Genomic DNA, 57,330 nt, shown 5'->3' on the forward strand with positions numbered 1-57,330 from the left:
AATATCTACAAAGAGCTGGCTACCGATATTCCCGGCTTCCAACGCCCCAATCATGGTTTCTTACAAAGCTGGGCCGAGCAAGGTGTATTGCTACTCAATACCGTACTGACTGTCGAAGCAGGTAACGCGCACTCACATGCCAACCTTGGCTGGGAAACCTTTACCGATAAAGTCATTGCAGCACTGAATGAACATCGTGATGGTGTGATTTTTATGTTGTGGGGAGCACATGCTCAGAAAAAGGGACGTATCATTGATACCCAGCGCCACTTTATTTTAAAAGCCCCACATCCATCACCGCTCTCCGCACATCGCGGTTTTCTTGGCTGTAAGCACTTTTCGCAAGCAAACCAGCTCTTGCAGCAGCATGGTCAGCAACCGATTGACTGGCAACCTAAATTGCCAACAGCTGAATAAAACGTCATTTACTGCAGAAAACAAATAAATATCCTCCGGCATAGCCGGAGGTTTTTCATATGCGCCTGTAAGGCTTTGTTACCAGCCGCGCCCTAACAGGCGCACAGCAATCTGACATTTGCATCCAAATTCGTTACTTACTGCCCGTAAACGGGCTACCGGGGTACGGAATTGATAGTTATTCCCCCAGTTTATCCTGCTCCAGTTGGTGCTTTATGTAGTCCCGGATCTTCGAGGTATTTTTACCCACCGTATCCACATAATACCCTCTGCACCAAAACTCTCTGTTCCTGTATTTGAATTTCAAATCTCCAAATTGCTCATACAACATCAGGCTACTTTTGCCCTTCAGATACCCCATGAAGCTTGATACGCTCATCTTCGGCGGGATTTCCACAAGCATATGGATGTGATCTGCACAGCACTCCGCTTCCAGAATGTGCACATTTTTCCATTCACACAGCTTTCTTAGGATACTCCCCACTGCCCGGCGTTTCTCGCCGTAGAAAACCTGTCTTCGGTATTTAGGCGCGAAAACTATGTGATATTTACAGTTCCATCGGGTGTGCGCTAAGCTCTTTTCGTCCCCCATTGGGACCCCCTTTTGATTTCTTGTTTGACCATTGCAGTTGCCAGACCGCAAGGTGTTTTAACAAATCAAAAGGGGTTTTTATAACTGGCTCAAAGCTGAAAGCTTTACGGAACCTCCAGCCTAGCTGGAGGTTTTCTGTGCACAACAAAAAAGGCACCCGCAAAGGTGCCTTTCCACATCAGGACACCTTAAGCTTTCGCTTTAGATACCGCGACCATCGCCGGACGTAACAAACGGCCATTCAGCGTATAGCCCTTTTGCATCACCATCATGACGTGATTTGGTTCGTGATCCGCAGATTCAAGCATCGTCATCGCCTGATGAACTTCAGGGTTAAACGGCACGTTAGTTTCACTGACAACTTGGATACCGTATTTACCGACAGCATCAAGCAATGATTTTAGGGTCAGTTCGACGCCTTCTATCATTGCTGCCAATTCAGCATTGGTTTTATCGGCTGTATCCAGCGCACGCTCCAGATTGTCAATCACAGGTAATAATTCAGCTGAAAATTTTTCTAACGCAAATTTATGCGCTTTTTCAACATCCTGTTCGGTACGACGACGGATATTCTCAACTTCAGCCTTGGCGCGTAGCAAGCTTTCGCGCTCACGCTGTACAGCTGCAGCCAACTGCGCTTCAAGCTCGGCAACACGCGGATCTACACCTTCACCCGTCTCTTGTGTCGCTTCCACTTGCTGCTCTGCTGCATTTTCCATTTCTTCCGAGACTTGCTCGTTTGGTGTTTTCTGTTCTTTACTACTCATGGATATCTCCGCGTTTTAGCATTAATCTCGCTACTTGGCTTATTATGGGGATCAAAACCGGGGATTCAAGGGAACCGGTCATAATGTGGGGTAAAAGACACCCCATTGAGGAAAATCACGGCAATGAATAATAAAAGATTCAATTGTATTGGTATTGTCGGTCACCCACGGCACCCGGCCGCACTTGCCACCCATGAAATGCTCTACCATTGGTTAAACGCCAAAGGTTATGACGTTATGGTGGAACAACAGATTGCTAAGGATCTCAATTTAACCGGTGCCGTTACCGGCAGTTTGGCTGATATCGGCCAACAAGCCGATTTAGCCGTCGTGGTTGGCGGTGATGGCAATATGCTGGGCGCTGCTCGGGTATTGGCCCGCTATGATATCAAAGTGATCGGTGTCAACCGAGGCAATCTGGGCTTTTTGACCGATTTAGACCCCGATAATGCTCAACAACAGCTTTCCGATGTGCTGGAAGGCGAATATCTCAGCGAACAACGTTTCTTGCTGGAAGCGCAAGTCACACGAACAAATCAGCAAAGCCGCATCAGTACAGCAATCAATGAAGTGGTTTTGCACCCGGGTAAAGTAGCCCACATGATCGAATTCGAAGTGTATATTGATGATCGCTTCGCATTCTCCCAGCGCTCTGATGGGTTAATTATCGCCACACCTACCGGTTCCACCGCTTATTCACTCTCTGCGGGTGGCCCTATATTAACACCAACACTGGATGCCATCGTTTTGGTTCCTATGTTCCCGCACACTCTGACTGCTCGCCCGCTGGTTATTAATAGTAGCAGTACCATCCGCCTTAAGTTTTCCCAAATCACCAGTGACCTGGAAATTAGTTGTGACAGTCAGATAGCACTGCCGATTCAGGAAGGGGAAGAAGTTTTAATTCGGCGCAGTGATTTCCACCTCAATCTTATTCACCCAAAGGACTACAGCTATTTCAATACGTTAAGTACAAAGCTGGGTTGGTCAAAAAAATTATTCTAAAAAGTGCATCAGAGACTTTACTGTATATAAAACCAGTTTATACTGTATTCAAATACAGCCATGTGTTTATGTACAGGAGATTTACCATGCTGACCCAATTAACCATCAGTAACTTTGCTATTGTGCGTGAGCTAGAAATTGATTTTCAACCTGGAATGACGGCAATTACTGGTGAGACAGGGGCGGGTAAATCCATCGCCATAGATGCATTGGGGTTATGCCTTGGCAGCCGTTCAGACGGTAGTATGGTGCGTTTGGGGGCAACCCGCGCTGATATTTGTGCTCGTTTCTCATTAGCAGACACCCCATCAGCCCGACAATGGTTGGAAGACAATCATCTGGATGACAGCAACGAGTGTTTGCTGCGGCGTGCTATTGCCTCTGATGGCCGCTCAAGAGGGTTTATTAATGGGACAGCCGTGCCATTGTCCCAATTACGGGAACTGGGGCAGCATTTAATTCAAATCCACGGCCAGCATGCCCATCAACTATTGCTAAGGCCTGATCATCAAAAGCAATTGCTAGATGCTTACGCAAACCAATCTGTCCTGCTCACTGAAATGAAAGCAGCCTATCAAATCTGGCACCAAAGCTGCCGTGCACTAGCACTGCATCAGCAACAATCACTGGAGCGTAATGCTCGCCATGAGCTATTGCAATATCAGTTAAAAGAGCTGAACTCATTTGCCCCACAAGCCGGGGAATATGAACAAATTGATATCGAATATAAGCGTCTGGCAAACAGTGGTCAGTTGTTATCACTCAGCCAACAAACCCTACAGTTACTGTCTGATGATGAGCAGAATAATATTCTCAGCCAACTCTACTCAGCCAAGTACCAACTCACAGAGCTGGCAGGAATGGATGAGCAATTTAATAATTTGCTGAATATGCTGGAAGAGGCCTCGATCCAAATCAGTGAAGCCAGTGATGAATTACGTCACTATGCCGAACAATTTGATATGGATCCGAATCGTCTGTATGAACTGGAACAGCGGTTATCTCGTCAATTAAATCTGGCTCGTAAACACCATGTGACACCGGAAGAGTTACCACAATTTCATCAACAACTACTGGATGAGCAAGAACAGCTCTCACAACAAGAAAATGATCACGAGCAACTCAGCCATGCTGTAAATACTCACTATCAGCATGCATTAGCTATCGCCAAGCGGTTACATGAAGAACGCCAACATTATGCTGACGAATTGGCAGCGCTAATCACCGAAAGCATGCGCGAACTGTCCATGCCACATGGCAAATTCACTATTGAAACGCTGTTTGAACCTGAGCATCTGAGTGCTGAAGGGGCTACCCGAGTCGAATTCTGTGTTACCACAAACCCCGGCCAACCACTACAGCCGCTGGCTAAAGTTGCCTCAGGTGGTGAGCTTTCTCGCATCGCATTGGCTATTCAGGTTATTACAGCGCGTAAAATGGACACGCCTGCACTTATCTTTGATGAAGTCGATGTAGGTATCAGTGGGCCAACAGCAGCCATCGTCGGTCGCCTGTTACGCCAGTTGGGTGAGTCCACTCAAGTTATGTGTGTCACTCACCTGCCGCAAGTAGCAGGTTGTGGTCATCAACATTTCTTTGTGAGTAAACAAACTGATGGCACTGAAACTGAAACTCATATGCATCGGTTAGATAAAAAAGCCCGTTTACAAGAATTGGCGCGCCTTCTGGGCGGTAGTGAAGTGACGAAAAATACCTTGGCAAATGCAAAAGAATTGCTCGCAGCATAGAAAAGATTAACTTTTTTCCTTTCCAGAGGTCATACAGGTGCCCTGTAAAGGTTTCCAACTGCTGCAAGGTCTATTATCATCGTCATCCTACGCCCTAAAGGAATGTGATTACTATGCGCTGTAAAATGCTGACTGCCGCCGCTGTGATGCTTGCAATGCTTACTGCGGGTTGTTCAACGCTGGAGAAGGTGGTCTACCGGCCTGATATTAATCAGGGTAACTATTTATCACCTAATGACGCGTCCAAGATTCATAAGGGTATGACCCAGCAACAAGTGGCATATACCTTAGGCACCCCAATGCTACAGGATCCGTTCGGCACTAAAACCTGGTTCTACGTATTCCGCCAGCAACCTGGCCACGAGAAAGTCACACAACAAACATTAACGTTGACCTTCGATAGCAGTGGTGTACTGACTGATATCAAAAATGATCCAACGTTATCAGGAAATTAATCTAACCGAAGATTGCAGAACACATTGAGGGAGCGAATGCTGATTAGGTTTTTAGGCTCAGAGTCTATTAATGCTTATGCAGCCACATGACAGTACTCATTCTTCTTCAACGCAGTCCAGAGCTACCACAAAAATAAGGCGCAAACTGTGCCTTATTTTTTTGCTTGTTCAGCGCGCTGTCGGCGAAGTTCTTTTGGATCTGCAATTAGTGGGCGATATATCTCAACTCGATCCCCATCATTAAGCTTATCGCCAAGCTTCACCGGGCGACTATAAACCCCTACTTTATTCTTTGTGAGATCAATATCAGAGCGCAATTCAAGCAGGCCGGAGGCTTTAATTGCCTCTTCTACTGTGCTTCCAGTCTCAAGAGAAACAGTACGCAAATATTGGCGTTCAGGTAGGGCATAAACTACCTCAACGCGAATATCAGACACTGTAGACCTCTTTCGCTCGCTGGGTGAACGCTTGCACCATATTACCGGCTAATTCTTTGAATATTTTACCAAAAGCCAACTCAATCAGCTTGTTAGTAAATTCAAAATCAAGGTGCAATTCAACCTTGCAAGCATCCGCACTTAGTGGGGTAAAATGCCATCCCCCCATTAATTTACGAAACGGCCCATCAACCAGTTGCATATCAATACTCTGGTTATCAGTGAGTGTATTGCGTGTGGTAAAAGTTTTGCTTATTCCGGCCTTAGCAACATCGACGGCAGCCGTCATTTCATTTTCAGTAGCGTCAAGTACCCGACTTCCAGTACAACCCGGTAAAAACTCTGGATAAGAGCAAACATCATTAACCAGTTGATACATCTGTTCTACGCTAAATGGCACCAACGCAGAGCGGCTAATTTGTGGCATAACATTTCCTGTGAGACATAAAACGCACTGATAATACCATTTATCCACCGCCAGACAAAAAATCTGCTAGTCATTCCTCGCAACAAATGAGACAAAATGCACAGGCATCCTGCGGGAAAGGATTTCATTCGCCTCCGCATACAGTATAATGATCAATACTATGACAAAGAAAAAAGCATACAAACCCGGTTCCGCAACCATTGCGCAAAACAAACGTGCCCGTCATGAATACTTCATTGAAGAAGAGTTCGAGGCTGGCCTTTCATTGCAAGGTTGGGAAGTAAAATCTCTGCGTGCTGGCAAAGCCAACATTAGTGATAGCTACGTAACCTTTAGAAACGGTGAGGCATTCTTGTTTGGTGCCACCATTACACCGTTAAACGTGGCATCGACACATGTTGTCTGCGAGCCAATGCGTACCCGTAAACTGCTACTAAACAAACGCGAACTGGATTCGTTGATTGGTAAAGTTAATCGCGACGGATTTACTGTAGTTGCCCTTTCCGTATATTGGAAAAATGCTTGGGTTAAAGTTAAAATTGGTGTAGCTAAAGGTAAAAAAGACCACGATAAGCGCGATGACATTAAAGATCGTGAGTGGAAGTTAGACAAAGCGCGCATCATGAAGCACGCAAATCGTTAAGTGACTGGCATAGCAGGACATAGTTCTGTTATACTAGCGAAGTTCTTTGGGGCTGATTCTGGATTCGACGGGATTCGCGAAACCCAAGGTGCATGCCGAGGTGCGGAGGCCTCGTAAAAAACCGCAAAAAAAATAATTGCAAACGACTCGCAATACGAATCTGCTGCTTTAGCAGCTTAATCAGCCTAAGAAACTGAAGATTCCCTCTCTCCCTAGCCTCCGCTCTTAGGACGGGGATCAAGAGAGGTCAAACCTAAAAGAGATCGCGTGGACACCTTGCCTGGGGTGAAAGCGTTAAACCCAATCAGGATAGTTTGTTAGTGGCGTGTCCGTCCGCAGCTAACCGGCGAATGTAATGACTGGACTAAGCATGTAGTGCCGACGGCGTAGTAATTTCGGACGGGGGTTCAAATCCCCCCAGCTCCACCACATTTTGTTTTATCGAAGTATAGTAAAGTCTACTAAGCCCGCATGGAACCAGCCTTGCGGGCTTTTTTACGTCTATAGTAGTCTACTGAGAATTGCTAGAAACCACTACTTATGGCACCCTCCTTGGGACCCTACACAAAGGGTCCAAAACTTGAGGGTCCCAAAATGGCAAAACTCGCTAAAAAACTCACGGATACTGAAATCAAAAGCACTAAACCTTCAGACAAAGAAATCAACTTGTTTGACGGTGATGGCTTAATGCTAAGAATCGCCCCCCTCTCAAGGGGTGGAAAGAAAAATTGGTATTTCAGGTATGCAGTGCCAGTAACTAAAAAGCGAACAAAGATAAGCCTCGGAACCTACCCCCACCTCACGTTAGCAAGAGCAAGAGTTTTGCGGGATGAATACCTATCTTTACTTGCCAATGGCATCGATCCACAAGTCCATAACAACGATAAAGCTAATGCATTGAAGGATGCTACTGAGCACACGCTCCAAGCCGTTGCTCGAAAGTGGTTAGATGAGAAGGTAAAGACATCTGGTATATCCAAAGACCATGCAGAAGATATTTGGCGCAGTCTTGAAAGAAATATCTTCCCCGGATTAGGCAATGTCCCTATCAAAGAGATCCGGCCTAAGTTATTGAAGCAGCATCTTGACCCAATTGAACAACGCGGTGTATTGGAAACCCTGCGCCGAATCATTTCCCGCCTGAATGAAATCTTCCGCTGGGCAGCGACAGAAGAACTTATTGAGTTTAATCCTGCTGATAACCTTGGTCAGCGTTTTAGTAAACCTAAAAAGCAAAATATGCCCGCCCTTCCCCCCAGCGAACTACCAAGATTTATGGCTGCACTGGCGAATGCTTCCATACGGCTGGAAACACGTATGCTGATTGAATGGCAGTTACTTACTTGGGTTCGCCCCGGAGAGGCTGTTCGTGCGCGTTGGGTTGACATCGATACAGAAAACAAAATCTGGAACATCCTCCCTGAATTTATGAAGATGAAACGTCCTCATAAGGTGCCGCTCAGCAAAGAAGCTCTTCGTATACTAGAAAATATGCAGCCTATCAGCAGCCATCGTGAGTGGGTATTTCCCAGCATAAAAACTCCGCTGACCCATATGCATGAGCAAACAGCCAATGCTGCGTTAATCCGTATGGGTTTAGGTGGTGAATTGGTTGCCCACGGTATGCGATCTATCGCAAGGACAGCAGCAGAGGAATGCGGTAAATTCAGGACAGAAGTTCTTGAATCGGCTTTGGCTCATACTAAAAGCAGTGAGATTATAGCCGCTTACAATCGTGCAGAGTATCTCGTCGAAAGAGCAGATCTTATGCAATGGTGGGGGGATTATATTCAAGTGCAGAAACATAAGGCTATTGCTGCGTGATAGGAGATAAACCCCTACAATCTTATAGCTGAAAAAAGCGTCGGTAGGGCCGTAAAAAAAACATAAGATTAATCATGCAGTATGTCAAATCAAGCGGTTGGTCTTTAAGACATTCAAACATAGAGTTTCAATTTAGTAAAACAATGATAAAGTAAAAATAATATATGAATCTATTACACTCTAAAAGGACATTGTATGCTCTGTAGTATTTCCAAGATAAATATTCCAATCCCATATTCAAGAAAAAATGTTGATATCCAACTGGATGGAATGAGCCTAATTATTACTGGAGGTAATGGTTGTGGTAAAACAAGTTTTATAACAGCCATTTATAACCATCTAAAGAACGGAATAGATAACCCTAATAATAATAGCGAAGAGTTTTTAACACAACAAATTAGCATATATGAATCTGAACTAAATAAAATAGGCAGAGATGGTGTAAATTATAATCATTATAGTTCTGAGTTAGAAAAACATAAAACTCGACTAAAAGAAATTAATGATTTTAGTATCAAAATAAATTCTATAGAGAACAAAAATATTCGTTCTTTACTGAGATTTCACTCAGCTACACGACAATCTGCAATATCATCTCCAAATCAAGCACCCAAATACTCAGTGCTTATTGAAGAAAATAAGCACTTTGCTAATGACAAAGATGGCAGTCAATTCTTTGAAAGTTATTTGTTAAGTTTGAAAAAAAATCAAAGTTATGCAATAGCATTTGATGAGAATGAAACTGAAGCAAATCGTATTAAAGAATGGTTTGATAAAATACAAATAGACTTACAGTCATTATTCGAGGATTCAAATCTAATTTTGGAATTTGATACAAAAGATGAAAAGTTTTATCTACATCAAGATGGGAAAGATAGGTATACATTCCAAACACTTTCAGCAGGGTATTCATCAATATTGAGTATTTATACAGATTTAATTATGAGGGTTGAAATGTGGGGTGTTTCACCTGATAACATACAAGGAATAATATTCATTGATGAAATTGATGCTCATTTACATGTATCCTTACAAAAACAAATATTGAGATTTTTCATTAAATCATTTCCTAAAATTCAATTTATTGTTACTACGCATTCTCCTTTTGTTGTCACCTCAGTTTCAAGAGCTGTTATTTATGATCTTACAACCAATGAACAAATAACAGATGTATCCTCTTATTCATATGGTGTCGTTATGGAGGAAATCTTTGGTGTCATACCAGAATCACATGTCTTGACAGACAAACTTACTCATATAGAGTACCTAATAAATAATATATCGCCTGAGAATATTGATGAATTGGAGGCAATAATATCATCTTTAGCATCCGATCAAGAAAGTATGAGCAACGACACCCAAGCATTTCTTGATGCTGCGCGGTTAAAATTAATAAAAACAAAAAAAATCGATAAGTAGAGGCAGATATGTTTAATGTGATAAGGTCAATGCCAGCACCTGAATCGCTGCAGAGCAAGAAAAAATATGATAATGAAGATGTTCACTATGCACTACAAGATTGTTTTTATGAAAAATGTTATTTATGCGAAACAAAAAAACCTTTAGATATTAACATTGAGCATTTTCAACCACACAAAGGCGATGAGAATAAAAAATTCTCTTGGGAAAATTTATATCTAGCGTGCTCTCGTTGCAACAATATCAAGCTAGCAAAATATGATAACCTTCTTGATTGTTGTTCTATTAGCGTCTGGGATAAAATAAAACTAATACCCGGATTTTCACCTAAAGCAAGAAAATTCATTATTACCCCACTATCTACTGATGATAAGACGCTTGAAACGGCAAAATTACTAGATGATATCTACAATAATGATAATACTATAAATAAAAGACTTACAGCGCGGTCTCTACGATCGCAGGTAGTCCAGACCACACACAAGCTAACACAACATATGATTGAATATTATAATGAAGATTCAACAGATGAAGAAAAAAAAGTAGCCATTAGTAAAATGAAAATAATGATAAAAAAATCTTATCCTTATTCTGCATTTTGTCGTTGGATGATAAAAGATGATGAGGAATTAGATAAATTATTATCTAATCTTATGAACTAAATACTCAATAATAAATAAGCCACCTGCATAGTCGGTGGCTTTGACAAGCCCGCTAAAAAGACGCTAAAAATGCTATAACTCAGTGTCTCACGCCACTGTCCGCCAAGGAAGATAGCCTAATGCAGGCAATTTAAAAGGGCTCTTATCCTTTTAGCGTAATAAAGGCTATCTCTACTAACTACACGCCGTTGCTGACCATGATGCAGAATAAACCATATGACATTTTTCCCAGTTTACGCACGATTCGCAGGAAGGTGTCGTGACTCCAGCCCAGCCAGTTTGTAAGGTGCAATAATTACCATAGTTAGAACCTCCCGGTTGTGTCCAGTAGCGTGCTACAGGGATTTTATTAGCTGAACATACAGGATTACTCCCGTAAATAACTTCTACCTTTCCACCTGAACCCCAAACACCAGATTGACAAGACAGCATATCCCCAGCACTTGACCGTCCAATAAGTCCATTAGGTGAACAGGCTGCACCAGATACAGCAATCCCATTTATCTGCACATACTCATCTGATGTAATACGCCCTGTAGACTGAATATAACCAGAATAAACACGCTTACTGTTAATATCTGCAGTCGTATTGATATTACCGGTGGCGTTAATCACATTATTAACCTGAACAATACCGCCATAGGTTGAAGCACCACTGACCGATAAGGTAGATCTTACTTCTACAGAGCCAGTCAAAGTCGAATTCCCTATAACGGTTAAGGCATCGCCAACATTGGTTGATCCTGTCGATTTTAATATCTCAGCCATCATAGTGCCTGCAGCGGTAATATCTTTGGCGTTATTAATATTTTTGCCGCCCATATTCAGATCTCCCGTCATTGGCAATGTGCCATCACGGCGCAGATAAACCGAATACATTGATGAATCATAGCCCACACGATAGGCCAATAAACCTTCTGTAGTGATATTGCTGTAGTCAGATGCTTTTTCATTCCATTGACCACCATAACCAGAAGCTACAGTGGGTGAGCGGGTCATTCCGCTGTCTATACCTGCCGATTGCATCGCTTTACCAAGGAGGTCATAGCGAACTTTCCCTCCTTCATTCCATATTGCCGTTGTCATCACAAGGCCATTGATCACATAGTTAGGAGCTATACCTGAACGTTTCAATAAAACCTTATATGAAGATTTATTGGCATTTATCCCGGTATAACTGACAGGCAATAGTCCTTCATTAATTAATGTCTGATAAGTGATTTCACAGCCATTGGATGAACAAACTCTTGGCCCCGGATCATTGGATTGACTGGTGCTGCTTGTCAGGGTTGAAAGCTTGTCATATCGAATACTGATATAGCGATTAACCGCTTCACCAACTTGCTTTATCTGCGCTCCTACCGCATTAGCTATAGCAACTTCTTGCTCATTTTTCATACCCTGAAATTTAATAAAAGCCATTGCAGTGCCAACTCCCAAAACCAATACCAACTCTAATAAGGAAAATCCTTTTTTATATTGTTTAATCATTTTCTTGTCCTTTTTTTATCTCACGTAATCATTAATTAACAAAAATAAAAAAGTGGTCAATGCCCTGACATATAAAAATTTTACATTAGTTTTAAATAAAGTTTGAAATATTCAGCTACTGACAGTTCGTATTTACTTACTATAATTAGTTGTAGACACATCAAAAAAAATAACACAATAAAGATGTTATGAATAAAGAATCATGATATTATACATTTATTTTATTAGCAATAATGATGGGCTTTTATTTATGTTTACAAAAAGAGAAAATTTAGAAGATAAAAAATTAGATCTTGAACATTTATCAAAAAAATTTCAATATGAAATAAAGTATCTATCCCAATACCTTTCGTTCACACAAGAGTTAGCTGATAGGAAGGGAGAAGAATTAATGGAAGAGATGTACTCGGATACAGAATCAAAACCAGAGAATGAAAGTATAATCCAACAGATTTTTGAAAATGAAAGAAAATCTCTATTAAGTTATTATCACCACTCGGCTATTGTTCTTATCTACTCAGTTTTAGAGAGTATCTTGTCAGATATATGCTGTGAGGTAAAATCTATTACATTGGCAAAATTTTCCCATAATGATCTATCTAGTGGAAATTTAATAAAAAAGTCAAAAGATTATCTTGAATATACTTCAGGTTTAAATTTTTCTTTAATTGAAGGCGAGTGGGGTAAAATTGGCCAATTCCAAAAGTTAAGAAATATGATAGTACATCAAAATTCAAGTTTTACAGGAAGTGTTGACTCAATAGACAACCAAAAAAAAATCATTAAAAATAACTTTCCTAAAATAGAAATATCCCTTAACGATAAGTTTTACATTCTCAGTAATGAATTAGTAATTGAGTTTATTAATCTAATTAATGCATTTATATTGAAGATATTTTCCCATATTAAATCTATTACATATCAAACAGAAACTGACATAATAAAAACATTATCACCCACCGATGATATCCCATTCTAAAAATTCATACCACAGCATTATTCTGGGTACAGTTCACCGGCTTAAAAGCAAGTTTTAAACCGGTTCACCGTTCGGACGTGAAATAAAATGATATTAGGATTTAGATTTATTAATGATAGTATCAAGATAAATTTGACCTCGTTCACGATAGTTTTCAATGTCATTCTCATGAAGAGAGTAAATATCCAGCAGGATACCAAACACTAATTTTTTATCTACTTGACTAATATCACATCCTAAAATTTTAGCAACCTCTGCGCCTAAAATTATTTTCTGTCGTGTATTTAATTTTCTATCGTCTTTTTTCTTTTTAGATTCCAAAAAGTAAAGCCTTTCTTGTGCTGTTGCGATTTGTTGTTTAATTGTCTTTTCTGTCATAAATCCCCCTTAGTATTTATTTTTATTTCTGTAAGGGATATTCACACTTTCATGATCAGAACTCAGTTGTTTCTTTATTGATTTTATCTTCAATCGAAACTTACTTTTCTCTTTTCTCTCTTTTGCTTTTTCCCTTATATATATTATTGTTTTTTCTGCTTCTAAATAGGCTTTTTCAAAATCAGTAAAGATCCCGTCATCAAGCAGCCTTTTGGCTTCCAAATCGATAGCCTCATCGTTTTTTTTAAACATATATGCCCCTTGTATTTTACTCTTTTTTTATTCATTAGCATATTTACAATAAAAATCAATATCATGAGTGATATTTATTTCACTATCCATAAGCTCAATACTCCGATATTAATCCCCCACATTATTGCATTAACGCCAAGTAAGATTAATGCCACGTCGTCCAGTTCACCAAGTCTCATATTATTTCCTTTTTATATCTTCTCTTTATTACCTACATCATATTTATTTAAATAACAAATTATTGATAACACTAACTGCCATTAATCCGCCATAAAATGTATTTATGCAACACGATTGTAGGTAATAGTTATTTCCAAAGTATCTTACTCACCACGTTACTTAACTTGTCTCATTACTGATTTTATTTTCATAGCCTAATAGATAACTCTCCTTGTCCTTCGGACATTCACTAGAAGCCATCTAATAATATTAACGGATGACTTCTTCCTTTAATCTATATTGCGCCGCTTAATTCGGCGTTTTGTTTTCTCTTTATTTACAGTCTTTTATATTAGTTGTATTAATTAATAAGGAGAGCTTTTACATTGTTATCAAAACAATGCCCACTTATACACTGCTACGCAGCGTGTGGGTTCTACCGACGGTTGCCTGCCGCAAGCTAAAAGCAAAACCAAGTTCAACGTCAACCCCTGAGTTTTTCTTACGAAAAACTAAAACCAGCATAGTTAGCGTTGATGTTTATTTGATGGTTTTTATTATATTCAAGGTTATTTATTATATGGCAATATTTCATCTAGAGTTTAAAATTGTGAAACGCTCAGAAGGTATGTCTTCCTGTAGGAAGGCTGCTTACCATGCGCGTTGCAAGATAACAGATGATCGCACTGGTAATACATATGATTTCAGCCACCGTTCTGATTTATCCCATCATCAGATATTAGCGCCAGTTTCCGCACCGGCTCATATTATTGAAAGCTCAACAACCTTATGGAATGAAGTCGAAAGAGTTGAACGCCAGAAAGATGGTCAGACAGCCCGTTATTTTGATGTTGCTATTCCCTGTGAGCTAAACAACGAGGACAAAATAAAACTGGTGTTGGAATACTGCCAAAATAATTTTGCCGATAAGGGAATGATTGCCGATATCGCTTTCCACGATCTGGACAGTAATAATCCCCATGCACATGTGATGTTGACGTTAAAGTCAATTACGGCTGAAGGCTTTGGCAAAAAGGATAGAAGCTGGAATGAGAAGAAAAACGTAATCCTATGGCGTGAAGCGTGGTCTACCCTAACCAATGGTTATCTTGAAACCGCTGGCACTGAAGAACGTATTGATCACCGTTCTATTGATGCTCAACACAATGAAGCCTTGGAAAATGCCGCTATTACATTGAATGTTGAAGACAAGGCGTTATGGCTTGCCAAAGCAACGTTAACCAGTCGTCCCCCGATTCAGCGTATTCACCGTGCTAAGTGGAACAGCAAGAGTGTTCAGGAAAACCGTGCTGCTGAACAGGCTGTTCGTGATGAGATGAAACAGGAAGCTCAGGTTACCTACCGAACCTTTAAAGATCTGGACCAACAGATCATTGTTGACCTCAGAAGCTTCACCGTGTCCGAGTTGCCTGAGCCTGTTGAGATCGTATTGCCTGAAACGGGTTCGCAGTCATCATCAGAAGACCAACAGCCTGTTCTGGTTGCTCCCGCACCTCATACACGCACTAAATTTAAAACCCCATCTTCAGCAAAAACCAGAGCAGGTAAACGCGCTCCTGTTAAGTCTAAGAAGAAACAAGTTGAACCTCGTCAGAATGGTATCTTCAAGCTTTTCACCCTGCTGGTCGTGGATTTCTTCAAGGAGAAATTTGTCTGGGCCAAGAAGAAACCTGTTCCCCCTGACGTTGAACACGATAAGCGTATTGCTGAAAACTATGTTTTTGATGAGGTGCAGGGTATCTATGTTCCCCGTACTGAGTTTGAGAAACGAGCTAGGTTTAACAGTGATGACTATCGACCTACCAAAGAAGATATCAGACGTTTCCCCAGCAGGCCAAAACCGCCGACGCGGCATGAAAGTGATCTAGACTATGTGCCTAAGATTCCCATTGATGGAAAGCTATCAGGACCTAAGCTGAGACCACCGAGTATGAAATAATGTGCTATTGTTCACGTTTCATGTTGCCTTTTATTTAATGTCAAAATCTGTTCTAACTTACTATACGTTATGCTAATAGTGGAAGTTTTAATAAAACAAACCCAGCCAGATACAGGGGAAAGTCTATATTTAGCACTTTCATCTAGTTTATCATGACCAATAGTGTTAGATTTTAAATTATTTTCATAAGGAAATTAACTTATAATGCAAGATGACATCGATAATATATTTAGAAAAATATATCGCACATTTAAAAGAAAGAATAAGAAATGTGATGACATCGAAATACTGAATTCCATATTGAATGAACAATTTGGTATTGGTGAATTTTCTGTTCAGTCAGCAACTATTAAAAACTCTATAACTAACCTACATGGCTTCAGTGTTTGCTATAAAGAATATAAGGCATTTATCCCACAGTATGACGTGTACAGGTCAAAAAATACGCTTATAAAAGCTATGGGTGAAACATTAAATGAGGCTGAGATAATCCTTCCCAATTATGTATCATTCGGTATTATTTCACACCACTGTGCTCAAATAAATAAAGCCCCAACTCGGGAGATGAAAATACTGGCAGGTGAACGTTCTCTCACATCAATGTTCCCTCCAGAAGTGCTTTCACTCTTAGTTATAGAACACTACACAAAATTTCCCGTTCTCGAAAAATGTTTAGTACAGATAAGAGAAACAACAGAGACATATTGTCTCGGATTATATCGCTCAGCAATAACCACTCTCCTACCTTGTATTGAAAGCACTATTCGCGCGTTAGGTATTAGGCTTGGAATAGACGAACCTGAAAATGTTGGCACTCAATTTTTACTTAGTATTTATGATGCATGGCTAAAGTTCTACATTAATGATTATGTCTATCGTGATTATGACTGGAAACCTATTTATATTAGTTCAAAAGAATTTTTTTCCGAGTTTGAAGAGAGATATCAGATTGCATTAAATGGTAGAAATTATATAGAAAAACATCTTTATCAAAATACACAGAACGATACTGGGATAAGTAATTTAAACCGACACAGTATACTTCATGGTTTCATGACAGAATACTATACGAAAGGAAATTATCTTAGATTGATAAACCTCCTTAATAATCTTTGTTTTATGTTAACGATTTCAGGGGACCCTGTTTCATCGTTTCTTCCTTGCGATACTGTTCAGTCTGAAGCATTTTTACTTAACCTTGCAATATTTGAGCGCACAGGGATGAATCGTGCTATTTTCCTTGACAAAAAAAACATTGAGCGTTGATAAAAATAACTAATACTATGAGTGCAAGCATTATAATGATCTGCCCATCAAGATAGCATGTTATAAACCACATCTTTCGTAATGATGTGGTTTATGCATTTGGTGATTAATATTACATCCTTCGCCTGAACACAACATTACCCGAGAAAATAGCTTTACCAGCTAAAAAAGCCACAATAAAAATTATTGGCAGACTGATAGTAGCGCCCGCCATGCCTGTAGACATTCCGATCAGTATAGACAGGCCGAAGGACAGTAAGATAGCCACTGCAGCATACCATTGTGGAAAGGTTCCATATAATACTGACGCTTGGCATCCTGTGCAAACGTGAACACCACTCTGGCTTTCTTTGAAGCAGTATGGACATTTAATTGTATTGTTTTCCATTTGTTAACCCTTTATTAATGACTGATAGTACCGCTGCTCAATACAACCAAACGAACCGGCATATCAGCATTGTTTACCGTAGTGAAACCACGAACTTCGAAATTATTAATAGTCCCGGTAATGCTAACCTTCTGACCCTTCTTGTAAGTCAGAACAGCATCATCAAGGCCGGAGTAATAATTGATCCAGACCATACCGCCGCAGTAGTTGGTATCAGAGGTTTTAAACAGAAGGTAGTAGTTTGCATGAGCTGCTTTTTCCATACCTGTCATCATATCGCTGGCACTCCTGCCTTTAGTGACTTCAAGAATAGTGGCATTAGCAATTGAGATCCGTTTACCCGTCCAGTTCTTTTCTGCTGCCATTGCATTTTCTTCATAGTCCTTACAGACAGGACCAAGGCCAGCAACTGAGGATGCCGGGCCGGTATCTTGTTTTGCTGTGGAAAGACCTAATGCGTTATCTACTGTTCCGTTCAATGAGGATAACGAGGTATTAATCGCCCCATTGACCTTATTCACGCCTTCATTAAGTTGCTGGCACCCTGATAAAGCTATAACCGTCAGTGCCACCGATAGCGCAATGCTTTTACTCATACACACCCTCGAAAGAAGTCAGTTTGAGAGGATAAAGGCCGTTCCGGCACCAATAAGATGGCTCTATACGAGGCATCGATTGATACGAAGGAACAAACCAACTTTTTAACCAATTGATAGGATTAAATTATTTTTGTTTTTCGTCATATCGTTTGTAACGATCAAAATCAAACTTATGATAGATTTTACCTATCATAAGCGTGTTATCGATCGTCAGTATCAATTAAAAACCCGATCGATTAGAGCTTATCAATCGTTAAAAACTATCGATATTGATTTATAGATCGTTTTAATCGATCATTTTCTTGCTATATTGAGAGTGGATGAGTAGAGTGAGCTGAAACTCAGAGAGCGATTTAATGGCTATTTGAGTAAAACAGATGAAAAAGTCATCTGACAATATGTAGTTATTCATACAATATCAGGGAAAGTCTTAACAACTTAAAGATCATGATTTATATAGTGACTTAATAACAAGAAAGGCCAGCATTAGACTGGCCTTATTAAGCCAAGAGATGTTTCAATTATTTTCTCCTCAAATCTGAGTTTTATCTAAGCATTTAATATATTTCATCAAAATAAAATTTTACAAAAGCACTGCAAACCAAATGCATTGAATGATTTATATTCATTGATATTTTTATCTTTAAATTTAACACCAAGTTTTATAAAAAAACTTCCTGATATCATTGTTCTCTTCGTTTTAGTAAAAACTTATTGAGATCTTTTTTGAAAACATCTTTATCTTATGAGCTAATGCTCATGGTGCTGTCGTACTGCTACACCCCAACGATGATATAAAAATTGTTTTCTTCACTCGGTGAAGTAGTTTGCATCTATTTCAATGCTAAATATGAAGGTAAATGAAACAACAGTGAAGAAATAGTATCATTATCAATAAAAGATTACTCTTAATCCCATATATCGGAAAAATATCAATTGATAGCAGCGCTTTGTGATTGTCATTAACAATCACTCTGCTGTGAGGAGCTTGCCTCCGATAATGATGGATTTATCCATAAAAAATCGCGGCGTAGCCGCTAATGCAATAACACGGAAAAACAAATTAACAGAACGTCATTGGGTGCCATTTTATTCGGCACTCGATAAATAAAAAGAAAAGCCCGTCATCTGTTATAAAAATCTAGGGCGAACGCCAAATCCTCTTATCTCTTATATTTCTTATACTTCTTAAGGGGGAATAACTCATTTAGTAACAATAAGTTAGAAGTCTACTTTCTTCGTTATTGTAGATCTTTCTTCACGATTGTAGATTTTTCTTCGTGATTGATGGTGATTACTTCATTATTGATGGTATTTACTTCATTACTCCTATAAGAAATGAAGATAAAACTTCAAACTATATTTGACATTTCTGTTAAAAATATTATATAGATTAAAACATAATAATAAAAAGGAGTATTTATGGCTGGGAAAACATTTAACCAAAATCCATTTATTTTCGAAGATGATATTGAAATAGAAACCAGAGGCCGAAAAAGAACTGTGGCGCGTGGAGAGAAGTTTCAAACACCCGAAGGTGATAAATATGAAAAAGTCATCCACTCGATACAAGAAGTGGATAAAGCCAAGTTCGTAAAAATATTCATATCACGAGTCCGGGTGTTATTTGATCTAACCCTTACCGGCAACAAGCTTTTTTATATTTTTATGTTCGTGATGTCTGACGTCATTGGTAAGGATGAAGTCTATATGAACTTTGAAAAAGCAAAAGACATTGCAGCTCAATGTGACTTTAATTTATCTAACCCTGTTTACTATAGGGGCATCAAAGAACTTATTGATAAAAAGATCATCGCACAAAGTAAATCAAAATATATCTATTACATTAACCCTGCAGTTCTTTTTAATGGTGATAGAGCCAAGTTTATTGAAGAGATTAGAGTCAAGGAAGAAAAAAAGCTAAAGTAATGTATAATACAATACTAAGAAAAACCGCAGATTATCTATACCGGCCTCGTTAGAGGCCAGATATCAATCATAATGGTTAGACTAACCCTTCACTTATTTTTTCTTTCAGGATAACACAGAGCGTCTCTATGACTTGGTCTAAATCTACCTCATCAAGGTTTTCGTTATATCCATAGGTCTCAACCATATTTTCAAAGTTATTGAATATATACATAACGATATTGTTTATCAGAAGTTTCAATAAAACAGCGTTGTTTAATGAATCAGTTCTATTACCATTATAATAGCTGCTGATTTCATCAATACTTTCCTGACATGCTATTAAGGATGCTGCATAGAAGAAAAATGAATCTTTATTTTTAAAATCTTTGACAGTTAATCTATTTTTCATTTAACACCTCATTATATTTAGTTCAAATTGATGGCGTAGTTCTATCAACCCCTTTCGGGGCTAAATAAGCATTGCTGGTATTTTTATTAACTTACGACATGCGTTAATATATGACTAATGTTCTTATTGAAAATTAGCACTCGTTTATTTCTAATGCCTCTGTGTGAGTTTCAAACAGTGCTCTTTTCACTGCTTTGAAATCAACATCTGCTAGTTTTTCATCTGCGCCATAACGTTTGACATAGTGATTAAAGTTTTTCTCTATTAGACTTATTATTTCTGAAAAGAATGCATCCATAAATGGAATATTCATTGCTCGATCACAAAAAACACTATAACTTTCTTCTGTATCACTGACCGCCTCTACATAAATCTTCATTGATAACACATAAAAAAACTCTGTTGCTGTATTTTCAAAAGTTTTAATCTTCATATTTATCACCTTATTTTAGTTAAAAGAATTCCATACAGTTTTTATCTGTATTTTTATAACGATATTTTTATTTTACGATATTTAAATATCAGGCCGATTTATTTCGGGATAAATCAATCATCTGATCAATCCATTCATCTATTTCACTCTCGACAAATGCTATTGCACGCTCACCAAGCTTTATAGGTTCAGGGAAACGATCTTGACTAATAAGTTTATAGATCCAAGCTTTGCAAAGACCCGTTCTTTTCAATACTTCAGGTAAACGGATAAATCTTTTTCTTTCTGTCATACATTTCTCCATTGTTGTTTTGATGGAGGTAGTATCTTCAGATCGCTTATGACGATCAACTCTCAAAAAGCACGAATTGATCAAGATGTGAGGGATTTTTAGACAGATTAGAGATGGGAGTAACGAAAGCCAGTTGCCGTGGGCTTTGAAGCATTTTTGCAAAAAGTGCTATTTTTTTACTCTATTTGAAGTTATTTAATATTTTGTTATTTATCATGCAGTTAATTTCTTTGAGTTTAAATTCTGAACTCTCATCTGTTATTCATCTTGCTTCAGGCTAAAAAATGTTTGAGTAGGTGTAAGATTTACCACTGAGCGTTAAACATGCTATCTCTGATCCTAATAGATTTTGATACTTGTCGTGAGTTCAACTCCTCGGCATCAGCACTCTTGATGATTTTAACTCTGAAAAACGACACAACTTTGCTCATGTTATTTCTTTGGTCCCTTCATTGAACCCTCAATTAAATATAAAAACAAAATAATTATAAAAATCAATTTATTATACGCTTAGTTACAGGGACCCCAGCCCACCAAATAATGATCCGGGTATTACCAGATAAGTCCGGAGAAGTACGGAAAGCCCGCATACCACCTAGGTTTGCGGGCTTTTTTGTGTCTGTAATAGTCCGAGGATATCCGCCTGAAACCGGTGTCTATTGGTATACGAATTGGTATACGGTAAGATGTATACCAATAAACGTATACCAATTACAGGGAAGAACCTTGCATGGCGCGGACTACACGCCCCCTCACTCACACCGAAGTACAAAAAGCGAAAGCCATAGATAAAGACCTTACCCTCCATGATGGTGATGGTTTATTTTTGTTAGTCAAAACCACTGGCAAGAAAATTTGGCGTTTCCGCTATCAGCTTCCTAATAGTAGCAAACGCACTATGATCAGCCTCGGCGCTTACCCAGCACTATCCCTCGCAGATGCCAGAGAGATACGCGCAGAGAAACTAGCGATGTTAGTCAGAGGGACAGACCCTCAAACGAGGGCTGGTGAAGAGGCTGAAAAGCTCCAGATAGCGGAGGAAAGCATTTTTGTGAATGTCGCCCGCAAATGGTTCGAGTTGAAAGAAAGCCATGTTAGCGCAGCCCATGCGAAAGATATTTGGCGTTCTATTGAAAAAGACATCTTACCCAGCATCGAAAATATTCCCATCCAAGAACTTAAAGCACGAACTCTTATTCAAGTATTAGAGCCAATCAAAGCACGTGGGGCATTAGAGACGGTCAGGCGATTGGTACAACGTATAAACGAGATAATGATTTATGCGGTAAATGTAGGCTTGATTGATGCTAATCCTGCATCAGGTATAGGTAACGCTTTTGAACGCCCTAAAAAGCAGCATATGCCAACCATAAGGCCAGAAGAATTACCCAAGCTAATGCGTACTATAGCTATGAGCAATCTGTCGATACCAACCCGCTGCTTACTTGAATGGAAATTATTGACGCTGATACGTCCCTCCGAGGCATCAGCAACAGCATGGGCAGAGATCGATATTGAGAATAAGCAGTGGTGTATACCTGCTGAGCGTATGAAGGCAAAACGAGATCATATAGTCCCTCTATCAGAACAGGCCTTAGAGCTGCTTGAAATCATGCGTCCAATTAGTAGTAATCGTCAGTACGTTTTCCCTAGCCGCAATAATCCAAGTAATCCAATGAACAGTCAGACTGCCAATGCAGCTTTAAAGCGTATTGGTTATGGGGGAAAGCTTGTAGCTCATGGATTACGATCAATCGCCAGCACGGCAATGAATGAGGCCGGTTTTAATGCGGACGTGATCGAGGCAGCACTTGCACATAGTGATAAGAATGAAGTTAGGAAAGCTTATAATCGCTCAACATACTTCGAGCAACGTAAAGAATTGATGTCATGGTGGGGGGCTTCGTGTAAAAGAAACAATAATTAATATGCATATAATACAAAGTGTATTTTTTATTTTTTGACAATATATGAAATCAGTGCAAGTATAGCTATGCATTAGCGAACCGCTTTTTTGCATCAATCGGCTGAGAATACCAATCTTTCACTGACTAAAGCCGCAAGGCGCTTAGTTTTAAACTAAGCCATTCGGGAGAGGCCACACGCACGCCCCTCTCTCGGCTACGCAGAGTAGAGATGGACGGTAAGCTCGATCATGGGGATCATGGCAGTTGTCAGTAATAGCCGATAAAAGCAACATACTCCCCAGTCCTCTCTATCGAGGTGATCGAGCTTATATTGTTATAAGAGATTATTATGTCTTTAAAAATTAGACACACACAAAAAAACACTGTATCTGCAATCAATTCAATTCAAAGTTTATGTGAAGCACTAGATATTTCTCAATATGAGTTGAACGTAGCCTTATCAACTCCGGATAGTGAGCGATATACACCTTCTGAAATTGAAAAGAGTGATGGTAGCTTAAGAAAAATATATAATCCAAAGTCCTTCCTGCGAAAAATACAACGCCGAATTAACAGAAGAATATTCAATTTATACACAGTTAAAGGAAGAGAAAGGAAGAACCCGCCAATTTTGTGGGCTTCATACCTATTTGGGTCTATCCCAAATCAGTTTTTGGATGAAAATATTGAGCAGAAAGATTATATAGCTTGCGCCCGAGTTCACTGCCAATCAAAAAGCTTACTAAAAGTCGACATACAGAATTTTTTTGATAACGTACAGGATATACATATAGAAGATATTTTTAATAACTTTTTCTTTTTTAATGAAGACGTATCCCGGGCCCTGACTAATATCTGCTGTTTTGAAGGACATTTAGTACAAGGTGCTTTAACCTCAAGCTATTTATCATGTTTATGTTTGTATGATATTGAAGGTAAAATTGTTGATAGACTAACTAGAAAAAATTTAAGGTACACTCGTCTTGTTGATGATATTACTGTTTCATCAACAGTTTCTAACTATGACTTCTCATATGCAAAAGACATTATTATAAATATGTTGCATGAGAAGGATTTACCTGTGAACTTAAAAAAAACTCAATGTTATTATACTTCGACCAGCCCCTTAACGGTTCATGGTTTAAGAGTATCGTTTTCTGAACCTAGATTACCCTCAGATGAGGCCAGGCGCATTAGAGCATCTGTTAGAAACATTGAAAGCCTTTCTTCTGAAACAAACTATCGAACAACTCATGCTTATAGAAAAGACTTCAATAGATGCATGGGGAGGGTTAACAAATTGAAAAGAGTAAACCATTCACAACATGAGAGTTTATTCAATCGATTAGTTAAATTAGCCCCTTTACCGTCGAAAAAAGATATTGATAGAGTATCAGTATCTTTATTAAGGCTTGAAAATGATTATAAAAATGGAAAGCATGATACCTATTGGTATTGGAAAAGATATTATAGAATTCATGAGCGCTTAAATATATTGCAACGTACTTTTACCAGAGAAGCATCTGCGTTTCGAAGTAGAGTTAAGGTTGTACCACCAACTTACATTCAATAATAACGAGAAATATTAAAATGAATATTTTTCTATTTTTAAAAAAATACCTATTACTTAGTAAAATACAATCCATACCTTTAAGAATTTTACTTTTATTTTTATATGCAATCACTATTACTGGCATAGTAACCTTTGGCATTTCCGCTATTTTAACTGGCACACAAGAAGGTTACTTTGAAAAAGACTTTTGTTTTAATAATACATGCATAAAAAATGCAGCAACTGGATACTCTCAGTCAATTTTAATTCTACAGGCAATGTTCATTCTATTAGGTATAGTTGCTAGTATTGGTGGGATAATTGTTGCTCTAATGGGCTATATAAATAGTGTCAGTGTCTCTGCTCTAGGGAATCACATATCTCACTTCAAAATATTTCAAGAATACCTATCTTATGAAATAAATAAAAGAGATAGATTATCTCCTGCATCCTTTGATATCTTCAAGTGGTATAATATTATATTTAACAAGTCCCGTTCCGGATCAACATCAGTTTCTGATGAATACTGTGCACTAGTTCTTAAATTAAATAATATAATATCAAATTCAAATGCCGCATGTACCAAAGCAAATAAAGGTTCCTTTTCTTATGTATCACATCAGATAAATATTGTTTCAACATTAATTGAATTCGGAATAGTGCAGCCCAGATTACCAAGAAATGATTTTTACGAAGTTGAGGACCAAATAATTGCATTAATAGCCAACATTAACAGAGAGTTCTGTTACTCAACTTCAGTCCCAGAGTTAATTAAAAGAGATTACAGATAAACATTATTTTCAGTTAATTACATTTAATGACTCGATGGGAATCATATCGAAATTGCTTGTACTGCCTATGCGCGCAATGGTCCCCCACCTACGCGCTCTGACTTTATCATGCACTTTTCATGCATGACATAGAGAGCCTACAAGCCCTTGTGGTGCGGTGTTTCAGGTGTTTTGATGCCGGGGTGTTGCATGCAAAATCATGCACTATATGCATGCAGTGCTCTTTTTGGCAGGCTAGCCAGAGAAAAAGCCCTTAAACGGCAAGGGCGAAGTGGTGAGAGTCGGAGAAAAGTCCCCGCATTGAGAGGTTACAGGCGGGGTGAGATTATTAATGAATTCGTGCGTTAGAACCGTAGCGATTTAATACTTTTCGTTCTGGTAGAATAACATCAGGTATTATTTCTGGCTCTTTAACCGGTGGGCGGGTAATTATTTTATCCACACTCTCAATCGATTTAAAGGTACAAGAACATTCTATATTCTGGCACTGATAATAGGCTTCTTTTGTCTGCTCAGATAAATAGCGGCTGGCACGCGTATGAGACGCATGTTTACACACAGGACAACGCATCATAATTATTGCTCCCCGGCTGGGTTTAGTTTTTCCCGTTTTACCTTTATTGCTTCAAATAACCGCGCACATTTTATCGGACTATTGTTCAGAGCAGAGTCAACATAACCCGGTTGTGGTTGTTGTAGTGTGAGTTCGGCTAATATCGATTCTTTCTCCATATCAAACGAATAAAGCCCCGCTAATGAAAGAAGAGTCGCTGTCAGTGTACCCAGTGCCTTCGCCGGTGATGAGTCAGTGTAGAGTTCGTTCGCACTTACCATGATTTTCGCTGCCCGGATGAGTTCGGGTGACAGAGTTTTCATCGCAGCAGACATTTCCAGCCTCGCATATTCCATCAACGCTACTTTATGTGTGTCTTTATAGGGTTTTGCAGAAGCACATAATTGCAGTGACGTGTAATCTTTATCCAACTCCAGCTCTTCAATCAGATGTCCAAATTCTTGTGCCAGCTCTCGCTGTGAAATCCGGCGGATATGTTCGGTTTGCAGCTCATCCGTCATTTCACCGCGCAGACTGCGAAACAATTTGCGCCAACTGCCGTCAGCCTGTTGGCTCTGGTTTTCGGCGTCGCGCTGCTTTTGCTGGCTGCGGGCAATGGACGCAATAATTTCTTCGTAGGTTTCTTCATTCTTCAGGTGTTGCGCTTTCGCCGCTTTAAAATTTTCAAGGGCGGGTGTTACTGGGTGTGGGGTTGTTTGGCTCATCTAGTTATAACTCCGTCTCAGTCAATGTGGAGTCATTTTGCAAGCTCTCACACAACGCCTCAATTAATGCCCGTTGTGCCATTTCCCATACAACACACGCTCTACATCAGCTTAAATAAGGCCATAAAAATAATAGTTTTATAAAAACTGTTCACTACTCTTCACTTTAAGAAAAAAGTATTAATAATCAATAAATAAAAGAGTGAACAGTTCACTTGAAACTATTCACCAAGTGTTCACTACTGTTCACTGGGTTAAAAAGAGCTTTTTCTCTGGCTAGCTAAAAAACCATTCAGACAGAGTGATAATTAACCAATCACTTATACTGTTTTTGCATTAAAATTAATTTTATATTCCAACTACTCCAATGAAATGAGAGTGAAAAATAAGCGAAATAGTCATAGAGGCAAACAAAGGCAAATAAAGGCAAAAGAAGGCAAATGCGGCGAGTTTCTAGGATGAGTTCGGTTTGGTGAGTTTGCTGAACCACACAACAACGGCTTGTTGCATCAGGTAAAAATATTCTCACAATAGGGGGCTACCCAACTGAATCCCAGCAAACCCGGCGGTATATGGCCGGACAACAACAAGGTAGCTTTACATGCTTGCAATGACACAACAGACTTTATCCAATACACCCCCCCCCAATGGCAATACACTACCCGCGTGACCGCTTTATGCGTCTGCCGGAAGTGATTAATACCACCGCCTTATCCCGCTCGACCATTTATGAACTGATTAGCCGTGACCACTTCCCCGCACAGATTTCCCTCGGCGGTAAGAACGTCGCATGGCTGGCCTCTGAGATTGAGGGTTGGATGGCAGAGCGTATTGCTAACCGTCAGGGGGTATCAGCATGATCACCCTAAAAATCGGCGAGCAATTCTTCACTCTGAATGAGGGCGACGTGCAGTACATCGCTGAAGCGTTCCAGATTGCACAGCAACAACCCGGCCTTGCTTTACCCAAGTACCGCAGCCAGCTAAACGGCGTGGTGCAAGTGATGTCGGGCAATACGCCGAGTACGCCAGCACAGGCCAATTTCTACTCCCGTGCTCCTACTCAGCCCAAGCCTGATATTCAGACTGATTGTTAAACCGATGACATTCATCCCGCAAAAAGGGCTTTTCTCTGGCTTGCATTTTTTGCAGGCCTTGCGTTATAGTCGCCGTGCTGTCGCAAAATCGGCAGCCGGGCGTAGGAACCCGTGTTACTTATTGGCGACTCAACACGCGCCATGCGTGTTTTTTTATGTCGTGGCCTCGGCCTACCAGTTTTTTACGCAGTGGTTTCTATACCGCTGTCGTTATCAAGCAATGGTGGCCCAGGCGGGGCAGCCTTCGGGCTGGCCGGTTTCCAATAAGGCCGGTATTCCTACCCCCGTCTGGGCTACCACCCATAAGCGTAGGAACTTCGGTGGTAGCAATAACCAATACTTATTGGAGGCTGCCACTATGGCTACATCCCTCACCCCGTTACACCCGCAATTTATCTACCTGTTTGCTGCTGTTCGTCGTACTGAATTAACGGCGCGTCCCTGCATGTTGCGTACCACCGCCAGCAGTGAGAAGAATGCCCGCCTGCGTTTAACCCGTGACTACATCCTGTCGTTTGCTGGCCGTCTGCCACTGGGGGAAGTCGCATGAATACCCTTGCCGCCCGTTATGACTGTGATACGCAGTACAGCATCCCTCATGCTGATTTCTTACGCCTCCAACATGCACACAATGTCGGTGTGACGTTCCTCGATATGCTGGAAACGCAAAGCAGCCTGTTGCACGGCATTACCCCACCGTCGCCTGAATCGTTCGCCTCAATGGTGGCGCTACTGACTGACCAACTCGGACAGGTAATGAACACCTGCGAATCACAAATCTTATCCCGCATGGAGGCACCTATCGCATGAATACCCTAAATCAATCCTGTTTGCCCGTTGAAGTCCGTACCGCTGTTTATCGCCGTGCGTTAGCCCATGCCTATCTTGATACCTGCGTGTCTCACGGAGTACGCCTTGGTTACTCGCTAGATGAATTGCAAATGGCGATTGCGATGGATATTGAGGGCTATTATGTGCGCCAGCACGGGCCAGAGGCCGGTATGGATATGGCCTGCACCATGCTCAGTGACATGGTTCAGCCGGATATTCTGCTGGCTCCGCCGCGCCTGACGGTACTGGGGCAAAAAATGATGGATGAGCTGTGCCAAGCGCAGATAACTACAACCAGTCAAACCACCCTGCACTGAGGAGAAACAGAGAATGACAACATTAAGCGTTTCACACACCTCACGTGCAGCCACCGGCCAGTGGCCGGTATTGCTCCCGGCGCTCGGTATTCACATCACCGCTGGCGGTCGGGCGCAGCCCTGCCCAATGTGTGGCGGTAAAGACCGTTTTCGCTTTGATAACCTGCAAGGGCGTGGCACATGGTTTTGTAACCAGTGCGGCGGCGGTGATGGCCTGAATTTGGTTGAAAAGGCGCTGGCGGTCACACCCAAGGAAGCCGCCTGCAAAGTAGCCGAGGTGTTAGGGGAGCCGTCACACCCGACATTACCGGTACATGATGCCGGACAGGACGCGCAGGAGAAAGCGCAGGCACGGCAGCGGGCCGCAGAACAGGCCAGACAGTTGCTGACTGTCGCCCAATCACTGGCCGGGAATGCCTATCTGACCGCCAAAGGCTGGCCGGAGCTGGAGGCGCTGACATTACACGGTCAATCGTTGCATGTGGGCGGTATTACCTATCAACCCGGCGACCTGTTATTCCCCCTGACCGACAACACCGGTGAGGTAGTCAACATCCAGTTGATTAACGCCAACGGTGACAAGCGCACACTGGCCGGGGGGCAGGTGAAAGCGGCCTGTCATTTCTTGCCCGGGCGGGACAACGCCGTTATCTGGCTGACCGAGGGCTATGCTACCGGGCTAACAGTGCATCACCTGACCGGGGAAAGTGTTTGTGTTGCGCTCAGTGCTAACAATCTGTCCGCGCTGGCGCAACAGTTGCGTACTCACTACCCGGATGCACTGCTATTGCTGGCCGCCGATAATGACGAGAACGGCACCGGCCAGACCCGCGCAACCGAGGCCGCCCAATTGAGCGGCGGTAAGCTGGCGTTGCCGCCGGTTGTGGGTGACTGGAACGACGTTTATCAGCAGCAAGGCAAACTGGCTACCCTGACCCAGTTACAGGCATTTAATCAGCCGCAACAGCCCAGCCCGTTTGATACGCTCAGTGACGCCGACCTGAAAGCCATGAGCGCCAGTGAAAAGGCCGAGTTGCTGGCAGAGCACTATCAACACTTGTTGGCCGTGCCACAGGTGGGTGAAGACCTGTGCCGATATGAGAACGGGGCGTGGCAGGTGCTGCCGTATCGGTTACTCAGCCGGGAAATTGCCGCCTTGTTCCATAAAATCCGCGCCCCGTTCTCAGCATCAGGGATAAACAGCGTACTCGATACACTTAAGCTGATGGTGCCACAAATGGGAACACCCGCCCGGCACTTGATAGGTTTTCGTAACGGGGTATTTGATACCACTACCGGCCAGTTCAGCGCACACCAGAAAACGCACTGGCTACGCACGGTAAACAGTGTCGATTACACCCCGCCCAAAGCCGGGGAAAATCTGTCCGACCATGCCCCGCACTTTTGGCGCTGGTTAACACGGGCCGCCGGGCAACAACACGAAAAACAGGCGCGTATTCTCGCGGCGCTTTATATGGTGTTGGCGAACCGCTATGACTGGCAACTGTTCCTTGAGGTGACCGGACCGGGCGGCAGTGGCAAAAGCGTGATGGCCTCCATTGCCAGCTTGCTGGCCGGTAAAGACAATACCACCTCAGCTACTATCGATACGCTGGAGTCATCGCGGGAACGTGCTTCTGTGGTGGGCTTCTCTCTGATTATCCTGCCAGACCAAGAGCGCTGGAGCGGTGACGGTGCGGGCATTAAAGCCATCACTGGCGGTGATGCTGTCGCCATAGACCCGAAATACCGTGATGCCTATTCCACTCATATCCCGGCGGTGATTCTGGCCGTCAATAATAACCCGATGCAGTTCAGTGACCGCAGCGGCGGCGTATCCCGTCGCCGGGTTATCCTGCCGTTCCCGGAAGTCATTCCGGCCAATGAGCGCGACCCGCTATTACTGGCAAAAATTACCGGTGAACTGGCGGTGATTGTGCGTCACCTGATGCAGCGTTTTAATGCTCCTAATGATGCCCGTGCGCTACTTGAAGCACAGCAGAACTCGGATGAAGCGCTGGAAATTAAACGCGGTGCTGACCCGCTGGTTGATTTTTGTGGTTATCTGCTGGCGGTTAATACGCCCAATGGTCTGTATATGGGGAATGCTAATATTATTCCGGCCAACCCGCGTAAATACCTGTATCACGCTTACCTGTCATTTATGGAGGCGCGCGGCCATCAACGGCCAATGAGCCTGACCGCATTCGGGCGCGCTGTGCCACAAACCTTGAGCGAATATGAAATAGCCTTGTTGAAGCGTAAGACGAACCAAGGGATGCAAACCAATCTGATATTAAGTGAAGACTGCGAGGCCGACTGGTTGCCTAAATGTGAAGCATATTGAATAAACAGCATCACGATCGTTTCTACCGATCAATATGGCGTTATTGATCTGCCTAACCCATTGGACGCTATCAGTTATGACACTTATAGTTGCGTTGTACAAACCTCATACATCCAACACCGGGGAGCAATGTATCAGTGTGTACTCGGGCCTGCTTGCAGGCCTTTCTTTTATCCCCAACTCTGTCCCACCTATCTTGGCACCTCAAAAATAATCACACCGGCCTAGGCCGGTGTTTTTGTATTAAATGGCCGACTGTTCACAGCAAGTGACCAGTTTGGATAAACTCGTCACTAACTCATCACCACCTAATGCATTGTATTTAAATGATTAAATTCAAAAGTGAACAGTGTGAACAGTTTTTCTATAAATCTTTTTTTTTCGCCAACAGGTATGTAAAAGACCAATATCAAATCGCATTTCTTATTTGCTCGGAAATGACTCACAAAATCCATGACTTCAAGTTATTGGTATACGTTTAGGTATACGAAACAAAGTTGAATTAGATTTTTATCAAAAAAAAACAATAGATTGATTAATATATTCAGCGTCCCCCAGCACTTTTAGTAAGACCGTGCAAGGACTGCACAAGCAAAAACAATGAGTTAGCGACACCGACCAGACGGTGAAACGACTCAAAAAGGACAAAAAAATGCACTTAAAATGCACGTGCATTTGAAAGTGAACCCAGATTAAGCCTCAGACTCACCTCTGAGGCTTTTCTACTTGTAACAAAGTGAAACAAAATAACCTCTTATTTTTAGTGCTAAATCACAAATCCTCCAACGTTTCTGGTTGACCAAATTCAATTCCCACTCAATAATACTGTATATAAAAACAGTTATTGGGTGGGAGTTAAGTCATGGCAATAAATCATAAAGATGAGTTTACCGGGATGCGAGAGCTGACTTCTTTTGATACGGCTCACAGCGCCTTTGGTGAGTTCATCCTCATGCGCTCGTCATTCACTGATACTCTCACCGGATTCAGACAGATTGAACCAGAGCATTACCCAGACCAACAAGTCATGATTCGTTTGGATGCCGCCAAAAAGCTGATTAGTGAATTACAGAGGCGGGTGGACTATATCGAGTCTGGTATTGAAGATGTTAATACCAAAACCCGCTATCACAGCTGAGGGAAAAAATATGCTACGTGTTGAAGTGACCATAGATAAGCTGAACATTAAAAAATTCCCGGTTGGGTACACTAATGCATTGACTGAAGAATTGGATAAACGGCTAGGTAGGAAGTTTGGCGATGTCGATGTCAAAGTCAGATTTGCGGGTGCCGATGGGTTAACAGTGCTGGGTGGAGCTAACGAGGATAAGAAAACGGTCGAAGAGATTTTGCAGGAAACATGGGAAAGTGCTGATGATTGGTTTCAGGCTTAAGTTACTCCCGTCAGGCCGGTAACCTACCGGCCATTATCCCCCTGATATATACCCAGTATTTGTGTTACAAAATATTCGATCTATGATGCTTAAGGAAAATTAAGGTTTTGTGCCCGGAATATTTAATTGTTAGCCTAACCCACTGCTAGCCCATAGAGGGGTGGGTAAACAAATTGCGTGCGAATAGAATATAAGGAAATGCAATTACACTATGCACAATGAGATACTACAAGTTGTAGAAATTGTTCGCCGCATACCCGATTGCGCAACACAACCATTTCTGTGTAAATGCAATGACGATAATCTATATGTTGTCAAAGGAATGCCATGCGTACCAAAAAAACAACTAATGGCTGAGTGGATCTCTGCATGTTTAGCAGACTCATTGGGGCTGTCAATTCCCGAATTCAAAATAGTATACATCGACCGATCATTAACAGAGTTCGTCCCTGAGTGGCGGAGAGAACTTTACGAAGGTTATGCTTTCGCAACAAAATACATATCCGGTGTTGCCCCAATTACATTTACGCAAGCCCACAATAACGTGGACGTGTCCACACAAAAGAAAATTTACCTATTCGATAGATGGGTGAATAATTCAGACAGAACGCTCTCACCAATAGGTGGGAATGTTAACATTATTTTTGATTACCAAAATAATAGGCATTACCTCATTGACCATAACCTAGCCTTCGATCATGATGATCTGGAAAGCGACTTTGAATACCATGTCTATAGTGCTAAGCACCGCTCTTGGGTTTATGACCTTGTTGATAAACAGGAGCAAGAAGATGAAATCTCTCAGGCAAGAACTGTGCTATCTTCAGCTATCGAAGACATTCCTGAAGAGTGGGAACTAGACGACACTGATGAAAATATAGCATTTCTATCTTTTGTTGAGAGTACATTAGATAGAGCCTTAGGTGAAGAGTTCTGGAGTAATATCAAATGACTACGCCATGTCTATACAGCATTGTAAGATATGCGCCCTATGCGGAAACGGAAGAGTTCGCAAACATAGGCGTAGTGTTATGCGCACCTAAAAATCATGCATTCTATTTCAAGTTAACGAAGAGTAATGATGCTCGTGTTAGTGCTTTTTTTCGCGACGATACAATATTCCGCCTCGCAAGAGATGCGGTTGCGCGTGAGCTTAAACTTGCTCAAGAGCAAACAAAAAATCTCAGAACAGCAGACGATATAGCAAACTTTTTTAGTTACCTAACTGCAAGAAAAGAATCAATCTTTCACTTTAGCTCTACTCGCGTGATTCTGGCTCAAAGCCCAGAAAATGAGCTAAATAAAATTTATGATAGATTTATAAACCACTCCGATTATAACAAAGAGCGTAGAGAAGATATTCTCGCAAAGGAGTTAAGACATAGGCTTAACACGCACGCAGAGCTTCGTAACGCCTTTAAACGTGAAACTTTTGGCGGTGACCTAACAAAATTCACGATGCCATTTGTTGCAAAAGATGATGAAAAAGTTCTATGCGCGATCAAACCTCTGGCTTTTGTTCAGAATGAGCCAGGTAAAATGATGGAGCACTGCGACTCTTGGGTTTCAAGGGTTACTCGAGCAGCAAACGAGAATCTTTTAAACTTAACAAGCGTTCTCTTTACCATAGACGGACAAAAAAATCCTACCGCTGTAGAGACTAGAGCAATGGATGAGATACGCCGAACTTTTGAAAAAAACCATATTACTTGTCTTAATCACAATGATGAAAACGCAATAATATCTTTCGCAAAATCAGCAATATAACATCACCTAACCCGGCCCCGCTGCCGGGTTAATGAGATGGTCACCCCCACCCTGTGAGCGGTAAGCTGACAGGGTTTTCTTTTTGGAGGGATCATCATGCAAAACGTTACGCTCATCGGCATCGACCTTGGTAAGAATTCATTCCATATTCATTGCCAGGAAAAACACGGCAACACATTATTACGCAAGAGGTTTTCCCGCATTCAACTCACCCAGTTTCTCGCCACCTGCCCGCCTTGCATTGTCGCGATGGAGTCCTGTGCCGGGGCCCATTTTATGGCCCGTCATATCAGCCAGTTAGGGCATCAGGTCAAACTCATTTCTCCGCAGTTTGTCCGACCCTTTGTTAAAAGTAATAAAAATGATTTCATCGACGCTGAGGCCATATGCGAAGCCGCTTCCCGTCCCTCCATGCGCTTTGTGACACCCAGAACCGAAGACCAGCAGGCCATGTCGGCTCTGCATCGTGTCCGCGATGCACTGGTGAGGGAGCGGGTCAAAGCCACCAAAAATGCATGCTTTTTTACTTGAGTTTGGCATAAGCATGCCACGCGGTATTGCGGTGATAAAACGACTGGCGACTGTGCCTGAGGAGCACGAGCTACCGCCTTATTTGGTGCGACTGCTCACCCGACTTCATCAGCATTATGGCTATCTCTGTGAACAGATCGAAGAAATCGAAAGAGAGTTAAAAAACCATCTGGCCGATGATGAAACAGCACAACGCCTGCTCACCATTCCCGGTATCGGGACAATCACTGCCAGTTTGCTCGCCACCAAACTGGGAGATGGGAAAAACTACCTCAGCAGCCGGGATTTTGCTGCGTCAACGGGATTAGTACCCCGCCAATACAGTACCGGCGGGAAAAGTACCCTGATGGGCATCAGCAAGCGGGGGGATAAAAATCTGAGACGGCTACTGGTGCAGTGCGCGCGGGTCTATATGCAACGGCTGGAGTATCAGTCAGGACGACTGGCGGAGTGGGTTAATGGGCAACTGACACGACATCACTCGAATGTGGTGGCCTGCGCATTAGCGAACAAACTGGCGCGAATAGCCTGGGCAGTCACCACACAAGGAACCGTCTTCAGTAAATAAAAGAGCCAACAGTAAATCTACTGTCAGCTCAATGAGTTACCAAGTGACTTTCTGGTTTTGCGACGACTGATTATTGATGACATGAACGGCACAGCGGCCTGATGATGAACCTGACACAAAAAATGGCTCTTTGAAGCCGACGGGTTTTTTAAGGTTCATCAGGTGCGGAACTCATCATGGCGCGGACATTTTTGTCCACCAGACGCCGAATAGATTTAAGCAAGCCCATCATAAATCAAAATCGGTGTTGCAAAAACGGGGGTGACCATAGATTTTTGTGTCTGTAGTAGTCACAAGGATATCCGCCTGAAGCCAGAGACAATTGGTATACGCTAAGATAGATACCAATGGACGTATACCAATTAAGGGAAGAACCATACATGGCAAGGATAACACGCCCCCTCACCCCCACCGAAGTACAAAAAGCAAAAACCATCGACAAAGACCTGGCTCTCCATGATGGAGATGGCTTATTTTTGTTAGTCAAAACCACCGGTAAGAAAATTTGGCGCTTCCGCTATCAGCTTCCTAACAGGAGTAAACACACTGGTGTCACCCAGCTCCCGGTTAATATTTACTTAAGCATGAATAATAAGAGACTTTATGAATAACACTCATAACCTTCCTAACCCCGCAGAGTCGAATAATGAATTGCGAGTGTGGCAGGTTTTAAAATCACCAAAACTTATGACCCGTGAATGTCTCGCTGGTGTTGTGACAGCGTTGGCACTGGTACCGGAAGTTATCTCATTTTCAGTCATTGCAGGAGTCGATCCTAAAGTGAGTTTGATCGCCTCCATCGTCCTTTGCTTCACGCTTTCCATCCTTGGAGGCCGACCTGCCATGGTATCCGCGGCGGCGGGTTCGGTTGCTTTGGTGATCGGCCCGATGGTTCACGCACACGGCGTAGAATACATATTGCCAGCGGTAATTTTGGCTGGGATAGTTCAAATCCTTTTCAGCCTAACAGGCCTGTCGCGCATGATGCGCTATATTCCTCGTTCGGTCATGATAGGCTTCGTTAATGCGCTCGGTATTCTGATATTTTTTGCTCAGGTACCGCATATTTGGGGCCATTCAAGTCTGGTATGGGTTATGTTTGCCGTTACCCTTATCATTGTTTTACTGCTCCCGCGCATACTGAAAAGTGTACCCTCACCACTGATAGCCATCATCGTTGTTACCCTGGTAGCTATTCTGATGGGCTATAGATTACCCAATGTGGGCGACGAAGGAGCAATGAGTGCCGATTTGCCCAGCTTCACTCAGTTACTTGTTCCACTCAACTGGCAAACCTTCCAAATAGTATGGCCCACCGCGTTAAGTGTCGCTTTCGTCGGTCTGATGGAGTCTTTGTTAACAGCAAAGTTGGTCGATGACATTACCGATACACAATCCAGTAAACGCCGGGAATCCTGGGGTCTCGGTGTTGGCAACATTCTCGCGGGTTTCTATGGTGGTATCGCGGGTTGTGCAATGATTGGTCAAACTATCGTCAATGTGGAATTAGGCAAAGCACGTAGCCGGGTATCTACAGTGGCGGCCGCGGTGGTGTTACTGGTATTGGTTACTGGCCTAAGCAAGTTGCTGGCACAAATCCCAATGGTCGTGCTAGCAGGTATCATGATGGTTGTCGCGGTGAAAACCGTTAACTGGCACAGCCTGCAACCGGCCACACTTAAACGAATGCCTTGGTCTGAAACGCTGGTGATGGTGTTAACCGTTCTGGTTACAGTTTGGACCAGCAATCTTGCGTTGGGTGTACTGGCGGGCGTTATTGTTGCCATGATCCTGTTTGCTCGCCGTATCGCGCATGTGATTTATGCAGAGCGTACCCTGAGTGATGATGGCAAAAGTGTACGTTATACCGTGCACGGCCCCTTATTTTTTGCCAGCAGTAATGACTTGTTCGAGCACTTCGACTATGCGCACGATCCTAAGCGAGTCATCATTGACCTTACACATGCGCAGATTTGGGACGCCTCCACGGTAGCCGCACTGGATGGCATTGAGTATCGCTATCAAAGATATGGTGCAGAAGTCATTATTGAAGGGTTAGATACGCGCAGCAGTGATTTTTATAGCCGTCTCAGCGGAAATTTGAGGTAACGATATTGACCACAGCAGCCCACCTTGGTGGTGGGCTGAATTTAACTACATACAATAGTTATCAGCAATCCGAATACGACCCTAATCTATAGCCAAGCTGTTCAATCGATTGCTTTAATGCTGGCGACGTCAATATTTCCAACTCAGTAAGTCGTGGATAGCAGTAACCGCTGGTCATCAGAATTTTGTCGATAAAGGCCGGGTGACACATCACCTCAATGGTATTAATTCCATTTTGATCCGCTTTTGCTAACAACTGCAAAAAAGACTGTTCTGTCAGATTCTCGCCATAAAATCCGGCATCAAACCACTCGGTGCTACGGGGACTATTCAGCACCATGCCCTGCTGTTGCGCCTCATGGCGATCAATACGTAATGGTAGTGATTTTTCGTGGGCAAAAGATTCAATCAACGGATAAATCTGAGGCAACATATGGACATGATGATGGCTATCAACATGAGTTGGTGGGCGGCCAAACACAGCGACGAATTTGTTAAATTGCGCAGTCAATTCTTGGGCAATTTCATCTAAATTTAACTCACCCGCTTCGGCCCGCGCCCATAGCCATTTACCCAATTCACCCTTGGCATCCACCAATGATGGCATGGCAGTTAAGGGCCGACCGTAAGTCAGAACAAAGTGCATACCTACTGGCAATGCAGGGTTTTGCTTGCTCAGTTCCGCCGCATGATAGATCTCTGCACAATTCATCATGGCAGTGGTTGATGAAACAATACCATGCCGAAATGCTTCAATAATTCCGTAATTTTGGCCTTTGCATAGACCAAAATCATCAGCATTAACAATAAGTAACTTTTCCATTGAGGGTGCCTTATCGGTCTATTCCGGGAGACAATATCAAACCGGAAACTAATCGGATAATCCGTCTCTGACGCAGTTGAATTTCTTGCGGTAATTTCCTGGCGTAAAAGAGGTCAATTTCTTGAAGTTTTTGATAAATAACGTGGTATCACTGTATCCCGCTTCGAAAGCAATATCGGAAACAAAATAATTCGTCATTTCGAGCTGGGTTTTGGCAAAATTAATTCTGATTTCATTAATAATCTGCATTGGCGTTTTCTGATAATAACGCCGAGTGGCACGAGTCAAGTATTCTTGAGTTTTTCCCGACAGCGCAATCATGTTTACCAATGCTTTCTCACCAAACATCGATTTATCATGCATTTTGTCGATACTGTTTTTTAACCACTGCGGTATGTCATCGTTAGTTTCAGTCTCTTTATAATGGCTGATACGGTTAGTCACATAGAATGTCAGCAGTTCGACCAATTCTGTCAGCTCATCTTCCCTAAAATGTGGCGCAGAAATAGCTGATTCAATATAAGAAAGAAAATCACCTTTCAGGCGATAAGCCTGCGAAGCCACAATAGGCCGGGAGAGTAAATGAGAATAGTGCTCTTCAAAGAAAGATTTTCTAATCCCAACGTTTAATATTCGCGTGGCACCAAAATCATAGAAACTTTGATGATGAGAACCCATGGGGATAAAAACAAAATCGCCACGTTCTAAAAAAACGCGCTTACCATTAATCTCCTGATAACACATGCCAGTTAATATCAGAGTGTATTCATAGTAATCATGTTGGTGTAAGCCTGTCGCGCTCTCCGTTTTGTTATAAATAAACAGATGGAATTCTTTTCCGTTAAAAAAGTCTTTTTCACGTACTAATCTGACTTCCATCTTATTTACCTTCACTCTCTTATTTTAAAAACCAACAGCCACTTGTATCGATTAGCTTATTTTTTGATGTAATTCAATAAGTTCTGAAATCAACTCTCGGGCTAACATCGCATTCATCAAATGATCCTGGGCATGCACTAATACCAACGTGACTCGAGTTTTCCCCTCACCTTGATCGGCTTCAATAAGCTGAGTTTGTACCAGATGCGCTTCGTTCAATGCCTTGCGCGATTGTGCCATCAGCTCTTCTGCTTGGGTAAAATCGCCTGTTTTGGCATGTTTCAATGCTTTATAGGCCAAACTCCGGGCTTGCCCTGCGTTGATAATCAACCCCATGACCACATCTTCAAGTTCATCGATAGGTTGCACATCATCAACGATCTTATCTAAATCAAACATACTGTTGCTACTCCGTAAATTAAAGCCGTTAATTAAAGCCGTTTTGCCTTGCAACATCCGCAAACCAATAACCACTTTTCTTTATGACCCGCGATTGATCTGCGATATTCAATCGCACTAATCCATAACGATTTTTATAAGCATTAAGCCAAGACCAGCAATCAATAAAAGTCCACAGATGATAGCCTTTACAATTGCAGTCCTCTTGCAAGGCTCGATGTAACCATTTTAGATGCTCGCGAATGAACTCAATGCGATATTCATCCTCAACCCGGCCTGATGGGGTGATAAATTGCTCTTCGCCCTCAACCCCCATGCCATTCTCAGAGATATAGCAGGGAATATTGCCATAATTCTGTTTCAGGTCTGTCAGAATGTCATACAACCCTTTTTCATAAATTTCCCAGCCACGATGCGGATTAACTTTCCGCCCCGGCATCTCATAAAAGCTAAATAAATCTTCTGGCGTTTTTACCTGCCTCTGAGGGGTTGGAATATCTTTCGCCTTGACTCTTCTTGGCTGGTAATAGTTAACGCCTAATAAATCAACGACGCCATTAGCAATAAGTTGGCAATCGCCGGGTTCGATCTTGGGTAGCAAGTCATACTCACGCAACAATGCAATCAGTTCGTCAGGGTAAGTACCTTTAGTGACGGGATCGAGAAAGCTACGATTAAGTAGCAGATCGGCGTGATTTGCAGCCACACTATCGGGAATACTATCAGAGCGAGGGTACGTTGGGGTGAGGTTCAAAATGATGCCAATATCACCACCCTGCTTCAGTTCCCGATAGTTTTCAACGGCTTTGGCATGAGCCAGGACACTATGGTAGGCCACAGTTACCGCTCGGTTAAAATCTACCACACAAGGATAATGTAAGTCGTTCAGATAGCCAGCTTCAACCGGCACCACTGGCTCGTTAAAGGTAAACCAGTGTTTTACTCGGTCACCAAACAAGGTAAAGCAGATTTTGGCATAGCGTGCATAAGCATCAACCACCGCACGGCTTTCCCAACCGCCTTTCTCTTGCATGCACAACGGCATATCAAAATGGTAGAGGTTGATAAATGGCGTGATGCCATTTGCCAGCAAGGCGTCAATGATCGCGTTATAAAAGGTGACGGCTTTAGGATTAAGCTCGCCGTCACCGGTTGGGATCAGTCTCGACCATGAAATCGATGTCCTGAAAGTATTATGACCTAATGCTTTTAACAGCAATATATCCTGCTGATAATTATCGTAAAAGGTGGAGGTGTTTTCCGGGCCAATTTGGCCATGAAAACGTTCTGGTGCGATGTCATACCAATAATCAAAGATATTCTGGCTTTTACCATCCCGCAATGACGCCCCTTCAGATTGGGTTGCAGAAGTGGCACTACCCCACCAAAAATTCTCGGGAAATTGATATTTCATTCCAGCCTCCAACCTCATACGTTAAATGGGTTTTACCATTAGAATTTCAAGCTATCTGCTATTTCTTCTTCGCTTTGAACTTCACTGTCTATCGCGTTTTGTGCTTTATTGGCAATAATCACAAAGGGTAGATAAATCATTGTGGCAATACCAAGGTTGAACAAACTTAATAGCATCGCCGCAATACTGCCGTTGGTGTTAAAGAAAGCCCCCAATCCGACAGGCATGGTCCAGGGTGCAATATTGGTGATTGGCGGAATAAAACCGGTGTAATACGCAATTGAAGTGATAATGGCTAATACCGGTTGAACCAGGATAAACGGAATAAAGAACAGCGGGTTCATAATAACCGGTAAACCAAACAGAATTGGTTCGTTAATCTGGAAAATACTGGCTGGAGCGCCCAGTTTTGCCACCTGACGATAATCTTCACGGCGAGAACCAATAAAGATAGCAATAACCAGCCCCAGTGTTGCCCCGGTTCCGCCGAGGAAGATATAGGAATCAACAAAAGGTTTGGCCCACATATGGAATTCTTTGCCAGCAGCCAAGGCCGCAGCAACCGAGCCATATTGGGTATATGTCGCCACGTTTTCCAATGCAAATGGCATCATAATGCCACTTTCCAATGCAGATAATGCCATCGCACCGTGTATCCCGAAGAACCACAACAGTGAAGAGCACATCACATACACCCAACCTACAACACTGCCCATCTTAGAGAGCGGAGCTGAAATGGTGTCCATAATGATCTGATGGAAGTTGGTGCCATGCAATCCAAGGGCATAGGCAATCACCCCCATGATGGACAGAATGATAAAACCAGGAATCAGTGCAGAGAAAGAACGAGAAACGGAAGTCGGGACACTGTCTGGCAGGCGGATAACCCAGTTACGGCGCACGATAAAGGCGAAGACCTCTGCCACCACCAAGCCGATAATAATACCGGATATAATATTTGCACCACCTAACCAGTTGGCACCTACCGCATAGGCATCGCCAACACTGTATGGGGTCACGGTCATAAAGGCAGCAATCGCCAGCAGTGCTGAAGCCAGCGGATCGACTCTTTTCTCTTCAGCCAGAGCCATACTGATAAAGAATGGCGTCATTAACGACATGATACCGAGAGTACCGTTGTAAACGTTGCCGCCTATCGCTTTAAAACCATTGAGCGTGGTGATGGTATCGGCGTCTAACCGAACACCCATCGAGAAAAAGAATGACCCTTCACCAAAACTCAAGAAAACGTTATTGATAAGTACAAACATAGCACCCGTCAGGGTTAGCGGCATCAGCCGAATGAATCCATTCTTGATGGCATTAATATGTTGCTGTTTGCCAATTTTAATGGCGAAGGGCAATATGGCCCTTTCCAGAGAATTAATAAATGCGCTCACAGTGCTCCCCTTATTGTTTTGCTTTTTTTATTGCGGCAACAGCAGCTTTTAATACCCCTAAACCATCGACCTTGCCGTACAGGATAGAATCAATCACTTCGACGGGTTTGTTAGGGAACATTTTGGTGACTTCAGGCAACATATAAGCAATCTGTGGCCCTAAGAGGATCACATCGGCTTCAATCCCATGCTGCGCGGCCAGTGCTTCCGGGTAAGCATTGATAATCACTGGCACTTCATACTTCTCTGCTTGTACTTTCATTTTGGAAACCAGTAATGAGGTAGACATACCGGCAGAACAAAATAGATAAATTTTTTTCTTTTCCATACCCAACACCTTTTGATGTTCAAAAGACACAAGTTATTCATATGCCAGTACAATGGTGAATTCCCTTTACCTGTACTTTATCGTGCCCCTTGCCCAGCCCCATTGTTTCTGGTTGTCGGCAGTATACGGAGTTGACAGCCAATCCAGTAATTCAAGCATAGCAATAATCGTCTAATATTGACTTTTCACATTGATAGCCTTCACATTTCTCAGTTATTACAATGTGATGGTTATCGCAAAATGGTTATTTTTTTGCTCGGCGAATTAAGTTTAATTCATTTTATTTCATATAGTTAGTTATTATTAGCTGATTTTGGCATAGCGAGGCACTACGATAAAATCGATTGAAATCGATAAAAGAATAAATTAGGAAATCTTATTGGTTTGATAATCGTTTCATCCAAACTTTCTCACTTTTTCGGCAGGTTCAGCGCAACAGCTTTATTCGTGAAGCGAAGAGCATGGCCGCCATCCTCCCCATACGGCCAATACGCAGTTCTTTAGGGGAAAAAATAGCCGATTCCGACTTAATACTCTAAAGTTAACAGGTGCTTGCCTATTTATGGAGTGACTAATGACGTTATTCGAAAATAAAACACCAGCCTCTCGACTGCATTTTCAACTATTAAAATTACTTTTGCTGAGTGTGTTTGTCTCGGCATCCGCTATCGCCGCCCCAGCCCCCACAGTGACAGTAACTGAGCTACAAGATGGGTTGGATCACCCCTGGTCACTGGCATTTCTACCGGATAATGGGGGGATTTTGATCACCGAACGTTCCGGGAAACTTCGGTTATGGCAACAGGGAAAACCGTTGTCAGAACCCTTAAAAGGCGTGCCTGCGGTTTATGCTAAGGGGCAAGGTGGCTTATTGGAAGTCGCATTATCACCTAAATTTGCCCAAGACAGGCGCGTCTACCTCAGTTTTGCTGAAGAGGGAAAGGACGGAAAAGCCGGTACTGCGGTGGGCTATGGTCGCCTTAATCCGCAAGGCACAGCTGTTGAGAACTTCACGGTTTTCTTCCGCCAACAGCCCAAGTTATCAACCGGCAACCATTTTGGCGGCAAATTAGCTTTTGATAAGCAAGGGGATCTTTTTATCACTTTGGGTGAGAATAATCAGCGCCTGACCGCTCAGGATCTGAGCTTGCACCAGGGTAAAATTGTGCGTCTAACCCCTGATGGTAAAGTGCCGAAAGATAATCCCTTTGCCAATCAGTCACCGGCAAGACCCGAAATTTGGTCTTATGGCCACCGTAATCCACAAGGGTTGGCGCTTAATCCATGGAGTGGCGTGATGTGGTCCAATGAACATGGGCCGAAAGGCGGCGATGAAATAAACATCCCAATAGCGGGAAAAAACTACGGCTGGCCACTGGCAACACAGGGAGTGAACTATTCCGGTTTGCCGATCCCTGAAGCGAAAGGTACTCATGTCGATGGGACTGAACAGCCTGCCTATTACTGGGAAAAATCACCAGGTATCAGTGGGATGGCATTTTATGATGCCGACCGATTCCCTGCCTGGCAGCATTCACTGTTTATCGGTGCATTAGCGCAAAAAGAGTTAATTCGTTTACAACTGGATGGCGATAAAGTCATGACTGAGGAGCGCCTGTTGGGTGATCGTGGCGAAAGAATCCGCGATGTACGCATCGGGCCTGACGGCTATGTTTATCTGTTGACGGACGAGAGCGACGGTAAGCTACTCAAAGTCGGTCTTGCGACTAACAATTAGCTTAGTGGCCACAAATTTCCAAAGAAAAAGCCGGATAATATTCCGGCTCAGACTGCTGACAAAATTAATAAGCGGGGAAATGTGCCGAATGGGTTCCTATTTATTTAAAATACAAGTGGCGTAAGCCGTCGGAGCGCCCATCGGTGCAGTCGCCCCGCCACTCTCGGTGCGACAAAATGGGTTTGTCATTAACCTCAGCCGGATAATATTCCGGCTTTTTTATTATCACTGACGAAGCTTATCTTGGCAGATTACCGCGCCGAAGAAGCCTGCCATAAATTGAGCTGCCCATCGGTAACATGCTGATCAATCGCGCACAATTCCTCGGCGCTAAAGTTAAGATTATTGAGAGCGGCACAGTTTTCCTCTAGTTGTTCTGGCCGGCTGGCACCAATCAAAACCGATGTGACGCGGCTATCTTTCAACAACCAGCTTAATGCCATTTGCGCCAAAGACTGCCCACGTTGTTCAGCTAATTCGTTCAACAATTTGATGCTACGCAGATTGGCTGCTGACAACATAGTTTCTTTGAGCGAACCGCCCGCTTCTTTTTTCATGCGGGAATCATCAGGAATACCATTGAGATATTTCCCGGTCAGCAATCCTTGTGCCAAAGGTGTAAAAGCAATACAGCCGACACCTTGTTTATCCAAGGTATCTAATAGGTTTGTCTGTTCAACCCAACGATTGAGAATATTATAAGAAGGCTGGTGAATAAGCAGAGGAATTTTCCATTGCTGTAATAACTCCACCATTTTGGCTGTTCGCTCAGAAGAATAGGATGAGATTCCAACATATAATGCTTTACCACTTTGTACTGCCTGAGCTAAAGCTGATGCTGTTTCTTCCATTGGCGTATTTTCATCAACACGGTGCGAATAGAAAATATCCACATAATCCAGTCCCATACGTTTTAGGCTTTGATCCAGACTGGCCAGCAGATATTTCCGCGAGCTGCCTGTGCCATAGGGGCCGGGCCACATGTTATAACCGGCTTTAGTCGAGATTATCAGTTCATCACGATAAGGCTTAAAATCATCTTGTAGCAACTTACCGAAATTTTGTTCTGCCGATCCTGGCGGTGGGCCATAATTATTCGCTAAATCGAAATGGGTAATTCCCAAGTCAAAGGCTTTGCGCAATAAAGTTCGCTGCGATTCTAATGTATTGTTAAAACTAAAATTATGCCAAAGTCCAAGTGACAATGCGGGAAGCTGCAAGCCGCTTTTTCCACAAAAGCGATATTGCATTTGGTTGTATCGGGAAGGATCTGCGTTGTAAAGCATGATGGCTCTATCTCCGTTTATTGTATTTTTGAAACAGCATTCCTATTTTAACGCCTTCCTCCACCACTGCAAGTAAACCCCTCTGATTGCAAAAATTCTTACTCTACATTCCTGATATCAGAATGATCTCATAACTTATTTGTACTACAATTATTACCACTCTAGTGAATAACTATGGAGGGCTTTTTATGACTGCAATCGATGTAATGTGGGTTGGGCTAGGTGGAGGGATTGGCTCATTATTACGATGGTGGATTGGGCTCGGTGTTGGCAAAATATATAAAGGTAATTTTCCCCTCGGCACTTTTCTAATTAATATTTCGGGTGCATTTGTCATTGGTTATCTAAGCATTCTTTTTAGTGTCGACTGGCGCGACCGCTATGGTGATCTCATAAATGCCGCCGTGTTAACCGGTATTTTAGGCGGTTATACCACTTTCAGTAGCATGCAATTAGATGCGGCAAAACTATCTACAACCCGGGGCAGAGCTATTGCTGCTGGATATCTGATTATTTCTGTATTAGTCGGTTTAGCTGCGGCCGCATTGGGTGCATGGCTGGCTTATTAATCAGAGGGCCAATTTATTAATCGGATAAGATTATTAATTGGAGAGCGTTGTTAATCGGAGATAATTGTTATGCCGAATCTTATTATTTTAGTTTTTGTTGGTGGGGCTTTTGGTGCCATGTGTCGTGAATTTATTATGTTATCAGTTCCACGACTGGCAGATGGCTTCCCGATGGATATCTTTGTAGCCAATATCATCGCCGCATTTTTATTAGGGTTAGCCACCTCTTTCTTTAAAAACGGTAAAATTAATCAATATGTCCATCTGATGGTGGGTACCGGTATTATGGGTGGTCTTTCAACATTTTCTAGTTTCGTATTTGGTGCCGTTGAAATGATGAAAAACCCTGGTGAGGTTTTAGTCTCAATTTGCTACCTGGTTGTCAGCCTGATTGTTGGTTTTATCGCTGTTGAATTTGGTTTAATGGTGGGGCCAAAAGAGAAACCTAAGGATCCACAAACCGCCACGCAATAAGAAAATGCAGGGTATCTTAAGGTATAAAAAACACCCTCGTCATGAGGGTGTCAGACTGCTGACAAACCTCGATAACTCGATCTTGCAAGGTGAAGGCAGGCAGAAGAGTAAAGCGTCCGCGCCACGGAAGGGTTTACGGCGTCTTTACGATCTGCCTGTTTTCACCGTTACGGGCACTTTGTCATTAACCTCACACCCTCGTCATGAGGGTGTTTTTATGTATATCTGCCGATAATTTAATAGATTTAATCTAATTTTTGGCAATTCCCAAAGAACATCTCGGTAATAAGAGAGTTATTAATCGTATCGCCATTTAAGGTTCTGACCAACAGTTCGCTACCTAACAATGGCAATGAGAACACCATATCAGGGTTAACTCGTTTAACTTTTTGCATATTTTGCGTTTCATTAACCAGAGCTAGTGTTTTCGTACCCTCACCGGCAATCTCTTTTGCTGCCAGAATGGTAAAGGTATTGTCGGCATCATTGTTGCACAATGCGATAATATATTTTGCCCTGGCGGCACCGGCCAATTTCAGTGTTTCGACCGAAGAGGGATCGCCCTCAATAACATCTGCATGTGGAGGAAAACCGTGTTGGCTGCCAACTGCGCAAATCACAGTAACATCATCACCCCGGTCACGCAGACCGTTATAAACATTCAGCGCCAAAGAACTGGAACCAACAATAATAAAATGATTTTTACGTTCCACGTGAGAAATCCTACCTTTAACAATGCGTTTAATATTATTACTGATTATCGGGCCAGCAATAGAAGCAATCGAAGTAGCAAAGACTGTAATGCCAGCAATAATCACCGTAAGAGTGAACATTCTCGCCACAGTGGTATGTGGAATAATATCCCCGAAGCCCACTGTCGACATACAAACAATCGCGAAATAGAACGCTGTAGGTAAATCGGTCACCACCGGTGCGAACTCATCACCCATGTAAAGGGTGCCCAGCATGCTATAGACGATTAATGAACAAATACTTGCGATCGCAAAGAATGTTGCACTCCCAAGACTGTAATGATCAAACTCACGCCAATAAAATAGCAGTGCAACAAGGACAATAAGGGAATAAGTGGTCAGTTTATCTTGATCTTTCAGAATAAAGATATTGATAGCGACGAGGGTAAACAACAATAATACCGTAAGAAACCATGCAGTACGGATTTTCATCGCAACTGAAAATGCCATTAATATCAATAGCAGACCGATCATAAATCTTGGAATTTCAAATAATTCGAGAAAACTTAGCGCCTCCTTCCAAGTGCTGAAATTGTTTATCGCATCTGTTGAATGAGATAGTGCCCGGAAAAGCACAGGACTTAACACCAGATACCCATTAATGGCCACCAAAATAGCCAACAAAAGCGGTATTGAAACCTTCGTTTTAATTTCCTGTAATATTTTCATCAATAGAGTGACTAAAATTGTTATAGGTGAATCAAGTATAGATAAAAAACGATAAAAATCATGGTCAAATATGATTATTTTTGACTAAAATCAAATGATAATTCGGTTATTACTTCGGATATTACTATAAGGACAACATCACTCTGGCCATTTTACATTTTGTAAAGTTATCCATACTCAATAATGAATAAAATAATAATCCTATAGTTGCATTAATATCATTTTGGTTAATAATATATAGGTTCACTGGCATATCGGAAATGCCAGCGTTCGTAGACTTGAGTGATATCTATCACCTTTAATTTAAGTGTCTTAAATATTTCATCATATTTAACAGATAAATAAGGAAATAAGCATGTCCTACAAATCACTTCGTAATATTGCATTGACTGGTTTATTACTTTCCGCTGCCGCAACAAGCTTTGCAGCAACCACTAGCGCAACGGCGACTACCCCGAGTGATATGACCTGCAAAGAGTTCCTGGATCTGAATCCGAAGTCATTTACTCCGGTTGTTTATTGGGTATTAAATGATGATACTCAATATAAGAAAGGTGATTATGTTGACTTGCACGAGACTGACACTATCGTGACACCGAAAGTGGTCGAAGTCTGCAAGAAAGCACCTGAAAGCAAACTCTCTGAGATTAAACAGGATATTTTAGGCTTTGCTAAAAAACATATGTAACGTGTAAATATTTACCTTATGAAAAAGGCGCTTAATCAGCGCCTTTTTATTTTATAGAATAATAACTAACGGGTAATACTCAATTTATCATAACCACGAACATAATAATTAACTACAGAAATCACCCAGCATAGTATAAACATACCAATAATCCAGTAACCTATCTCACCTAAGTTTTCACTGATATTATTTATTGGTGTCCAAATACCGCCAGTCAAATTAAGTTTATCCGCAATTAACCCTAATGCTTCAATCCCACCAATAAAGAATGCAATGATAACTGAAGCCGCAGTGATAGTAATGTTGTAATACAATTTCCGTACCGGTTTTGAAAAGGCCCAACCATAAGCACCAATCATGACAAAGTTATCGAGTGAGTCGATCAAAGCCATCCCAGAAGCAAATAAAATAGGGAAAACCATAATTGACCACAAATTCATGCCATGAGTTGCACTGGCCGCTGAGATCCCTAACACCCCAATTTCGGTAGCAGTATCAAAACCCAAACCGAATAAAAAACCAACAGGGTACATATACCAGCTTTTATTCACCATGTTAAACACACGTTTGAATATTCTGGCCAGAAAACCACCATTATTGGTTACCAATAGATCAAGCTCTTCGTCTTTATAGACATGCCCTGCTTTGACCTGTTGAAACTTTTTATATACTGAAATCAGAATGGTTAAATTAAGAAAACCAAACAATAATAAAAACAGTGACGAAACCAACGTACCAATCAAACCGCCGGTTTCGTGGAACCACGCCATATTATTTTTAAATGCCATGGCGGTTGCAGCGATAGCCAGTGACGCTAATATAACAATGGTCGAATGACCAAGGGAAAAGAATGTCCCAACCGCAATCGGAGTCTTCCCCTGTTGCATCAATTTACGGGTTACATTATCAATAGCGGCAATATGATCAGCATCTACGGCATGACGCAAACCAAAACTATAAGCCAGAAATGCCATCCCCATTAACACTGCATTATCATTAAATTCGGTAAAAGCCCAAACCCATGCCAGCCCATTAATCACCAGTAAGCCAATCAATAAGTAAATGGCGCGACGTTTAGTTTGCTGGTTGCCAAATGCACTACGTTTCTCTATTCCAGTCGTCATATTCATACTCCAGAATAAAATCGCTATTGTCTATGTGCTGGCATCACATCTTTATTAGGAACCAGGAATAACCATGAAGCGAGAACAAATGGCATCGTCAAGGTTGGAATACCGATAGGGGACAATAAAATATTCAGAGCGCCCTGTACGATGACCGTAAAAATAACGCCGACGACGGTATAAGCCAAAACGCGCCAACTGGGCTTGTTAAATGTCGAACCTAAAGCGATCGCCGTCAATACCGCACTGAATGCATAAAGTCCGGCATCAATACTGCTCGGGTTTGCCCCAAGGAATATAGCGGTGAAAAGCGCCAATAGTGAACCACCCACGGCAAATACGGCGGCCCAGAGCGATTCAACCGCCAGCCCGATGATAAAAAGAATGCCGCCAATCAAACTACTGAATAAAAATACCTGAGAAACACCATTGAACATGCTGACGAAAAGATTACCACTCGCAGTTGCTCCACTATCTAAAACCAACGGATGAGGTAGAGCCGGGGTAGGTAATCCACTGCTATGTAAACCGGCAAAGGCGTAACTGGCCAACAAGATCATCCAGGTAGTGAGAACAAAAGGTGCAGTTAATGCCGCAACTTTCCAAGTTTTTAAAATATCGGCGATACAAACCATAACAATGACCGACACGATGCTACCTAAAACAATGCATGCCCAGACTATCGGTGTGGCAACCAAAAATGTCGGTAATGCCGCCCCCACCAAACACCCGTTATAGCCGTATAACCCTGAGCGCCATGATTTACGATCGCGCATCGTTAGCCCGGTGAGTGTTGCCACTATTGTTCCCAGCACACAACCATAAGCCACCGCCGGGTTCCCTTCGCCATAGGCTCCGACAAATATTGCGATAAAAAAGAATAGCCCGGTCAGAGGGTTATTCTGGAACATGACTTGAGCACAGCCGCGCAGCGTTGTATCGATAAATTCAATGAAAACATTCGAAGCACTAAGTTGTGCCCAGCCGGATTGATTGCCCGTTTTCGCGTTCATTATTTTACCCTTCTAACTTGAAGCCGCAGCTGTATTAGCTGCACTCACTCGTCGTTGCACCTATTTATTGTTGCAGCGATGTTTTGCTGCAACGCCAATACCTTTGAGCAACACCTTAACGCCACAAGAATTTTTCCGGCAATGTCACACCGAGAATTTCCTCACGAGCTATTTTCCAAAACTGTCGGATTTCATTCTTCACACCGGCACTATCAATTCCCAGTGCTTTAAACACCAGCCCGCAATCATTCGGTAAGCGCGTTGCCCCACTGGCAATACCGCCTTTAATATCAAAATGGGCCGGTACCCGCGCCAGAATGCGCTCATGATGCTCTTTGGGGGTTAATAAGATCACATTGCCGAACGCATCAAATGATTGCATGACCCCAATAGCATCAAGACTTTCTGACTTCGGTTCCAACACATATTTCTCAACAAACAGTTCTTTACCTGCTGGCTGTTCTTTCCCCAAAAAAACGTGCGCCGCCACTCGGGAGGAATAAACATCAAAACCAAAGCGTTCATCCGCATGGTGATATTTACGCCCAGACATCAGCACTTCCGAATAAATCGCCGTCGCCGTAGGATGAATATTAATGGTGGTATCAGTAATAAAACGCGAATTACGATGTGGAATAAGTGGGTCTGGCATAAATTCAAGATAGCCCCCTTCTTCTACCGTAAAATTCTGTATCTGCGACGCGTAGTTGGCATTCATCATATGAACTTTAGTCGCCGACTGCGTAGTGACATGGGCGCAAGCCCCCGCCTCCACAATCACGTCAGTGGCCAGACGGTCACCTTGTAAAATGCATCCTGAAGTCGAGATCATGGTGACACACGGCAGTTCGGGCATTTCTTCATCCCAGTACAGCGCTTTTTGCACCATTGAGGGTACCCGTCTTTCCATTTCGGCCAAAATACTGCGATGTTCACGTTTGGCAAATCTCAGTTTGAGATAGCCGCTTTTCCCTACCGCTCCGCTACGCATTTGCGCCGGTTCATCTTGGTATTGCGCAAGTTCCGGCGCGTTGATACCTAATGCGTGAGCGCGAACCCGTGAAGGAGTTTCCACGATATTCTGGCTCTGCGATGTCATGCATGTTCTCCTTGTGGCTGCACATGGGTAAACAAGAAGTCGCGCATAATCATATCCACCAACTCTTCAATGCCCTGCCCGGTTTTGCAGTTGGTCAGAATATAAGGGCGCTCGCCACGAACCACTTTGGTGTCACTTTCCATCACATCCAGGCTGGCACCGACATAAGGGGCGAGGTCAATTTTGTTGATGACAAGAATGTCCGCCTGAACCAAACCTGGGCCATTTTTACGCGGGATTTTTTCCCCTTCCGCCACATCGATGACATAGATATAGAAGTCAGCCAAGGCCGGGCTAAAGGTCAGTGTCAGGTTGTCGCCACCGCTTTCAATCATGATGAGGTCGCTGTCAGGGAAGCGCTCTTCCATCTCTTCCACCGCAGCAATATTCATACTGGGGTCTTCACGCACCGCAGTATGCGGGCAAGCACCGGTTTCGACCCCGAGGATCTTCTCTTCATCCAGAATGCCTTTCAGGGTACGTTTCACCTGTTTGGCATCCTCGGTGGTGACGATGTCATTGGTAATGATCAGAGGCTTAATACCCCGTTTGATCAGAATAGGGGTGATCACTTCGATAATGGCGGTTTTACCTGAACCCACCGGGCCACCAATACCAATGCGGGTGATCTTTTTGCGTTTATCGGTTGAATGGCTATTCACGGGGTAATCCTCTTAGTTTTATCTGATATTGGCCAAGTAGTTGGCGAATAAGCTGTCCTCGGCGAGCCCACTCACCCAGCACTCAGAAGTCATTTTATCAATCAGTTAAATAGTCGATCAGTTACTAAACAGGCGAACGTGCGCTTTCACATGCACCGCCGCCAAAACATCCACAATAGGGACATAAGAAGACATCTGGTCAATATCGCCAATTTCGGCAATATCGCAGAACTTCTCGATGTCGTGGTTTAACTCAAACAAGATATGCTGTGTGTCGAAATGGGTAACGCGCATCAAGCGCATGGCCGCACTTAATATCGTCATCGCCACGCCATATTGGTGCATCACCACCACTTCGCGCTGCCCAATCCCCTGTGCGGCCATCACCACCGCCTGAGTGACCGGGTAAGTCCCTGCGGTATTGCCATTTTTTATCTGTTCCAGCCACCAGCTGATCAGCGGATGCTCCACCACATGGATTGACATCTCCGCCAATTTTTTCCCCATTCGGGTTGCCATCAGGCGGCTTTCTTCATTGAGTTTGCGGTTATTCACGGCCCAATCAGCACGGATAATACCGTCACGGTCGTCAGCAACCACAGCCCGATGGGCAGCAACCACCCCCATGCCATCACAACTGGCCGCTTGTTTTAGGGCGGTTAACACGAAGCCTTTTAACGTCGGCACGTCTCGTACCACGCCAGTTTGAATGGCGGACTCCACGCCATTGGAAAACGTGAAGGCCCCGACCGGCAGTACGGAATCACCAAATTGCATGATACGAATCAGATCTGATGCATTCATTGCGGTGCCTCCCTGCCAGAATCAGTGTTTATGGTCGTGGTCGTGATCGCCGTGGCTATGACTGTGGTCATGGTCATGGCTATGCGTATGTCCAGTACCGTGGGAATGAATCGCGTGAACATGTAAGCCGGAGCCATGAGGTTCATCCAAAGGGCTGGCGACATGCACATGAGTATCGGTATCTTCAGCTCCGCCAAACAGCAGGCGCGCTTCAGAATTACTGAGTAACGGTAGAATTTCCGCCCCTTTAACAAAACGGAAAGGTAAATGCTGGAAGCCGTGGGTTCTCATCACGGAATCCATCATGGTGGTGGCAACCGTCAGAGGCACATAGACCTCGTTATTTTTCGTCACTGCTTTCCAGTGCTGATTGCCCAGTGCATGCCCCAACTCAAAGCAGGTTTTAATCAATTCATCCGGTGAACGGCTTTTCAGTTCACTCAGATCGATAACCATGACATCGCGCAAATTGATTTGTACTACCACCGCGACATTGGTTTTTTCATCCCACGCCAGCACATCCCCATCAGCCAGAACGACGTGTCGGTCGAGCGAAATACCCAGATCCAACCCCTGCGTGCTGAGTTTACGGCAACGGCTTTTTTGTGCTTCCCGTTGATCCAAAACCAAGAGATCAAAAGTGGCATCTTTGAGTTTCTCCTGCCAAACCGGATCTTTTTTCACATTGCCAAGAATGTGCTCTATCAAAATCATGTATAGACTCCTTGCCTGTATTTTTGGCAAAAGCCAGTTGCCCACAGTAATGAAATCCGTTTCTATGCCACGCATCCCGACCATTGTTGGTCGCCCCATCCAACCGTCAGATGACACTTACCATGAGCAAACTGAATGCTTAAACAAACTAGATTTACGTCCAGACTCATCTATCAACCAAAGAAATAGCGCTGGTTCATTGCTGCTGTATCTATAGGTTCACAGGTGGCATGTACGCCATCCACTTTCACCGCAAAGGTTTCAGGATCCACTTCAATGTTTGGTGTTTGGTCATTACGCACCAGGTCATGTTTAGAGATGGTACGGCAGTTTTTAACCGCAATAACCTGGCGATCCAGCCCGGCTTTCTCTTTCACGCCATCATCCAGCGCGGCCTGAGAAACGAAGGTGACGCAGGTGTCTTGCATGGTTTTACCCATTGCGCCAAACATTGGACGATAGAACACCGGTTGTGGGGTTGGTAATGAGGCGTTCGGATCACCCATTGCCGCCCAGTTGATCATGCCGCCTTTGATAACCATCTTAGGTTTCGCACCAAAGAAACGCGGATCCCACAGCACCAGATCGGCCATTTTGCCCACTTCAACTGAACCGATGACATGGCTGACACCTTGTGCAATCGCTGGGTTAATGGTGATTTTTGCCACATAGCGCAGGACGCGGAAGTTATCGTTACCCGGCGCATCTTCTGGTAATTTGCCGCGTGATGCTTTCATTGCGTTAGCCGTTTGCATCACACGTAGCCAGTTTTCCCCCACACGCCCCATGGCTTGTGAGTCACTGGAGAACATGGAGATAACCCCCATATCGTGCAGAACGTTTTCTGCCGCGATGGTTTCCGGGCGCACACGGCTTTCAGCAAAGGAGACGTCAGCAGGTACATTCGGGTTGAGGTTATGACACACCATGATCATGTCGAACAGTTCGGCTTGGCTGTTCACCCCGTATGGCAGGGTTGGGTTAGTCGAACTTGGTAGTACGTTAGGCTGACTGGCAACACGGATGATATCCGGCGCATGCCCCCCGCCCGCCCCCTCGGTGTGGAAAGTGTGGATGGTGCGGCCTTCGAAGGCATCAATGGTGTCTTCTGCATAACCACATTCGTTCAAACTGTCGGTATGTACGGAAACCTGAATATCCATTTCATCCGCCATCCGTAATGAATGGCGCAGGGCATTGGCTGTCGCGCCCCAGTCTTCGTGGACTTTATAGCCGACAACACCGGCAATCGCCTGTTCCAACAGCGGGCCACGGCCGTAAGAGTTACCTTTACCCAGAATACCCACGTTGACCGGCAGCCCTTCAACTGAGCGCAGCATCTGGCGAATATTCCAAGGGCCAGGGGTAACGGTGGTTCCGTTAGTGCCATCGGTTGGGCCAATCCCGCCACCGAAGAAGGTTGCCACGCCATTAGAGAGCGCATGGTAAGCCTGTTGTGGGGAGATTAAGTGAATATGGCTATCAATACCGGCGGCAGTGAGAACCAAATGCTCACCGGAAATAGCATCGGTGCTAACGCCTACCACCATGCCGGGAGTGACACCATCCATCACCCCAGGGTTACCACTTTTACCGATACCGGCAATTTTACCATCACGGATACCGACGTCGGCTTTGATCACCCCTAAACGAGCATCAACAATAGTGACGTTGGTTATGACTAAATCCAGTACACCGTTATCGCGGGTCAGATGGTTATTCGCGCCCATCCCGTCACGCAATGACTTGCCCCCACCGTAAACCGACTCTTCACCATATCCACGCAGGTCTTTTTCGATTTCGATAAATAGATTGGTGTCACCCAAACGGATTTTATCGCCAGTCGTTGGGCCAAATAGACCCGCGTATTCTTGCCGAGAAATTTGAGGCATCTGTCGCTCCTTTCTTTTTCCGGTACGCGTAACCTTCATCTTTCAAGTTGCAGGTGTGTTAGCTCATCGGGACTCTCGTTTGCCGCCTTCCTGAAACTTGAAATCTATTGGTTATAGCTAATTACACGTATGCGAATTTCGATAATTTTTAGTGAGATAAGGTGTCATTTAGACGATTTGAAGCCACGCTCAGCTGCACGACGAATAGCCTCTAGCTTATCCGGACGTTCGCTATTGGGAACGACGCCTTCACCAGTCCAACCATCCACCAGGTTGTTAAAGCCATACAGGGTTTGCTTACCACCAAAAGGAATCAGCGGAACTTCGGTTTCATCACCGGGTTCAAAACGGATGGCGGTGGTTGAAGAGATATTCAGTCTTTTTCCGTAAGCCGCCGCGCGGTCAAACTCCAGTGCCCGATTAGCTTCAAAGAAGTGGAAATGTGAACCCACCTGAATCGGCCGGTCACCGGTGTTGCGAACTTTCACTTTGGTAACAGGCTTATTTTCATTAAAGGTGATCGGTGTATCGGCTAAAATGCAGCCACCGAGTGGGGTATTTTGTTCAGAATAACCTGCAATTGATTTAGTGCCTCTATTTGTCTTTAAGCTATCTGTCTTTTCACTCGTTGCTTTGGTGCTATTTGTCTTTGTGCTCATGCTTTAATCCTCTGCAATGTTCAGATCAGGTTTTACTCGCATGCTGCCGTCACTCATTTGATGGGGTCGTGCACCGTGACCAAACGGCTGCCGTCGGTAAAAATGGCTTCAACCTGAACATTCGGAATCAGATCAGCCACCCCGTCCATCACATTATCTTTTGTGAGAACTTTACTGGCTTCTTTCATCACATCCTCTACGGATTTGCCATCTCTGGCCCCTTCCATTGCAGTCACTGTGATAATAGAAACGGCTTCCGGATAATTAAGTTTCAAGCCACGCGCTTTGCGTTTGAACGCCACATCAGACAGCGTGTAGATCATGAGCTTTTCAACTTCTCTTGGGGTGAGCTGCATAAGCCCTCCTGTATCTGGTTAAGAAAGTGAAAGTGAGAAAAACAACCTACTAGCCTTATAACTTGCCTTGCCTATAAAGGTTATCCCTTGTTATTGCTGATAAAAGTAGATTTTGACGCCTGTTAAATGAGAATATTTCAGAATTGAAGCGTATCCTCCTGTATAGCTTGTGAGATTCTTCGTTTGA

General features: G+C 43.0%; 61 protein-coding genes, 1 other RNA gene and 2 pseudogenes (1 of these 64 only partly in view). 33 read left to right on the forward strand and 31 right to left on the reverse strand.

Going from position 1 to position 57,330, the window contains the following annotated elements; all coding sequences use genetic code 11:
• Positions 1-417, forward strand: partial view of a uracil-DNA glycosylase gene (gene ung / locus FGL26_RS10325; RefSeq protein ID WP_005166325.1) — the 3' portion only. The gene continues 270 nt to the left of window position 1, outside the view; 417 of the gene's 687 nt are visible here — the last part of the coding sequence; its start codon lies beyond the left edge, outside the window; the stop codon is at positions 415-417.
• Between the two features lie 178 nt (positions 418-595).
• Here ung and tnpA read toward each other — a convergent pair whose 3' ends face one another.
• Entirely contained in the window at positions 596-1,009 is a 414-nt protein-coding gene (tnpA, locus tag FGL26_RS10330) for an IS200/IS605 family transposase (protein ID WP_005172776.1), read from the reverse strand.
• Positions 1,010-1,197: 188 nt separating this feature from the next.
• Positions 1,198-1,776 (reverse strand): nucleotide exchange factor GrpE, encoded by a 579-nt coding sequence (gene grpE, locus FGL26_RS10335; RefSeq protein ID WP_005172778.1) that lies wholly within the window; start codon positions 1,774-1,776, stop codon positions 1,198-1,200.
• A 123-nt stretch (positions 1,777-1,899) separates the two neighbouring features.
• Between grpE and nadK the strand changes: the two genes are divergently transcribed.
• The 3 genes from nadK to bamE all read left to right on the forward strand — a co-directional run bounded on the left by nadK (position 1,900) and on the right by bamE (position 4,984).
• A complete protein-coding gene (nadK, locus tag FGL26_RS10340; protein WP_005172782.1) occupies positions 1,900-2,781 on the forward strand; it encodes an NAD(+) kinase in 882 nt (293 codons plus the stop codon).
• An 86-nt stretch (positions 2,782-2,867) separates the two neighbouring features.
• Positions 2,868-4,529 carry a DNA repair protein RecN gene (recN, locus tag FGL26_RS10345; protein WP_005172784.1) on the forward strand — a complete coding sequence of 554 codons (1,662 nt, stop codon included), beginning with the start codon at positions 2,868-2,870 and terminating at the stop codon, positions 4,527-4,529.
• Between the two features lie 113 nt (positions 4,530-4,642).
• Complete coding sequence (gene bamE, locus FGL26_RS10350) at positions 4,643-4,984, forward strand: outer membrane protein assembly factor BamE (protein WP_005172787.1); 342 nt, start codon at positions 4,643-4,645, stop codon at positions 4,982-4,984.
• Between the two features lie 152 nt (positions 4,985-5,136).
• Here the strand turns inward: bamE and FGL26_RS10355 are convergent, their stop codons facing one another.
• Together FGL26_RS10355 and FGL26_RS10360 are read right to left on the reverse strand one after the other, a co-directional pair.
• Positions 5,137-5,421, reverse strand: coding sequence for an RnfH family protein (locus tag FGL26_RS10355; RefSeq protein ID WP_138060233.1), 285 nt, complete (start codon positions 5,419-5,421; stop codon positions 5,137-5,139).
• Positions 5,414-5,848: a type II toxin-antitoxin system RatA family toxin gene (locus FGL26_RS10360; RefSeq protein ID WP_005172793.1), complete on the reverse strand. Its 435-nt coding sequence runs from the start codon at positions 5,846-5,848 to the stop codon at positions 5,414-5,416. The genes FGL26_RS10355 and FGL26_RS10360 overlap by 8 nt, the downstream gene beginning before the upstream one ends.
• Positions 5,849-6,008: 160 nt before the next feature.
• Between FGL26_RS10360 and smpB the strand changes: the two genes are divergently transcribed.
• From smpB to FGL26_RS10385, 5 genes are all read left to right on the forward strand, one after another.
• On the forward strand, positions 6,009-6,491 hold the full coding sequence (smpB, locus tag FGL26_RS10365) for an SsrA-binding protein SmpB (RefSeq protein WP_005166313.1): 483 nt from the start codon (positions 6,009-6,011) through the stop codon (positions 6,489-6,491).
• 48 nt (positions 6,492-6,539) lie between these two features.
• Positions 6,540-6,920: a transfer-messenger RNA gene (gene ssrA, locus FGL26_RS10370) on the forward strand.
• 165 nt (positions 6,921-7,085) lie between these two features.
• A complete protein-coding gene (locus tag FGL26_RS10375) occupies positions 7,086-8,315 on the forward strand; it encodes a phage integrase central domain-containing protein (RefSeq protein WP_005172797.1) in 1,230 nt (409 codons plus the stop codon).
• A 195-nt stretch (positions 8,316-8,510) separates the two neighbouring features.
• Positions 8,511-9,734, forward strand: coding sequence for an AAA family ATPase (locus FGL26_RS10380; protein WP_005172800.1), 1,224 nt, complete (start codon positions 8,511-8,513; stop codon positions 9,732-9,734).
• A gap of 29 nt (positions 9,735-9,763) precedes the next feature.
• The gene (locus FGL26_RS10385; protein WP_227746660.1) at positions 9,764-10,396 is read left to right on the forward strand and encodes an HNH endonuclease; all 633 of its coding nucleotides are present in this window, start codon (positions 9,764-9,766) and stop codon (positions 10,394-10,396) included.
• A 174-nt stretch (positions 10,397-10,570) separates the two neighbouring features.
• Here FGL26_RS10385 and pilV read toward each other — a convergent pair whose 3' ends face one another.
• A complete protein-coding gene (gene pilV / locus FGL26_RS10390) occupies positions 10,571-11,887 on the reverse strand; it encodes a shufflon system plasmid conjugative transfer pilus tip adhesin PilV (protein WP_005172805.1) in 1,317 nt (438 codons plus the stop codon).
• A gap of 250 nt (positions 11,888-12,137) precedes the next feature.
• Here pilV and FGL26_RS10395 point away from each other — a divergent pair, with 250 nt between their 5' ends.
• Positions 12,138-12,866, forward strand: coding sequence for a hypothetical protein (locus FGL26_RS10395; protein ID WP_127891295.1), 729 nt, complete (start codon positions 12,138-12,140; stop codon positions 12,864-12,866).
• Between the two features lie 93 nt (positions 12,867-12,959).
• Here FGL26_RS10395 and FGL26_RS10400 read toward each other — a convergent pair whose 3' ends face one another.
• Together FGL26_RS10400 and FGL26_RS10405 are read right to left on the reverse strand one after the other, a co-directional pair.
• Complete coding sequence (locus tag FGL26_RS10400; RefSeq protein WP_005172812.1) at positions 12,960-13,244, reverse strand: conjugal transfer protein TraD; 285 nt, start codon at positions 13,242-13,244, stop codon at positions 12,960-12,962.
• A gap of 9 nt (positions 13,245-13,253) precedes the next feature.
• Positions 13,254-13,496, reverse strand: a complete 243-nt coding sequence (locus FGL26_RS10405; RefSeq protein WP_005172816.1) for a hypothetical protein — start codon at positions 13,494-13,496, stop codon at positions 13,254-13,256.
• Between the two features lie 739 nt (positions 13,497-14,235).
• Between FGL26_RS10405 and mobQ the strand changes: the two genes are divergently transcribed.
• Positions 14,236-15,615: a MobQ family relaxase gene (mobQ, locus tag FGL26_RS10410; RefSeq protein WP_032902967.1), complete on the forward strand. Its 1,380-nt coding sequence runs from the start codon at positions 14,236-14,238 to the stop codon at positions 15,613-15,615.
• A 204-nt stretch (positions 15,616-15,819) separates the two neighbouring features.
• On the forward strand, positions 15,820-16,881 hold the full coding sequence (locus tag FGL26_RS10415; RefSeq protein WP_005172823.1) for a hypothetical protein: 1,062 nt from the start codon (positions 15,820-15,822) through the stop codon (positions 16,879-16,881).
• 112 nt (positions 16,882-16,993) lie between these two features.
• On the opposite strand, the gene FGL26_RS10420 is transcribed toward FGL26_RS10415, so the two are convergent.
• Positions 16,994-17,269: a hypothetical protein gene (locus FGL26_RS10420; RefSeq protein ID WP_005172829.1), complete on the reverse strand. Its 276-nt coding sequence runs from the start codon at positions 17,267-17,269 to the stop codon at positions 16,994-16,996.
• Between the two features lie 14 nt (positions 17,270-17,283).
• Complete coding sequence (locus tag FGL26_RS10425) at positions 17,284-17,865, reverse strand: hypothetical protein (protein WP_005172832.1); 582 nt, start codon at positions 17,863-17,865, stop codon at positions 17,284-17,286.
• Positions 17,866-19,290: 1,425 nt separating this feature from the next.
• Between FGL26_RS10425 and FGL26_RS10430 the strand changes: the two genes are divergently transcribed.
• Positions 19,291-19,797, forward strand: a complete 507-nt coding sequence (locus FGL26_RS10430) for a replication/maintenance protein RepL (protein ID WP_042570044.1) — start codon at positions 19,291-19,293, stop codon at positions 19,795-19,797.
• 76 nt (positions 19,798-19,873) lie between these two features.
• Here the strand turns inward: FGL26_RS10430 and FGL26_RS10435 are convergent, their stop codons facing one another.
• The 3 genes from FGL26_RS10435 to FGL26_RS10445 form a co-directional block, all read right to left on the reverse strand.
• Entirely contained in the window at positions 19,874-20,188 is a 315-nt protein-coding gene (locus tag FGL26_RS10435) for a hypothetical protein (RefSeq protein WP_005172861.1), read from the reverse strand.
• Between the two features lie 133 nt (positions 20,189-20,321).
• Entirely contained in the window at positions 20,322-20,621 is a 300-nt protein-coding gene (locus FGL26_RS10440) for a hypothetical protein (RefSeq protein ID WP_005172864.1), read from the reverse strand.
• Between the two features lie 88 nt (positions 20,622-20,709).
• A complete protein-coding gene (locus FGL26_RS10445) occupies positions 20,710-20,913 on the reverse strand; it encodes a helix-turn-helix transcriptional regulator (protein ID WP_005172867.1) in 204 nt (67 codons plus the stop codon).
• 730 nt (positions 20,914-21,643) lie between these two features.
• Between FGL26_RS10445 and FGL26_RS10450 the strand changes: the two genes are divergently transcribed.
• From FGL26_RS10450 to FGL26_RS10460, 3 genes are all read left to right on the forward strand, one after another.
• Entirely contained in the window at positions 21,644-22,840 is a 1,197-nt protein-coding gene (locus tag FGL26_RS10450; protein ID WP_005172869.1) for an integrase domain-containing protein, read from the forward strand.
• 329 nt (positions 22,841-23,169) lie between these two features.
• On the forward strand, positions 23,170-24,393 hold the full coding sequence (locus FGL26_RS10455; protein WP_005172873.1) for a reverse transcriptase family protein: 1,224 nt from the start codon (positions 23,170-23,172) through the stop codon (positions 24,391-24,393).
• A 17-nt stretch (positions 24,394-24,410) separates the two neighbouring features.
• On the forward strand, positions 24,411-25,163 hold the full coding sequence (locus FGL26_RS10460) for a retron Ec48 family effector membrane protein (protein WP_005172876.1): 753 nt from the start codon (positions 24,411-24,413) through the stop codon (positions 25,161-25,163).
• Positions 25,164-25,491: 328 nt separating this feature from the next.
• On the opposite strand, the gene FGL26_RS10465 is transcribed toward FGL26_RS10460, so the two are convergent.
• Together FGL26_RS10465 and FGL26_RS10470 are read right to left on the reverse strand one after the other, a co-directional pair.
• Positions 25,492-25,737: an ogr/Delta-like zinc finger family protein gene (locus tag FGL26_RS10465; RefSeq protein ID WP_005172879.1), complete on the reverse strand. Its 246-nt coding sequence runs from the start codon at positions 25,735-25,737 to the stop codon at positions 25,492-25,494.
• 2 nt (positions 25,738-25,739) lie between these two features.
• Entirely contained in the window at positions 25,740-26,441 is a 702-nt protein-coding gene (locus FGL26_RS10470; protein WP_005172881.1) for a hypothetical protein, read from the reverse strand.
• Between the two features lie 647 nt (positions 26,442-27,088).
• Between FGL26_RS10470 and FGL26_RS10475 the strand changes: the two genes are divergently transcribed.
• The 13 genes and pseudogenes from FGL26_RS10475 (at position 27,089) to FGL26_RS10535 (ending at position 37,401) form a co-directional block, all read left to right on the forward strand.
• A complete protein-coding gene (locus FGL26_RS10475; RefSeq protein ID WP_049607928.1) occupies positions 27,089-27,301 on the forward strand; it encodes a helix-turn-helix transcriptional regulator in 213 nt (70 codons plus the stop codon).
• Entirely contained in the window at positions 27,298-27,537 is a 240-nt protein-coding gene (locus FGL26_RS10480; RefSeq protein ID WP_005172887.1) for a hypothetical protein, read from the forward strand. Before FGL26_RS10475 ends, FGL26_RS10480 begins: the two co-directional genes overlap by 4 nt.
• Before the next feature lie 4 nt (positions 27,538-27,541).
• Positions 27,542-28,087 (forward strand): host cell division inhibitor Icd-like protein, encoded by a 546-nt coding sequence (locus FGL26_RS10485; protein WP_005172890.1) that lies wholly within the window; start codon positions 27,542-27,544, stop codon positions 28,085-28,087.
• Complete coding sequence (locus tag FGL26_RS10490; RefSeq protein ID WP_005172893.1) at positions 28,084-28,347, forward strand: hypothetical protein; 264 nt, start codon at positions 28,084-28,086, stop codon at positions 28,345-28,347. The genes FGL26_RS10485 and FGL26_RS10490 overlap by 4 nt, the downstream gene beginning before the upstream one ends.
• Positions 28,344-28,685, forward strand: coding sequence for a DUF5375 family protein (locus FGL26_RS10495; protein ID WP_005172896.1), 342 nt, complete (start codon positions 28,344-28,346; stop codon positions 28,683-28,685). The genes FGL26_RS10490 and FGL26_RS10495 overlap by 4 nt, the downstream gene beginning before the upstream one ends.
• Positions 28,686-28,698: 13 nt before the next feature.
• A complete protein-coding gene (locus FGL26_RS10500) occupies positions 28,699-31,032 on the forward strand; it encodes a primase-helicase zinc-binding domain-containing protein (protein ID WP_032912806.1) in 2,334 nt (777 codons plus the stop codon).
• 862 nt (positions 31,033-31,894) lie between these two features.
• Positions 31,895-32,170 carry a hypothetical protein gene (locus tag FGL26_RS10505; RefSeq protein ID WP_005172909.1) on the forward strand — a complete coding sequence of 92 codons (276 nt, stop codon included), beginning with the start codon at positions 31,895-31,897 and terminating at the stop codon, positions 32,168-32,170.
• A 10-nt stretch (positions 32,171-32,180) separates the two neighbouring features.
• A complete protein-coding gene (locus FGL26_RS10510; protein WP_005172911.1) occupies positions 32,181-32,426 on the forward strand; it encodes a DinI-like family protein in 246 nt (81 codons plus the stop codon).
• A gap of 211 nt (positions 32,427-32,637) precedes the next feature.
• Positions 32,638-33,378: a HipA family kinase gene (locus FGL26_RS10515; RefSeq protein WP_005172912.1), complete on the forward strand. Its 741-nt coding sequence runs from the start codon at positions 32,638-32,640 to the stop codon at positions 33,376-33,378.
• Positions 33,375-34,193, forward strand: a complete 819-nt coding sequence (locus FGL26_RS10520) for a DUF3037 domain-containing protein (RefSeq protein WP_005172915.1) — start codon at positions 33,375-33,377, stop codon at positions 34,191-34,193. The genes FGL26_RS10515 and FGL26_RS10520 overlap by 4 nt, the downstream gene beginning before the upstream one ends.
• Positions 34,194-34,289: 96 nt before the next feature.
• Positions 34,290-35,292 (forward strand): annotated as a pseudogene (locus FGL26_RS10525) (IS110 family RNA-guided transposase).
• Between the two features lie 380 nt (positions 35,293-35,672).
• Positions 35,673-35,849, forward strand: a pseudogene (locus tag FGL26_RS10530) (integrase arm-type DNA-binding domain-containing protein); the annotation flags it as partial.
• Between the two features lie 46 nt (positions 35,850-35,895).
• Positions 35,896-37,401, forward strand: a complete 1,506-nt coding sequence (locus FGL26_RS10535) for a SulP family inorganic anion transporter (RefSeq protein ID WP_005172929.1) — start codon at positions 35,896-35,898, stop codon at positions 37,399-37,401.
• 61 nt (positions 37,402-37,462) lie between these two features.
• Here the strand turns inward: FGL26_RS10535 and chbG are convergent, their stop codons facing one another.
• The 6 genes from chbG to FGL26_RS10565 are packed head-to-tail and all read right to left on the reverse strand — an operon-like array spanning position 37,463 to position 42,644.
• Entirely contained in the window at positions 37,463-38,224 is a 762-nt protein-coding gene (gene chbG / locus FGL26_RS10540) for a chitin disaccharide deacetylase (protein WP_005172932.1), read from the reverse strand.
• 48 nt (positions 38,225-38,272) lie between these two features.
• A complete protein-coding gene (gene chbR, locus FGL26_RS10545) occupies positions 38,273-39,118 on the reverse strand; it encodes a transcriptional regulator ChbR (RefSeq protein WP_255265352.1) in 846 nt (281 codons plus the stop codon).
• Positions 39,119-39,154: 36 nt separating this feature from the next.
• On the reverse strand, positions 39,155-39,502 hold the full coding sequence (chbA, locus tag FGL26_RS10550) for a PTS N,N'-diacetylchitobiose transporter subunit IIA (RefSeq protein ID WP_005172939.1): 348 nt from the start codon (positions 39,500-39,502) through the stop codon (positions 39,155-39,157).
• 28 nt (positions 39,503-39,530) lie between these two features.
• Complete coding sequence (locus FGL26_RS10555; RefSeq protein WP_005172941.1) at positions 39,531-40,916, reverse strand: glycoside hydrolase family 1 protein; 1,386 nt, start codon at positions 40,914-40,916, stop codon at positions 39,531-39,533.
• Positions 40,917-40,954: 38 nt separating this feature from the next.
• Positions 40,955-42,316: a PTS N,N'-diacetylchitobiose transporter subunit IIC gene (gene chbC / locus FGL26_RS10560; protein WP_005172943.1), complete on the reverse strand. Its 1,362-nt coding sequence runs from the start codon at positions 42,314-42,316 to the stop codon at positions 40,955-40,957.
• A gap of 10 nt (positions 42,317-42,326) precedes the next feature.
• A complete protein-coding gene (locus tag FGL26_RS10565) occupies positions 42,327-42,644 on the reverse strand; it encodes a PTS sugar transporter subunit IIB (RefSeq protein WP_005166429.1) in 318 nt (105 codons plus the stop codon).
• A gap of 574 nt (positions 42,645-43,218) precedes the next feature.
• Here FGL26_RS10565 and FGL26_RS10570 point away from each other — a divergent pair.
• On the forward strand, positions 43,219-44,382 hold the full coding sequence (locus tag FGL26_RS10570; RefSeq protein WP_005172946.1) for a PQQ-dependent sugar dehydrogenase: 1,164 nt from the start codon (positions 43,219-43,221) through the stop codon (positions 44,380-44,382).
• A 251-nt stretch (positions 44,383-44,633) separates the two neighbouring features.
• On the opposite strand, the gene mgrA is transcribed toward FGL26_RS10570, so the two are convergent.
• A complete protein-coding gene (gene mgrA / locus FGL26_RS10575; RefSeq protein WP_005172949.1) occupies positions 44,634-45,668 on the reverse strand; it encodes an L-glyceraldehyde 3-phosphate reductase in 1,035 nt (344 codons plus the stop codon).
• Positions 45,669-45,856: 188 nt separating this feature from the next.
• Between mgrA and FGL26_RS10580 the strand changes: the two genes are divergently transcribed.
• Positions 45,857-46,237: a fluoride efflux transporter FluC gene (locus FGL26_RS10580; RefSeq protein WP_005172952.1), complete on the forward strand. Its 381-nt coding sequence runs from the start codon at positions 45,857-45,859 to the stop codon at positions 46,235-46,237.
• Between the two features lie 69 nt (positions 46,238-46,306).
• Complete coding sequence (gene crcB / locus FGL26_RS10585) at positions 46,307-46,711, forward strand: fluoride efflux transporter CrcB (protein WP_005172954.1); 405 nt, start codon at positions 46,307-46,309, stop codon at positions 46,709-46,711.
• A 245-nt stretch (positions 46,712-46,956) separates the two neighbouring features.
• Here the strand turns inward: crcB and kch are convergent, their stop codons facing one another.
• Entirely contained in the window at positions 46,957-48,132 is a 1,176-nt protein-coding gene (gene kch / locus FGL26_RS10595) for a voltage-gated potassium channel protein (protein WP_005164236.1), read from the reverse strand.
• A gap of 355 nt (positions 48,133-48,487) precedes the next feature.
• Between kch and hdeB the strand changes: the two genes are divergently transcribed.
• Positions 48,488-48,820, forward strand: coding sequence for an acid-activated periplasmic chaperone HdeB (gene hdeB / locus FGL26_RS10600; protein WP_005164238.1), 333 nt, complete (start codon positions 48,488-48,490; stop codon positions 48,818-48,820).
• A 65-nt stretch (positions 48,821-48,885) separates the two neighbouring features.
• On the opposite strand, the gene FGL26_RS10605 is transcribed toward hdeB, so the two are convergent.
• The 9 genes from FGL26_RS10605 to FGL26_RS10645 form a co-directional block, all read right to left on the reverse strand.
• A complete protein-coding gene (locus FGL26_RS10605; protein ID WP_138060234.1) occupies positions 48,886-49,944 on the reverse strand; it encodes a HoxN/HupN/NixA family nickel/cobalt transporter in 1,059 nt (352 codons plus the stop codon).
• A gap of 23 nt (positions 49,945-49,967) precedes the next feature.
• Complete coding sequence (gene yut / locus FGL26_RS10610) at positions 49,968-50,957, reverse strand: urea transporter (RefSeq protein ID WP_005172963.1); 990 nt, start codon at positions 50,955-50,957, stop codon at positions 49,968-49,970.
• Between the two features lie 115 nt (positions 50,958-51,072).
• Positions 51,073-52,056, reverse strand: a complete 984-nt coding sequence (locus FGL26_RS10615) for an urease accessory protein UreD (protein WP_005172967.1) — start codon at positions 52,054-52,056, stop codon at positions 51,073-51,075.
• Positions 52,053-52,718 (reverse strand): urease accessory protein UreG, encoded by a 666-nt coding sequence (gene ureG, locus FGL26_RS10620; protein ID WP_004390399.1) that lies wholly within the window; start codon positions 52,716-52,718, stop codon positions 52,053-52,055. The genes FGL26_RS10615 and ureG overlap by 4 nt, the downstream gene beginning before the upstream one ends.
• Before the next feature lie 117 nt (positions 52,719-52,835).
• The gene (locus tag FGL26_RS10625) at positions 52,836-53,522 is read right to left on the reverse strand and encodes an urease accessory protein UreF (RefSeq protein ID WP_005164256.1); all 687 of its coding nucleotides are present in this window, start codon (positions 53,520-53,522) and stop codon (positions 52,836-52,838) included.
• Positions 53,523-53,543: 21 nt separating this feature from the next.
• Positions 53,544-54,236: an urease accessory protein UreE gene (gene ureE / locus FGL26_RS10630; protein WP_005172973.1), complete on the reverse strand. Its 693-nt coding sequence runs from the start codon at positions 54,234-54,236 to the stop codon at positions 53,544-53,546.
• A gap of 173 nt (positions 54,237-54,409) precedes the next feature.
• On the reverse strand, positions 54,410-56,128 hold the full coding sequence (locus FGL26_RS10635; protein ID WP_138060235.1) for an urease subunit alpha: 1,719 nt from the start codon (positions 56,126-56,128) through the stop codon (positions 54,410-54,412).
• A 164-nt stretch (positions 56,129-56,292) separates the two neighbouring features.
• Positions 56,293-56,787, reverse strand: a complete 495-nt coding sequence (ureB, locus tag FGL26_RS10640; RefSeq protein WP_005172982.1) for an urease subunit beta — start codon at positions 56,785-56,787, stop codon at positions 56,293-56,295.
• A 53-nt stretch (positions 56,788-56,840) separates the two neighbouring features.
• A complete protein-coding gene (locus FGL26_RS10645; protein WP_032912807.1) occupies positions 56,841-57,143 on the reverse strand; it encodes an urease subunit gamma in 303 nt (100 codons plus the stop codon).
• Positions 57,144-57,330 lie beyond the last annotated feature (187 nt).

The organism is Yersinia enterocolitica subsp. enterocolitica (assembly GCF_901472495.1).
GTDB classification, from domain to species: domain Bacteria; phylum Pseudomonadota; class Gammaproteobacteria; order Enterobacterales; family Enterobacteriaceae; genus Yersinia; species Yersinia enterocolitica.

Excerpts from the sequence above, each read along its gene's own strand:
- tnpA (WP_005172776.1), bottom strand. The coding sequence starts at position 1,009 with ATGGGGGACGAAAAGAGCTTAGCGCACACCCGATGGAACTGTAAATAT.
- grpE (WP_005172778.1), bottom strand. The coding sequence starts at position 1,776 with ATGAGTAGTAAAGAACAGAAAACACCAAACGAGCAAGTCTCGGAAGAA.
- nadK (WP_005172782.1), top strand. The coding sequence starts at position 1,900 with ATGAATAATAAAAGATTCAATTGTATTGGTATTGTCGGTCACCCACGG.
- recN (WP_005172784.1), top strand. The coding sequence starts at position 2,868 with ATGCTGACCCAATTAACCATCAGTAACTTTGCTATTGTGCGTGAGCTA.
- bamE (WP_005172787.1), top strand. The coding sequence starts at position 4,643 with ATGCGCTGTAAAATGCTGACTGCCGCCGCTGTGATGCTTGCAATGCTT.
- FGL26_RS10360 (WP_005172793.1), bottom strand. The coding sequence starts at position 5,848 with ATGCCACAAATTAGCCGCTCTGCGTTGGTGCCATTTAGCGTAGAACAG.
- smpB (WP_005166313.1), top strand. The coding sequence starts at position 6,009 with ATGACAAAGAAAAAAGCATACAAACCCGGTTCCGCAACCATTGCGCAA.
- FGL26_RS10375 (WP_005172797.1), top strand. The coding sequence starts at position 7,086 with ATGGCAAAACTCGCTAAAAAACTCACGGATACTGAAATCAAAAGCACT.
- FGL26_RS10380 (WP_005172800.1), top strand. The coding sequence starts at position 8,511 with ATGCTCTGTAGTATTTCCAAGATAAATATTCCAATCCCATATTCAAGA.
- FGL26_RS10385 (WP_227746660.1), top strand. The coding sequence starts at position 9,764 with ATGCCAGCACCTGAATCGCTGCAGAGCAAGAAAAAATATGATAATGAA.
- pilV (WP_005172805.1), bottom strand. The coding sequence starts at position 11,887 with ATGATTAAACAATATAAAAAAGGATTTTCCTTATTAGAGTTGGTATTG.
- FGL26_RS10395 (WP_127891295.1), top strand. The coding sequence starts at position 12,138 with ATGTTTACAAAAAGAGAAAATTTAGAAGATAAAAAATTAGATCTTGAA.
- FGL26_RS10400 (WP_005172812.1), bottom strand. The coding sequence starts at position 13,244 with ATGACAGAAAAGACAATTAAACAACAAATCGCAACAGCACAAGAAAGG.
- FGL26_RS10405 (WP_005172816.1), bottom strand. The coding sequence starts at position 13,496 with ATGTTTAAAAAAAACGATGAGGCTATCGATTTGGAAGCCAAAAGGCTG.
- mobQ (WP_032902967.1), top strand. The coding sequence starts at position 14,236 with ATGGCAATATTTCATCTAGAGTTTAAAATTGTGAAACGCTCAGAAGGT.
- FGL26_RS10415 (WP_005172823.1), top strand. The coding sequence starts at position 15,820 with ATGCAAGATGACATCGATAATATATTTAGAAAAATATATCGCACATTT.
- FGL26_RS10420 (WP_005172829.1), bottom strand. The coding sequence starts at position 17,269 with ATGGAAAACAATACAATTAAATGTCCATACTGCTTCAAAGAAAGCCAG.
- FGL26_RS10425 (WP_005172832.1), bottom strand. The coding sequence starts at position 17,865 with ATGAGTAAAAGCATTGCGCTATCGGTGGCACTGACGGTTATAGCTTTA.
- FGL26_RS10430 (WP_042570044.1), top strand. The coding sequence starts at position 19,291 with ATGGCTGGGAAAACATTTAACCAAAATCCATTTATTTTCGAAGATGAT.
- FGL26_RS10435 (WP_005172861.1), bottom strand. The coding sequence starts at position 20,188 with ATGAAAAATAGATTAACTGTCAAAGATTTTAAAAATAAAGATTCATTT.
- FGL26_RS10440 (WP_005172864.1), bottom strand. The coding sequence starts at position 20,621 with ATGAAGATTAAAACTTTTGAAAATACAGCAACAGAGTTTTTTTATGTG.
- FGL26_RS10445 (WP_005172867.1), bottom strand. The coding sequence starts at position 20,913 with ATGACAGAAAGAAAAAGATTTATCCGTTTACCTGAAGTATTGAAAAGA.
- FGL26_RS10450 (WP_005172869.1), top strand. The coding sequence starts at position 21,644 with ATGGCGCGGACTACACGCCCCCTCACTCACACCGAAGTACAAAAAGCG.
- FGL26_RS10455 (WP_005172873.1), top strand. The coding sequence starts at position 23,170 with ATGTCTTTAAAAATTAGACACACACAAAAAAACACTGTATCTGCAATC.
- FGL26_RS10460 (WP_005172876.1), top strand. The coding sequence starts at position 24,411 with ATGAATATTTTTCTATTTTTAAAAAAATACCTATTACTTAGTAAAATA.
- FGL26_RS10465 (WP_005172879.1), bottom strand. The coding sequence starts at position 25,737 with ATGATGCGTTGTCCTGTGTGTAAACATGCGTCTCATACGCGTGCCAGC.
- FGL26_RS10470 (WP_005172881.1), bottom strand. The coding sequence starts at position 26,441 with ATGAGCCAAACAACCCCACACCCAGTAACACCCGCCCTTGAAAATTTT.
- FGL26_RS10475 (WP_049607928.1), top strand. The coding sequence starts at position 27,089 with ATGGCAATACACTACCCGCGTGACCGCTTTATGCGTCTGCCGGAAGTG.
- FGL26_RS10480 (WP_005172887.1), top strand. The coding sequence starts at position 27,298 with ATGATCACCCTAAAAATCGGCGAGCAATTCTTCACTCTGAATGAGGGC.
- FGL26_RS10485 (WP_005172890.1), top strand. The coding sequence starts at position 27,542 with ATGACATTCATCCCGCAAAAAGGGCTTTTCTCTGGCTTGCATTTTTTG.
- FGL26_RS10490 (WP_005172893.1), top strand. The coding sequence starts at position 28,084 with ATGAATACCCTTGCCGCCCGTTATGACTGTGATACGCAGTACAGCATC.
- FGL26_RS10495 (WP_005172896.1), top strand. The coding sequence starts at position 28,344 with ATGAATACCCTAAATCAATCCTGTTTGCCCGTTGAAGTCCGTACCGCT.
- FGL26_RS10500 (WP_032912806.1), top strand. The coding sequence starts at position 28,699 with ATGACAACATTAAGCGTTTCACACACCTCACGTGCAGCCACCGGCCAG.
- FGL26_RS10505 (WP_005172909.1), top strand. The coding sequence starts at position 31,895 with ATGGCAATAAATCATAAAGATGAGTTTACCGGGATGCGAGAGCTGACT.
- FGL26_RS10510 (WP_005172911.1), top strand. The coding sequence starts at position 32,181 with ATGCTACGTGTTGAAGTGACCATAGATAAGCTGAACATTAAAAAATTC.
- FGL26_RS10515 (WP_005172912.1), top strand. The coding sequence starts at position 32,638 with ATGCACAATGAGATACTACAAGTTGTAGAAATTGTTCGCCGCATACCC.
- FGL26_RS10520 (WP_005172915.1), top strand. The coding sequence starts at position 33,375 with ATGACTACGCCATGTCTATACAGCATTGTAAGATATGCGCCCTATGCG.
- FGL26_RS10535 (WP_005172929.1), top strand. The coding sequence starts at position 35,896 with ATGAATAACACTCATAACCTTCCTAACCCCGCAGAGTCGAATAATGAA.
- chbG (WP_005172932.1), bottom strand. The coding sequence starts at position 38,224 with ATGGAAAAGTTACTTATTGTTAATGCTGATGATTTTGGTCTATGCAAA.
- chbA (WP_005172939.1), bottom strand. The coding sequence starts at position 39,502 with ATGTTTGATTTAGATAAGATCGTTGATGATGTGCAACCTATCGATGAA.
- FGL26_RS10555 (WP_005172941.1), bottom strand. The coding sequence starts at position 40,916 with ATGAAATATCAATTTCCCGAGAATTTTTGGTGGGGTAGTGCCACTTCT.
- FGL26_RS10565 (WP_005166429.1), bottom strand. The coding sequence starts at position 42,644 with ATGGAAAAGAAAAAAATTTATCTATTTTGTTCTGCCGGTATGTCTACC.
- FGL26_RS10570 (WP_005172946.1), top strand. The coding sequence starts at position 43,219 with ATGACGTTATTCGAAAATAAAACACCAGCCTCTCGACTGCATTTTCAA.
- mgrA (WP_005172949.1), bottom strand. The coding sequence starts at position 45,668 with ATGCTTTACAACGCAGATCCTTCCCGATACAACCAAATGCAATATCGC.
- FGL26_RS10580 (WP_005172952.1), top strand. The coding sequence starts at position 45,857 with ATGACTGCAATCGATGTAATGTGGGTTGGGCTAGGTGGAGGGATTGGC.
- crcB (WP_005172954.1), top strand. The coding sequence starts at position 46,307 with ATGCCGAATCTTATTATTTTAGTTTTTGTTGGTGGGGCTTTTGGTGCC.
- kch (WP_005164236.1), bottom strand. The coding sequence starts at position 48,132 with ATGAAAATATTACAGGAAATTAAAACGAAGGTTTCAATACCGCTTTTG.
- hdeB (WP_005164238.1), top strand. The coding sequence starts at position 48,488 with ATGTCCTACAAATCACTTCGTAATATTGCATTGACTGGTTTATTACTT.
- FGL26_RS10605 (WP_138060234.1), bottom strand. The coding sequence starts at position 49,944 with ATGACGACTGGAATAGAGAAACGTAGTGCATTTGGCAACCAGCAAACT.
- yut (WP_005172963.1), bottom strand. The coding sequence starts at position 50,957 with ATGAACGCGAAAACGGGCAATCAATCCGGCTGGGCACAACTTAGTGCT.
- FGL26_RS10615 (WP_005172967.1), bottom strand. The coding sequence starts at position 52,056 with ATGACATCGCAGAGCCAGAATATCGTGGAAACTCCTTCACGGGTTCGC.
- FGL26_RS10625 (WP_005164256.1), bottom strand. The coding sequence starts at position 53,522 with ATGAATGCATCAGATCTGATTCGTATCATGCAATTTGGTGATTCCGTA.
- ureE (WP_005172973.1), bottom strand. The coding sequence starts at position 54,236 with ATGATTTTGATAGAGCACATTCTTGGCAATGTGAAAAAAGATCCGGTT.
- FGL26_RS10635 (WP_138060235.1), bottom strand. The coding sequence starts at position 56,128 with ATGCCTCAAATTTCTCGGCAAGAATACGCGGGTCTATTTGGCCCAACG.
- ureB (WP_005172982.1), bottom strand. The coding sequence starts at position 56,787 with ATGAGCACAAAGACAAATAGCACCAAAGCAACGAGTGAAAAGACAGAT.
- FGL26_RS10645 (WP_032912807.1), bottom strand. The coding sequence starts at position 57,143 with ATGCAGCTCACCCCAAGAGAAGTTGAAAAGCTCATGATCTACACGCTG.